The 56,655-nt window shown below is 62.8% G+C and carries 54 protein-coding genes and 3 riboswitches (1 of these 57 only partly in view); of the genes, 13 read left to right on the forward strand and 41 right to left on the reverse strand.

Annotated elements, in window-relative coordinates; all coding sequences use genetic code 11:
* Together CUR33_RS12115 and CUR33_RS12120 are read right to left on the reverse strand one after the other, a co-directional pair.
* Positions 1-1,899 (reverse strand): DUF2207 domain-containing protein (locus tag CUR33_RS12115; protein ID WP_289239799.1); only part of this gene is annotated, 1,899 nt, incomplete at its 3' end.
* Position 1,900: 1 nt separating this feature from the next.
* Positions 1,901-2,467, reverse strand: coding sequence for a LemA family protein (locus CUR33_RS12120; protein WP_289239800.1), 567 nt, complete (start codon positions 2,465-2,467; stop codon positions 1,901-1,903).
* A 164-nt stretch (positions 2,468-2,631) separates the two neighbouring features.
* On the opposite strand from CUR33_RS12120, the gene CUR33_RS12125 reads away from it, so the two are divergent.
* From CUR33_RS12125 to CUR33_RS12135, 3 genes are all read left to right on the forward strand, one after another.
* Positions 2,632-4,506, forward strand: a complete 1,875-nt coding sequence (locus CUR33_RS12125) for a DUF294 nucleotidyltransferase-like domain-containing protein (RefSeq protein WP_289239801.1) — start codon at positions 2,632-2,634, stop codon at positions 4,504-4,506.
* A complete protein-coding gene (locus tag CUR33_RS12130; RefSeq protein ID WP_289239802.1) occupies positions 4,503-5,213 on the forward strand; it encodes a 3'-5' exonuclease in 711 nt (236 codons plus the stop codon). The genes CUR33_RS12125 and CUR33_RS12130 overlap by 4 nt, the downstream gene beginning before the upstream one ends.
* Positions 5,214-5,322: 109 nt before the next feature.
* A complete protein-coding gene (locus CUR33_RS12135) occupies positions 5,323-5,535 on the forward strand; it encodes a DUF6434 domain-containing protein (protein ID WP_167145818.1) in 213 nt (70 codons plus the stop codon).
* 101 nt (positions 5,536-5,636) lie between these two features.
* Here CUR33_RS12135 and CUR33_RS12140 read toward each other — a convergent pair whose 3' ends face one another.
* Positions 5,637-7,304, reverse strand: a complete 1,668-nt coding sequence (locus CUR33_RS12140) for a BCCT family transporter (protein ID WP_090250981.1) — start codon at positions 7,302-7,304, stop codon at positions 5,637-5,639.
* 276 nt (positions 7,305-7,580) lie between these two features.
* Here CUR33_RS12140 and CUR33_RS12145 point away from each other — a divergent pair, with 276 nt between their 5' ends.
* Together CUR33_RS12145 and CUR33_RS12150 are read left to right on the forward strand one after the other, a co-directional pair.
* Positions 7,581-8,327, forward strand: a complete 747-nt coding sequence (locus tag CUR33_RS12145) for a substrate-binding periplasmic protein (RefSeq protein ID WP_289239803.1) — start codon at positions 7,581-7,583, stop codon at positions 8,325-8,327.
* 46 nt (positions 8,328-8,373) lie between these two features.
* Entirely contained in the window at positions 8,374-9,156 is a 783-nt protein-coding gene (locus CUR33_RS12150; protein WP_289239804.1) for a hypothetical protein, read from the forward strand.
* On the opposite strand, the gene CUR33_RS12155 is transcribed toward CUR33_RS12150, so the two are convergent.
* The 7 genes from CUR33_RS12155 to CUR33_RS12185 form a co-directional block, all read right to left on the reverse strand.
* A complete protein-coding gene (locus tag CUR33_RS12155) occupies positions 9,153-9,665 on the reverse strand; it encodes a DUF3617 domain-containing protein (RefSeq protein ID WP_289239805.1) in 513 nt (170 codons plus the stop codon). The two genes, CUR33_RS12150 and CUR33_RS12155, sit on opposite strands and share 4 nt — an antisense overlap.
* A 46-nt stretch (positions 9,666-9,711) precedes the next feature.
* Positions 9,712-10,212, reverse strand: coding sequence for a GNAT family N-acetyltransferase (locus tag CUR33_RS12160; RefSeq protein ID WP_289239806.1), 501 nt, complete (start codon positions 10,210-10,212; stop codon positions 9,712-9,714).
* A 131-nt stretch (positions 10,213-10,343) separates the two neighbouring features.
* Positions 10,344-10,766 (reverse strand): DUF1850 domain-containing protein, encoded by a 423-nt coding sequence (locus CUR33_RS12165; RefSeq protein WP_289239807.1) that lies wholly within the window; start codon positions 10,764-10,766, stop codon positions 10,344-10,346.
* Positions 10,763-12,790: a TRAP transporter permease gene (locus CUR33_RS12170; protein WP_289239808.1), complete on the reverse strand. Its 2,028-nt coding sequence runs from the start codon at positions 12,788-12,790 to the stop codon at positions 10,763-10,765. The genes CUR33_RS12165 and CUR33_RS12170 overlap by 4 nt, the downstream gene beginning before the upstream one ends.
* Before the next feature lie 156 nt (positions 12,791-12,946).
* On the reverse strand, positions 12,947-13,900 hold the full coding sequence (locus CUR33_RS12175) for a TAXI family TRAP transporter solute-binding subunit (RefSeq protein ID WP_282874534.1): 954 nt from the start codon (positions 13,898-13,900) through the stop codon (positions 12,947-12,949).
* A 401-nt stretch (positions 13,901-14,301) separates the two neighbouring features.
* The gene (locus CUR33_RS12180; protein WP_289239809.1) at positions 14,302-15,651 is read right to left on the reverse strand and encodes a sigma-54-dependent transcriptional regulator; all 1,350 of its coding nucleotides are present in this window, start codon (positions 15,649-15,651) and stop codon (positions 14,302-14,304) included.
* A gap of 65 nt (positions 15,652-15,716) precedes the next feature.
* Positions 15,717-17,471, reverse strand: coding sequence for a sensor histidine kinase (locus tag CUR33_RS12185; protein WP_289239810.1), 1,755 nt, complete (start codon positions 17,469-17,471; stop codon positions 15,717-15,719).
* A gap of 142 nt (positions 17,472-17,613) precedes the next feature.
* Between CUR33_RS12185 and CUR33_RS12190 the strand changes: the two genes are divergently transcribed.
* On the forward strand, positions 17,614-18,441 hold the full coding sequence (locus CUR33_RS12190) for an AraC family transcriptional regulator (RefSeq protein WP_289239811.1): 828 nt from the start codon (positions 17,614-17,616) through the stop codon (positions 18,439-18,441).
* Here the strand turns inward: CUR33_RS12190 and CUR33_RS12195 are convergent, their stop codons facing one another.
* The 11 genes from CUR33_RS12195 to cbiE form a co-directional block, all read right to left on the reverse strand.
* The gene (locus CUR33_RS12195; RefSeq protein ID WP_289239812.1) at positions 18,442-19,029 is read right to left on the reverse strand and encodes a LysE family translocator; all 588 of its coding nucleotides are present in this window, start codon (positions 19,027-19,029) and stop codon (positions 18,442-18,444) included. It abuts the gene before it with no gap.
* A gap of 91 nt (positions 19,030-19,120) precedes the next feature.
* Positions 19,121-19,915 carry an HvfC/BufC N-terminal domain-containing protein gene (locus CUR33_RS12200; protein ID WP_289239813.1) on the reverse strand — a complete coding sequence of 265 codons (795 nt, stop codon included), beginning with the start codon at positions 19,913-19,915 and terminating at the stop codon, positions 19,121-19,123.
* Positions 19,906-20,751 (reverse strand): MNIO family bufferin maturase, encoded by an 846-nt coding sequence (gene bufB / locus CUR33_RS12205; protein WP_289239814.1) that lies wholly within the window; start codon positions 20,749-20,751, stop codon positions 19,906-19,908. Before bufB ends, CUR33_RS12200 begins: the two co-directional genes overlap by 10 nt.
* A 56-nt stretch (positions 20,752-20,807) precedes the next feature.
* Positions 20,808-21,065, reverse strand: coding sequence for a BufA2 family periplasmic bufferin-type metallophore (gene bufA2, locus CUR33_RS12210; RefSeq protein WP_160013906.1), 258 nt, complete (start codon positions 21,063-21,065; stop codon positions 20,808-20,810).
* 117 nt (positions 21,066-21,182) lie between these two features.
* Positions 21,183-22,202, reverse strand: coding sequence for a FecCD family ABC transporter permease (locus tag CUR33_RS12215; RefSeq protein ID WP_289239815.1), 1,020 nt, complete (start codon positions 22,200-22,202; stop codon positions 21,183-21,185).
* Positions 22,199-23,152, reverse strand: a complete 954-nt coding sequence (locus CUR33_RS12220) for an ABC transporter substrate-binding protein (RefSeq protein ID WP_289239816.1) — start codon at positions 23,150-23,152, stop codon at positions 22,199-22,201. The genes CUR33_RS12215 and CUR33_RS12220 overlap by 4 nt, the downstream gene beginning before the upstream one ends.
* Entirely contained in the window at positions 23,149-23,919 is a 771-nt protein-coding gene (locus CUR33_RS12225; protein ID WP_289239817.1) for an ABC transporter ATP-binding protein, read from the reverse strand. Before CUR33_RS12225 ends, CUR33_RS12220 begins: the two co-directional genes overlap by 4 nt.
* The gene (locus tag CUR33_RS12230; RefSeq protein ID WP_289239818.1) at positions 23,919-26,030 is read right to left on the reverse strand and encodes a TonB-dependent receptor; all 2,112 of its coding nucleotides are present in this window, start codon (positions 26,028-26,030) and stop codon (positions 23,919-23,921) included. The genes CUR33_RS12225 and CUR33_RS12230 overlap by 1 nt, the downstream gene beginning before the upstream one ends.
* 155 nt (positions 26,031-26,185) lie before the next feature.
* Positions 26,186-26,390, reverse strand: a riboswitch (cobalamin riboswitch).
* Between the two features lie 62 nt (positions 26,391-26,452).
* Positions 26,453-27,169: a (2Fe-2S) ferredoxin domain-containing protein gene (locus tag CUR33_RS12235; protein WP_289239819.1), complete on the reverse strand. Its 717-nt coding sequence runs from the start codon at positions 27,167-27,169 to the stop codon at positions 26,453-26,455.
* Positions 27,170-27,247: 78 nt separating this feature from the next.
* Positions 27,248-27,967: a cobalt-precorrin-6A reductase gene (locus tag CUR33_RS12240; RefSeq protein WP_289239820.1), complete on the reverse strand. Its 720-nt coding sequence runs from the start codon at positions 27,965-27,967 to the stop codon at positions 27,248-27,250.
* Positions 27,964-29,166, reverse strand: a complete 1,203-nt coding sequence (gene cbiE / locus CUR33_RS12245) for a precorrin-6y C5,15-methyltransferase (decarboxylating) subunit CbiE (protein WP_289239821.1) — start codon at positions 29,164-29,166, stop codon at positions 27,964-27,966. Before cbiE ends, CUR33_RS12240 begins: the two co-directional genes overlap by 4 nt.
* A gap of 58 nt (positions 29,167-29,224) precedes the next feature.
* Positions 29,225-29,425, forward strand: a riboswitch (cobalamin riboswitch).
* Between the two features lie 95 nt (positions 29,426-29,520).
* Here cbiE and cobG point away from each other — a divergent pair.
* The 5 genes from cobG to CUR33_RS12270 all read left to right on the forward strand — a co-directional run bounded on the left by cobG (position 29,521) and on the right by CUR33_RS12270 (position 34,539).
* On the forward strand, positions 29,521-30,876 hold the full coding sequence (gene cobG, locus CUR33_RS12250) for a precorrin-3B synthase (protein WP_289239822.1): 1,356 nt from the start codon (positions 29,521-29,523) through the stop codon (positions 30,874-30,876).
* On the forward strand, positions 30,869-31,495 hold the full coding sequence (locus tag CUR33_RS12255; RefSeq protein ID WP_289239823.1) for a precorrin-8X methylmutase: 627 nt from the start codon (positions 30,869-30,871) through the stop codon (positions 31,493-31,495). Before cobG ends, CUR33_RS12255 begins: the two co-directional genes overlap by 8 nt.
* Complete coding sequence (locus CUR33_RS12260; protein WP_289239824.1) at positions 31,492-32,244, forward strand: precorrin-2 C(20)-methyltransferase; 753 nt, start codon at positions 31,492-31,494, stop codon at positions 32,242-32,244. The genes CUR33_RS12255 and CUR33_RS12260 overlap by 4 nt, the downstream gene beginning before the upstream one ends.
* 36 nt (positions 32,245-32,280) lie before the next feature.
* Positions 32,281-33,942: a precorrin-3B C(17)-methyltransferase gene (cobJ, locus tag CUR33_RS12265; RefSeq protein ID WP_289239825.1), complete on the forward strand. Its 1,662-nt coding sequence runs from the start codon at positions 32,281-32,283 to the stop codon at positions 33,940-33,942.
* Between the two features lie 153 nt (positions 33,943-34,095).
* Positions 34,096-34,539, forward strand: a complete 444-nt coding sequence (locus CUR33_RS12270; RefSeq protein WP_289239826.1) for a DUF2846 domain-containing protein — start codon at positions 34,096-34,098, stop codon at positions 34,537-34,539.
* Between the two features lie 126 nt (positions 34,540-34,665).
* Here the strand turns inward: CUR33_RS12270 and cobF are convergent, their stop codons facing one another.
* From cobF to cobW, 5 genes are read right to left on the reverse strand one after another with little or no spacing between them, the layout of a single operon-like run.
* Positions 34,666-35,430, reverse strand: coding sequence for a precorrin-6A synthase (deacetylating) (cobF, locus tag CUR33_RS12275; protein WP_289239827.1), 765 nt, complete (start codon positions 35,428-35,430; stop codon positions 34,666-34,668).
* Positions 35,427-36,113 carry a vWA domain-containing protein gene (locus CUR33_RS12280; protein ID WP_448703162.1) on the reverse strand — a complete coding sequence of 229 codons (687 nt, stop codon included), beginning with the start codon at positions 36,111-36,113 and terminating at the stop codon, positions 35,427-35,429. Before CUR33_RS12280 ends, cobF begins: the two co-directional genes overlap by 4 nt.
* Positions 36,114-36,115: 2 nt before the next feature.
* Positions 36,116-37,132 carry an ATP-binding protein gene (locus tag CUR33_RS12285; protein ID WP_289239828.1) on the reverse strand — a complete coding sequence of 339 codons (1,017 nt, stop codon included), beginning with the start codon at positions 37,130-37,132 and terminating at the stop codon, positions 36,116-36,118.
* 10 nt (positions 37,133-37,142) lie between these two features.
* Positions 37,143-40,877: a cobaltochelatase subunit CobN gene (gene cobN / locus CUR33_RS12290; RefSeq protein WP_289239829.1), complete on the reverse strand. Its 3,735-nt coding sequence runs from the start codon at positions 40,875-40,877 to the stop codon at positions 37,143-37,145.
* Between the two features lie 6 nt (positions 40,878-40,883).
* The gene (cobW, locus tag CUR33_RS12295; RefSeq protein WP_289239830.1) at positions 40,884-41,939 is read right to left on the reverse strand and encodes a cobalamin biosynthesis protein CobW; all 1,056 of its coding nucleotides are present in this window, start codon (positions 41,937-41,939) and stop codon (positions 40,884-40,886) included.
* A gap of 99 nt (positions 41,940-42,038) precedes the next feature.
* Positions 42,039-42,274: riboswitch (cobalamin riboswitch) on the reverse strand.
* Between cobW and CUR33_RS12300 the strand changes: the two genes are divergently transcribed.
* Positions 42,241-42,804: a cobalamin biosynthesis protein gene (locus CUR33_RS12300; RefSeq protein ID WP_241693797.1), complete on the forward strand. Its 564-nt coding sequence runs from the start codon at positions 42,241-42,243 to the stop codon at positions 42,802-42,804. It overlaps the preceding riboswitch by 34 nt.
* Positions 42,801-43,556, forward strand: a complete 756-nt coding sequence (cobM, locus tag CUR33_RS12305; protein WP_289239831.1) for a precorrin-4 C(11)-methyltransferase — start codon at positions 42,801-42,803, stop codon at positions 43,554-43,556. Before CUR33_RS12300 ends, cobM begins: the two co-directional genes overlap by 4 nt.
* Before the next feature lie 21 nt (positions 43,557-43,577).
* On the opposite strand, the gene CUR33_RS12310 is transcribed toward cobM, so the two are convergent.
* The 15 genes from CUR33_RS12310 to CUR33_RS12380 form a co-directional block, all read right to left on the reverse strand.
* Entirely contained in the window at positions 43,578-44,339 is a 762-nt protein-coding gene (locus CUR33_RS12310) for a YoaK family protein (protein WP_354000951.1), read from the reverse strand.
* A gap of 25 nt (positions 44,340-44,364) precedes the next feature.
* Positions 44,365-44,595 carry a hypothetical protein gene (locus tag CUR33_RS12315; RefSeq protein ID WP_160086312.1) on the reverse strand — a complete coding sequence of 77 codons (231 nt, stop codon included), beginning with the start codon at positions 44,593-44,595 and terminating at the stop codon, positions 44,365-44,367.
* A gap of 14 nt (positions 44,596-44,609) precedes the next feature.
* On the reverse strand, positions 44,610-46,460 hold the full coding sequence (gene glmS / locus CUR33_RS12320) for a glutamine--fructose-6-phosphate transaminase (isomerizing) (protein ID WP_289239832.1): 1,851 nt from the start codon (positions 46,458-46,460) through the stop codon (positions 44,610-44,612).
* A 10-nt stretch (positions 46,461-46,470) separates the two neighbouring features.
* Positions 46,471-47,238 (reverse strand): DeoR/GlpR family DNA-binding transcription regulator, encoded by a 768-nt coding sequence (locus CUR33_RS12325; protein ID WP_160086316.1) that lies wholly within the window; start codon positions 47,236-47,238, stop codon positions 46,471-46,473.
* Positions 47,239-47,357: 119 nt separating this feature from the next.
* Positions 47,358-48,722: a bifunctional UDP-N-acetylglucosamine diphosphorylase/glucosamine-1-phosphate N-acetyltransferase GlmU gene (glmU, locus tag CUR33_RS12330; RefSeq protein WP_289239833.1), complete on the reverse strand. Its 1,365-nt coding sequence runs from the start codon at positions 48,720-48,722 to the stop codon at positions 47,358-47,360.
* A 130-nt stretch (positions 48,723-48,852) separates the two neighbouring features.
* The gene (locus tag CUR33_RS12335) at positions 48,853-49,278 is read right to left on the reverse strand and encodes a F0F1 ATP synthase subunit epsilon (protein WP_090254171.1); all 426 of its coding nucleotides are present in this window, start codon (positions 49,276-49,278) and stop codon (positions 48,853-48,855) included.
* Positions 49,279-49,361: 83 nt separating this feature from the next.
* A complete protein-coding gene (gene atpD / locus CUR33_RS12340; RefSeq protein WP_282874506.1) occupies positions 49,362-50,738 on the reverse strand; it encodes a F0F1 ATP synthase subunit beta in 1,377 nt (458 codons plus the stop codon).
* A 30-nt stretch (positions 50,739-50,768) separates the two neighbouring features.
* Positions 50,769-51,629, reverse strand: a complete 861-nt coding sequence (gene atpG, locus CUR33_RS12345) for a F0F1 ATP synthase subunit gamma (RefSeq protein ID WP_090254176.1) — start codon at positions 51,627-51,629, stop codon at positions 50,769-50,771.
* A 50-nt stretch (positions 51,630-51,679) separates the two neighbouring features.
* Entirely contained in the window at positions 51,680-53,224 is a 1,545-nt protein-coding gene (atpA, locus tag CUR33_RS12350) for a F0F1 ATP synthase subunit alpha (RefSeq protein ID WP_090254179.1), read from the reverse strand.
* 21 nt (positions 53,225-53,245) lie between these two features.
* A complete protein-coding gene (locus tag CUR33_RS12355; protein WP_170050574.1) occupies positions 53,246-53,782 on the reverse strand; it encodes a F0F1 ATP synthase subunit delta in 537 nt (178 codons plus the stop codon).
* 15 nt (positions 53,783-53,797) lie between these two features.
* Positions 53,798-54,268: a F0F1 ATP synthase subunit B gene (locus CUR33_RS12360; RefSeq protein WP_090254183.1), complete on the reverse strand. Its 471-nt coding sequence runs from the start codon at positions 54,266-54,268 to the stop codon at positions 53,798-53,800.
* Positions 54,269-54,323: 55 nt separating this feature from the next.
* Positions 54,324-54,581 carry a F0F1 ATP synthase subunit C gene (atpE, locus tag CUR33_RS12365; RefSeq protein ID WP_003097235.1) on the reverse strand — a complete coding sequence of 86 codons (258 nt, stop codon included), beginning with the start codon at positions 54,579-54,581 and terminating at the stop codon, positions 54,324-54,326.
* Between the two features lie 116 nt (positions 54,582-54,697).
* Entirely contained in the window at positions 54,698-55,567 is an 870-nt protein-coding gene (atpB, locus tag CUR33_RS12370) for a F0F1 ATP synthase subunit A (RefSeq protein WP_160086320.1), read from the reverse strand.
* A gap of 14 nt (positions 55,568-55,581) precedes the next feature.
* Entirely contained in the window at positions 55,582-55,989 is a 408-nt protein-coding gene (locus CUR33_RS12375) for a F0F1 ATP synthase subunit I (RefSeq protein ID WP_160086322.1), read from the reverse strand.
* A 157-nt stretch (positions 55,990-56,146) separates the two neighbouring features.
* Positions 56,147-56,655, reverse strand: partial view of a ParB/RepB/Spo0J family partition protein gene (locus CUR33_RS12380; protein ID WP_289239834.1) — the 3' portion only. It continues 364 nt past the right edge of the window; only the last 509 of its 873 coding nucleotides appear in the window; its start codon lies beyond the right edge, outside the window; it ends in the stop codon at positions 56,147-56,149.

The following is a 56,655-nucleotide window of genomic DNA, read 5'->3' on the forward strand; positions in this document are numbered from 1 at the left end:
GCCACCACCTGACGAACCACCGCCGGATGAACCGCCCCCACCTGACGAGCTGCTCGACGGGGGCGATGAAGCCAGTGCCGTGGCGCTGCTCAGGCCGGCAGCCAAAGCGGCGCTCATGGCCAGCGGTGTGCTGAATGAACTGCGGCTGTGGTACCAGTCCGGTTGATAGTCACGCTGCGCCGGGTCGATCAGGCCGTTGGCCAGCGCCGTGCTGAAGCGCGCACTCCACTTGTCCTCCACACCCAGGGCCATGGCGTAAGGCAGGTGCTTTTCGTACAGCGCAATGCTCATCGCTGGGGCATTGCCGGCCAGGGCCAGTGCGTCACTTTCCGCCAGTTGCAGGTAGTCACGGTAGCCTTCCAGCTGATCGAGCAGTCGCCGCCCTTCAACCGATGGCGCCGGCAGCAGGTAATAGAACAGCACCACCACCAGCACATACACGCAGAGCAGCAGCAAGGCCGGCACCGACGCCGCATCACTGAGCATCCACAAGCCAATCGGCACTGGCCAGACAAACATCAACCCCGCCAGACCCAGACCGATCTGCTTGCCCAAGCTGGGCTGATTCCAGGCCATGTACAGCACAAACAGCGACGGCACGCCAAAGCCCAGGGTGAACACCACGCCGGCCAGGCCGACAGCCACATCGTCCTCATTACGCGCGCCGGTCAGCACCATTACTAGGCAGCCAACCAGCGCCCAGATCAGGCCCCAGGTCCAAACGCCACGGTTATTGCTGAACCAGGCCTTGCCCTGGGTGTGCAGCTGGGTTTTCAGCCCAGCCACGGCATCGGCCAGGCGCGGCTCGTAATCGCTGCCAATCTCCAGGGCGATACCTTCTTTGTTGGCCGGAAACAGGCACTTGCGCAGGTCGCGATCACCCTCACTGAAGTCATCCCGCTCACCCGTGCCACGGGCCAGGGTAAAACCGCCGCCGCGCGGCTTGTCTTCAAGATGCAGGTGCTTGCGGATGGCCATATCGGTGAGCCACACACTGAACGCCCGCGCATCCTGATAAGCCCCTTTGAAACCGCTATGCCAGAGGTAGCCGGCCTGCACCGCGCTCATGCCTTTCGGAGCTTCGAACAGTGGAATGATCAGACCTTTTTCGGGGTCACGGCCGACTCGATCCCAGGCACGCAGATAAAAAATCACCAGACCAACCAGCAGCAGCGCGCCCAGGCACAGGCCAAGGTTATCCAGCAGCACCGAGCCCAGGCGCTGCGTTAGACCCGGCCGCGCCACCAGGCCGGCGGGCCAATCCACGGCGACCGTCAGGCCGTGGTAGGCCGGCAAGGCTTGGGTAGTGGTCAAGCGCAGATAATCGTCCCGCTGTTCGAGCACCTCATAGGCCTTGCCCTGATCACCGCCAGCCCCGGTATAGGCGGCCACATCCCCCATCCGCGCACCCGGCGGCAGTTTGACCTCGACCGAGGCCTGGAGAATCGGGACGACCCACTGATTACCGGTGACGTTCCAGTACAGCTCATCGGTATTGAGGTGGTGCAACAGCTGGCGCTCAACCCGGTAACGCAGTTCGTACTGATAGCGTCCCGGCTGCAGCAGCTGGTTGGCCGAGCCTAGGTAATAGCGCACCCAGGTGCCGTTCTGCTCGACCCGCGCCCGCTCCGCCTGACCATCGCGGCTCACCGCAAGCAAGGTGATCGGGCTGCTCTGTAACAGGCCGAAGGGCAAGCTGTAGCTGACCGGCAGATCGCGGTAGATGCCGCGCTTGATCTGCTCACCCTCGGCCTGCACGGTAATCCGCTCGGTCACCAGCAGGTTGCCGTCCGCCTGCACCTGCAGGGTCACGGCAAAGTCTTCAATCACCTCGGCCGCAGCAGTCCATAGCGGCAGCAGGCACAGGCTCAACAGGGCAAAACGCAGTACTCGCAGCATGTCAAAACTCCATTTTTGGCGACTGGGCGTCACGCGGGTCATCCAGGCTGAAGTACTCCGCCTGGGTAAAGGCAAAAGGCCGCGCCACTAGGTTGCTCGGTACCGATTCCACCAGCACATTCAACTCGCGCACCGCGCCGTTGTAATAACGCCGGGCCATCTGGATATGGTTCTCGACCTCGGTGATGGTGCGTTGCAGGTCGAGAAATTGACCATCCGCCTTGAGCGCCGGGTAATCCTCGACCAGGGCAAACAGCTGACGCAGCTGAGTACCCAGATGCGCCTCCACCGGCGCCCGCTCGCCCAGCGGCGAATCGGCCAGCTGCACCGCACGCATACGTTCCTGCACCAGCGCCTGCAGGGTGCCCTGCTCGTAGCTCATGTACTGGCGCACGCACTCGACCAGTGCCGGAATCAGGCTGGCGCGGCGCTTGAGTTGCACATCAATGCCACTCCACGCTTCAGCCACCCGCGCGCGGTTGAACACAAGGCGGTTGTAGTAATAAATCGCCAAACCCGCGAGCGCCACCAGCAGCGCCAGCACCACCCAGAATCCTGCCCCGTGCATAACCACTCCTTGATAAAAGCCCGCTGAACGCCTGCGCTACCCGTTCGCCCCTCACACCCTAGCTGGCTTCGACTGCGCCTGCCGCCACACCCGGTAACGCCAGCAGGGCGGACAGCACCCAGCAATCGCCGTATCCTTGAGTGCCAGCCACTGCGAGGCACCCCATGCAGATCGAGTTACTGGAAATCCGCGATCACCTGCAGCGCTTCCCGCCCTTCGATGCGTTGCCCGATGACAGCCTCGACGCCATTGCCCGGCAGGTTGAGGTGGCCTACTTCAAAGCCGGCACAGACATCCTGCTGTATGGCGCTGCGATTCACGAGCTGCACTATGTACGCAGCGGCGCGGTGGAAATCTACCGGCGTAATGGCGCGCTGTACAACCGCCTGAGCGAGGGCGATATCTTCGGCCAAGCCGGCCTGTTGCGCAGCAACAAAGTGCGCTTTCCGGCGCGGGCGATTGAAGACAGCCTGATCTACTTCATCCCCGCCACTGTGTTTGCCCAGCTGTGCGAAGAGCACGATGGCTTTGCTGAATTCGTCGAGGCCGAAGGCCAATCGCGACTCAAATCGGCGGTGGAAAGCCAGGGCCAGGCCAGCGAGCTGATCCAGATAAAAGTATGCAAGCTGATCTCGCGCCAACCGGTCACCGCCAGCCCGCACACCTCAGTGCAACAGGCCGCCCAGCTGATGACCGAGCAGAGCGTATCCTCACTGGTGATCGTCGACGACAGCGCGCCCGCTGCCGGCATGGTGGGCATCCTCACGGACCGCGACCTGCGCACCCGCGTGCTCGCCATGGGGTTGGACAGCACAACGCCCGTCAGTGAGGTGATGTCGCCTAATCCCATCACAATTCAAGCCGATGACAGCGTGTTCGATGCCATGTTGTCCATGCTGCGCCATAACATCCACTACCTGCCGGTGGTGCAGCGGCGCCGGCCCATCGGCATCATCAACCTCAGCGACATCATCCGCTACGAGTCGCAAAGCAGCCTGTATCTGGTCAACTCGATCTTCAACCAGCCCGATGTCGCCGGGCTGCAAAGCCTGCTGCCGGACCTGCGCGCTACCTTTATACGCATGGTCAACGACCACGCCACCGCGCACATGGTCGGCAGCGCCATGGCCGGCATTGGCCGCGCCTTTACCCAGCGCCTGCTGGAACTGGCCGAGCAGACACTCGGCCCGCCGCCGGTGCCCTACTGCTTTATGGTCGCCGGCTCCATGGCCCGCGACGAACAGTTGCTGGTGACGGATCAGGACAACGCCCTGGTGCTCGACGACCGCTTTGACCCGGCGCAGCACGACGCCTACTTCGCCGCCCTTGCCCAGTTTGTCAGCGACGGCCTGGCCGCCTGCGGTTACAGCTACTGCAAGGGAGGCATCATGGCCAGCAACGCCCAGTGGCGGCAGCCGTTGAGTGTCTGGCGCGATTACTTCCAGCAATGGATCGACAATCCCAAGCCGCAAACCCTGCTGCACAGCTGCATCTTCTTCGACCTCGACGGCGTGTATGGCGAGGTCGAACTGGTGGAAAACCTCAAAGACCTGCTCGCGCAAAAAGCCAGCAGCAACCCGGCCTTCCTCGCCGCCCTGGCGCGCAACGCCCTCAACCGCACGCCGCCGCTGGGCTTCTTCCGCACCTTTGTGATGGAAACCGACGGCCAGCAGAAACACATCATCAACCTCAAAGGCCGTGGCACCGCGCCGCTCACCGACCTGATCCGCGTGCACGCCCTGGCCTGCGGCAGCAAGGCGCAGAACTCCCTGGAACGCCTCGACGCCATCGGCAAAACCAAGCTGCTGCAGCCCGAAGCCCTCGGCCAATTGCGCTACGCCCTGGAATTTCTCAGCCTGGTGCGCGTGCGCCACCAGGCCATGGCGGCGGCCGAAGGCGCGCAGCCGAACAACTACATCGAACCGGAAAAAGTCTCCGCCAGTGATCGCCATAACCTCAAGGAAGCCTTTCAGGTACTCAGCAATGCGCAGAAATTCCTGCGTTTCCGCTACCCCGCGCAACCGAGCAACAAGCGGTGACAGCGCCTGCCACAGCGCTGAACTGGGCCGCGCAGTTTGCCGAACTCGCCGCCAGCGCCCGCGACCCGCGCCTGCAAGCCTTCTATCAGGCCGGCTGCGTAACCGCCGACACCCCACTGGAGCAGGTGCCGCTGCTGGCCCTGGACGTGGAAACCACCGGCCTAGACGCCAACCAGCACGCCATCGTCAGCCTCGGCCTGCTGCCCTTTACCCTGCAACGCATCCGCTGCGGCGCGGCGCGCTATTGGGTGGTCAAACCGGCCAGCGAGTTGAGCGGCGAATCGGTGACCTTTCACCACATCACCCACTCCGACATCCGCCACGCGCCGCGCCTGGAGCAGATTCTCGACGAGCTGCTGACCGCCATGGCCGGCAAAGTGATGGTGGTGCACTACCGCACTATCGAGCGCAGCTTTCTCGACCAGGCGCTGCGTCAGCAACTCGGTGAGGGTTTGCAGTTCCCGGTTATCGACACCATGCAGCTGGAGGCACGTCTTTATCCCAAACGCCAACCGGGCTGGCTGGGCCGCTTGTTGGGCCGGCAGCCGGTGTCAATTCGTTTGGCTGATAGCCGCCTGCGTTACAACCTGCCGATGTACCAGGCGCACCATGCGTTGACTGATGCGCTGGCGACGGCTGAGTTGCTGCAGGCGCAGGTGGCGACGCGCTATGCGTTGGATACGCCGGTGGGGGAATTGTGGAGTTGAGGCAGTGACACAGAAACGACTTGGGCGGCGCACACCACCACGATTGATTTATAAGCCGAACACACCCTGCAAATAACCGCGCCCGGATTGACTACTTCGAGAAACCGGGATGAATAGTTTCGACTGGCACAGCGACACGATAACGGCAGAAACACCGGTCACTACGACCTATCGAAATACGCAAAATGTTCGCCGGTTTTTGACGCAAGCTTGCGGCCCTGGCTTTCAATTTAATCGCGCGTTTATGGCGTGGATAAAAGATGGGGTGCCCAAAACAATGGGCGACGTGGCGGCAGAATGGCTGCGGCGTCAGCAGCAGTAGCGTAGGGACAAGCAGCACAGGTGTCGGGCGCCACGCCCCCAAACCCCGGGCATAAAAAAGCGCGCCCGAAGGCGCGCTCGTGTACGACTCAACAGCAAGGGTCAGCGCGGTTCGCTCATCAAACCTTTGACGATCGAAATACAGCCCACCAACAGCACGATGGTAAACGGCAGGCCGGTCGACACCGCCATGGCCTGCAAGGCCACCAGCCCGCCGCCGAGCAGCAGGGCGATGGCGATGACGCCCTCGATGCTGGCCCAGAAAATCCGCTGCGGGGTCGGTGCATTGACCTTGCCGCCGGCGGTGATGGTGTCGATCACCAGCGAGCCGGAGTCCGACGAGGTGATAAAGAACACCACCACCAGGACGATGCCGATCAGCGAGGTGATGCTGGTCAGCGGCATCTCACCGAGCATGCTGAACAGCTTCAGCTCCAGGCCGGCCTCCTGCGCGCCGGTAAAACCATCAACCAGCAACTGATTGATCGCGGTGCCGCCGAACGCGGTCATCCACAGCACCGAGACCAGGGACGGCACCAGCAAGACAGCAACCAGGAACTCGCGCACGGTACGGCCACGGCTGACGCGGGCGATAAACATGCCCACGAACGGCGACCAGCTGATCCACCACGCCCAGTAGAAGGCCGTCCAGCCCTGGCTGAAGTTGGCGTCTTCCCGGCCAATCGGGTTGGCCAGCGCGGGCAGGTATTGCAGGTAGGCCAGAAGGTTGTCGAAGAAGCCGGTGAGAATCGCCAGGGTCGGCCCAGCGATAATCACAAACAGCAGCAGGGCCATGGCCAGGCCCATGTTCAGCTCGGAGAGGCGCTTGACGCCCTTGTCCAACCCCGCAACCACCGAAACCAGGGCGATGATGGTGACGACGATAATCAGCAGCACCTTGCTGGTGTCGGTGGCACTGATCCCGAACAGGTATTCGACGCCTGCTGCGGCCTGTTCCGCGCCCAAACCGAGGGAGGTGACCAGACCGAACAGGGTGGCGAACACCGCGAGGATATCGATCACATGGCCCGGCCAACCCCACACCCGCTCACCAAGAATCGGGTAGAAGATCGAGCGAATCGACAGCGGCAGGCCCTTGTTGAAGGAGAACAGCGCCAGCGACAGGGCGACAATGGCGTAGATCGCCCAAGGATGCAGGCCCCAGTGGAAGATGGTTGCGGCCATGCCCAGGCGTACGGCCTCTTCGGCATTACCGGCCGCGCCGCCCAACGGCGCCCAGTCGGTGCGCACACCATCTGCGCCAACGCTGATACCGCCCATGGCCGCACTGAAGTGCGACATCGGCTCAGAGACGCCATAGAACATCAGGCCAATGCCCATACCGGCGGCAAACAGCATGGAGAACCAGCCGAGGTAGGTGTAATCCGGTTTTGCGTCCATGCCGCCGAGGCGCACCTTGCCCAGAGGGGAAACGATCAGGCCGAGGCAGAGCAGCACAAAGATGTTCGCGGAGCCAATAAAGAACCAGGCCATGTGGTGGGTGAGCCAGTCACGCAAGGCGCTGAACAGCGGCTCGACCTGGGTTTGCAGGGCCAGGGTCAGCACCACGAACAGCACGGCGACGACCGCCGAGATGGTGAAGACCTTGCCGTGGATGTCCAGGTTGAACAGGAACTTGCCTTTGATGTTGTCCTGACCGATCACGTAATCGGTGTCGATCAGATTGGCGTCGCCGGTGGGTGCCGGGATGCCGTCCAGAGTTGCCGCTTCTGGTTGCGGGGTCGTGTCAGACGAAGGGTTTTGACCCATGGGGGACTCCTTTGACGTGTGGCACGCTTTACGCGCACGAGGACGGGATTGCCCTACTCGTACAGCCACCAAGCCGGCAGCTGCGGGGTACAGGGTAACAGCCATGGCACATCCTTGCAGGCGCAAGGCCAGTATTGGCGGCCATTACAGCCCGTTATGCGGCGGTTATTTGGTCTTTTGAGTCAGATTTTCTGCGCACATTGCCTCCCGCTGGACGAGCCAATTAGCTATGGTTGGCCTATGGCCTGCTCGGGGTCGTTGTTTGAGATGTCGCTGATGAGAGCATTGCTGACGCTGCTGGCTTGCCTGCCCTTTACCCTGGCTGCGCTGACGCACGCCGAGACCTTCAAGGTCGGGGTCGAGCTGCAGCCCTACCTGCCGTATTCCAACGTGCAGGACGGCCAATACCTGGGCTATGGCCGCGACTTGCTCGACGCCTTTGCGGCGCACCAGGGCCATGAATTTATCTACCAACCGCTGCCGGTACGGCGCCTGCTCAGTGACTTTCTCAACGACCGGGTAGATTTCAAATACCCGGATAACCCGCGCTGGAACGCTGATCAGAAAAAAGGCTATGCGCTGCACTACAGCCAAGCCGCTGCACCGGCGATAGACGGCGTACTGGTCAAGCCCGAGTTTCTCGGCCAGGGCTCTGCACGCTTACACCGCCTCGGCACCCAACGCGGCTTTACCCCTTGGCCCTATCTGGATGAAATCAAGGCCGGCAAGATTCTGCTGATCCAGGCCAACCAGATCGACTCACTACTGGCCATGGCCATGAGCGACCGGATCGACGGCGTTTACCTCAACCCACAAGTGATCCAGCACCAGTTCTACAACAGCGCGGAAAAAAGCCTGGTGTTCGACCCCAAACTGCCCTATCAGGATGACCACTACTTCCTGTCGAGCATCCGCCACCCCGAGGTGATCAAGCAGTTCGACGCCTTCCTCAGCAGTCAGGCCGAGCTGGTGCAGACGCTGAAGGAACGCCACGGCATCAGCGACCCGCTTAACGGCCAGTAATTCAACCTAAATATCCCTCAAGAACCTGTTGGGCATAGGAAACTAAGTGCTGCTTCTGAAACTCACGGTTGTACCGCTGTTCATTGCTGCCCTGTCGCTAGCAGGACGCCGCTGGGGTTCCGGCGTTGCGGGTCTGCTGGGCGGATTTCCCATCGTCGCAGGTCCGATTGTGGTCTTCGTCGCTCTTGAGCAAGGTTCTCAGTTCGGCGCCCTCACGGCTACTGCGGCGATCTCTGCTATCGCAGCTTTACTGGTTTTCGGGGTCGCATACTGCTGGGCAAGCACTCGATGGTCATGGCCAACTGCACTGGCCTACGCCACCGGCGCTTGGTTTTTCGCCGCAATTGGCCTGGAGGCTTTACCCACATCACCTGCGGTAGCGATAGCAGTTGCTGGACTCGCCCTTGCACTAGCGCCGCGGGCGCTTCCGCCGAGCGAATCGATTTCCACCGCTGTAGGTAGCCTCACCGACCTGCCCTACCGGATGATCACCGGAGCCATGCTAACGCTCGCAGTTACTACTGCCGCCGCTAGCCTGGGGGAAGTCTGGAGTGGGTTGTTGGCAGTTTTCCCTATCATCGGCCTTGTGCTCGCTGTTTTCACACACAGGGCACAGGGGCCGTACCAGGTCGCGCATGTGTATCACGGCATGGTTAAAGGCCTTTATTCGTTTGCCACCTTCTTTCTCGCATTAGCCGTTCTCTGGCCGCGAATAGAGTTCTGGAGTGCCTGCGCCATAGCGGTCGGCGCCAGCATTGCGACTCAGGCGGTCGTTCAAGGACTCTTGCGCCACAACAGCAAGACACAACAGCACGTGCACAGACTTTAAGGCTGCAACGTCCCGCAATCCGCCGCCACCCAGCGCGCGTTGCTTTGCATGCTGCTGCTCTGGCCGTCGAAGGTGCCGTTGACCGTTGAGGTGAATTCCTTGTCGCTGACAAAGCGCGTCTCACCTTCGCCCTGGCCGTTGGGGCAGCTGAAGCGGAATGTCCACAGCTCGTCACTACGCTCGGTGACTTCATTGCTGCAGCCGGACTCGGGGTCTTGCAGGGGGATCTGCTGGGCCTTGATCTGCGCTTCGCTCATGCAGATACGCACACCCTTGTCGCCCAGCTGAACGCCCTGCTGGGCCAGCATCTGCTCCATCATTTGCCGTTGCTCGGGCGGCAGGTTTTTCATCTGCTCAAGCATCTGCTCCATCCCCGGCACCGCCTGGCCGCCGACCTGCATCGTGTTCGAGCTGATTTCCCAGAGGCCGGGCTGGATATCCATCGCGCTGACCAGGGCGGGCAGTAGGCAAAGGCTAAGAAACAGAGGTTTGCTAACACCGCGGTGCATGATCGACTCCTGAGGTGAGTGGGCGACCCTGCAAGCGTAGACCCTCTTAGGAAGCGTCCGCCTCGACCTCTTCCCGATAGATACGCAGGCCGCGCGCCTGGTAGTTGGCCAGCGCGCTGGGGTGATCAAGGCTGCAGGTATGCACCCAAACCTTGGTGGTGCCCGGCCAGGCCCAGGCGGACTGCAGCGCGTGAGTGAGCAACGGGCCGCCAAAGCCCTGACCGAAGAAGGTCTCGGCCAGGCCGAAATAGAGAATCTCCACGGCGCCGTCGGCATCACGCAGCAGCTCGTAATAGCCGGCGATGGCGCCCTGGTGATAGGCCACCCAGGTGCGGTGATGGGGCTGTTCGATCAGTTCGCGCCACTGCGCGTCCGTCCAGCTGAGTTTGTCGGTCCACTGCCAGGGCTCGCCGACCAGCTGGTAGAGAAAGCGGTTGAGCTGAAACTGCTTGAGCTGGCATTCCACCACGCTCAGGTCAGTCGGCAGCGGCTTGGCGCGGATCTGCTCGGGGTGCTGCATGTCCAGGTAATAGGTGATGGTGCTCATAACATCCTGCTTGTCAGTCAATCTGCTGAAGCTAACCGTTACTGCAAACGAACAAAACCCCCACCGGCTGGGCCAAATGGGGGTTCTCCTCTACAACAACCAGGGCTTGTGGCCCGGGAGCGAACGCAGCCTTAACCGTCGTCCTGGCCTGCCGCCGAGGCGGCCGGGGAGCTTTGCTCACAGCTCCAGAGTTCCAACGCCGGCTGGGTCGCTTGTGGCGGGCCGAGCCATTCACTCATCAAGTGGCAACGCTGGTTGAAACACAGTTGATAATCCCCCGCCTCGGGGGTTCGCCCCAAACGCAGTGGTTGCAAGGGGGGTAGCTGACGCTGGTAATGCCAGCTGCCCTCGCGCAGTTCGGCGCCGTCTGGAATCTCCATACCAGCCCCGGAACCCTTGACCCGCGCTTCGCCGAGGAGCAACCCCTCAGGCGTCACGCGGTAATCCTCTTCCCAACGAATCTTCTCGATGGTGTGTGTCCAGGCCAGGGTAAAGCTGGGCGTGGGCACTTCTGCCCACACCACACCCGCCAAACCCAGGCACAGGCCGATCACGCAGTGGCCAGCTGAGCGCGACGAGCACGCCAGACATGCTGGGCGATAAACAGCGCCGCCAGAACGAAGCCGATCTCGTCACTCATCGGCGTGGCCAGAATCAGACTGACACCGGCGCCGAAGGCCAACGCGCGCTCCAACCAGCTCAGTTTGGCCTGCAGGTAGCCGGTAAATGCCGCCCCCCAGATGCCGATTGCCAGCAGCGCCTTGGCTACCACATAGAGGGTGGCCAGCAGACTATCGCCTTGCAGCATCAGCGCCGGTTCGTATACCGCCATAAACGGCACCACGAAGCCGGCCACAGCGATACGTACAGCCCACAGGCTGATCTTCAGGCCGCTCTCCTTGGCAATCGGTGCGGCCGCGAAACAGGCCAGCGCCACCGGCGGCGTGAGGTCGGCCATGATGCCGAAATAGAACACGAACATGTGTGACACGATCAGCGGCACGCCCAGCTCCAGCAACGCCGGCGCGGCAATCGAGCTGGTGATGATGTAGTTAGGAATGGTCGGGATGCCCATACCCAGCACCAGGCAGGTGAGCATGGTCAACACCAGCGAAAGGAACAGGTTGTCCTGACCGATGGCGAGGATGTAACCGGCAAAGGTCGAAGCCACACCGGTCAGCGAGACCACACCGATAATCACCCCCACCAGGGCGCAGGCAATGCCCACTGGCACCGCATGCCGTGCACCTTCCACCAGCGCATGCAGGCAGATCACCAAGGTGTCGCGGCCGCCTTTGATAAACCAGCAGATCGCCACCAACAACGCGACGACGCCGAACACCACACCGATACCGAGCTGGAAGAAGCCGGCGCAGAGCACGCCCAGGGCAATCCAGAAGGCAAAACGCATGACCTTGGACGACACCCGCAGGATGATCGCAGAACCGAGGATCACGATAGCGGTCAGCGCCAGGCCGACCATGCCGGAGAACAGCGGCGTGCGCCCGGAGAACAGCAGGTAGATCAGGATAAACAGCGGAATCAGCAGGTACCAGCGCTCCTTCACCGCCGTCCAGGGGTTCGGGCACTGGTCTTTCGGCAGGCCCTGCAGGTTGGCGCGCTTGGCTTCCAGATGGACCATCCAGAACACCGAGCCGAAGTACAGCAACGCCGGAATCAGCGCGGCCTTGGCCACCTCGAAGAACGGTACGTTGATCGTCTCGGCCATGATAAAGGCCACCGCGCCCATGATCGGCGGCATGATCTGGCTGCCCATCGACGAGGTCGCTTCCACGCCGCCGGCAAACGCCGGTTTGTAGCCGAAGCGCTTCATCAGCGGGATGGTGAACTGGCCAGTCGTGACCACATTGGCCACACCCGAACCGGTGATGGTACCCATCAGCGCCGACGACACCACCGAGACCTTGGCCGGGCCGCCGAGTTTGTGGCCGAACAGGCCCATGGCGAAATCGGTGAACAGCTTGATCATCCCGGCCTGTTCAAGGAACGCGCCGAACAGAATAAACAGGAAGATGTAGGTGGCCGATACATAGGTCGGCGTGCCGTACAGCCCTTCGGTGCCGAAAGCCAGCTGGTTGACCAGCTGATCGATGCCGTAGCCACGGTGCATCAGGTCGCCCGGCAGGTACTGGCCGAACAGGCCGTAGGCCAGAAACAGCGCGCAGATGATTGGCAAGGCAATGCCCATCACCCGCCGTGCGGCTTCGAACACCAGGACGATTAGCAGCAGGCCAACGACCATGTCGCTCTGGGTCAGGTCACCGGAACGCTGGATCAAATCCGCTTCGAAGTACCACTGGTAAAACGCCGTGGCCATGCCGGCCAGACCCAGTAGCCAAGCCAGCGGCTGCCAGGGCTGCTCTTTGCCACGAGCGGGGAAACAGAGAAACACCACCAACAGCAGAAAGCCCACGTGCACCGCACGCAGAATCTGGCTGGATACTGGGTGGAAGGCCGCGGTGATGATCTGGAAGATGGAGAACAGCAGCGCGACATAGAACAGCGCTTTCGGCCAATCGCCTGGGTTGGCGGCAAGGCCTTGATTGTGGTCACTCATGGAGCAGATGCCCTCACTACAACGTTGCCAGCACAAGAGTCGCCAACAAAACCTGCCGTGGCGCGCACGCCGGTTTTATTCGCAGCTCTAGCTCATATTCGGGAGCGGTTGGCGCTGCGAACAGCGCCAACCTACAGGGTTAACCCTTCAGCAGCCTTACAACGCGCCAGCTTCCTTGTAGAAGCGCTCGGCACCCGGATGCAGTGGGATCGGCAGGCCCTTGGCGGCGCCTTCCAGCTTGATGTCCTTGGCCGCCGAGTGGGCGTTGCCCAGGCGCTCGAGGTTGTCGAACATCAGTTTGGTCATCTGATAGGCCACTTCATCGGACACGCCGTCATGGCTGACCAGGATGTTGGTGATGGCCACGGTCGGTACATCGCTATCCTGACCGTCGTAGGTACCCGCTGGAATCGAGGCAGCCTGGTAGGCGGCGTTGTCGATCTTCGCGGTGATCTCAGCCGGGATAGCCACGAAGGTGATCGGCAGGGTCGCGGCCAGGTCGCGAATCGCTGCCATGCCCAGGCCCGAGGACTGCAGGGTGGCATCCAGCTGCCGGTTCTTGATCAGCTCGACCGACTCGGCATACGGCAGAAATTCGACCTTGCCCATGTCTTCATAGCTCAGGCCAGCGGCCTTGAAGATGGCGCGGGCGTTCAGCTCGGTACCGGATTTTGGCGCGCCGACGGAAATGCGCTTGCCCTTCAAGTCAGCCAGGGTGGTGATGCCGGATTCCTTGCTGGCGACGATCTGGATGTAGTTCGGGTAGGTGCCGGCAATCGCCCGCAGCTTTTTCAGCGGCGCCTTGAAGCCGGCGTCTTCCACACCATTCCAGGCATCGGCGACCGAGTCACCAAGGGCGAAGGCCAGCTCGCCGCGACCGGCTTGCAGCAGGTTGAGGTTTTCCACCGAAGCCTTGGTGGCCTGCACCGAGGTCTTCGAGCCTTCGATGCCATTGCTGTACAGCTGCGACAGGGCCACACCGATGGGGTAATACACACCGCTGGTGCCACCGGTGAGCACGTTGATGAACGTTGGGGCGGCGAGTACCGCGGTGCTTGCGGTAAAGGCTGCGGCAGCAGCAAACAGGCTGAAACGTTTGGTCATTCGCATGGAAGAATCTCCGTCGTTGTTATGGCTTTATGCAGAGGTTTCACTGTCAACGCTGCGCGCCACCGGAGGGCGGTGCAGCGCCAGGGCTAACGCAATAGCGAAAAGGAGCAGAGGCTCACGCGCGGCCTGAGCCGAGCGCACAAGAGGTGGGCAATAGATGCCGAGCGCGACAGGCGCGCAGACGATGCGGGGCAGTACATGGGATTCACCTCTTGTCTTTCTTATAGAGGCCGAGGCAATCGAGTGCCTGGCTGACAAGAGCTATAGCAGATGCCGTGCCAGTGGAAGAAAAGCCCGTTCTAGAGCCTTTACTCCAATCAACACTGCCAGCCTGGCGGCTGTAGTAAGCGGAAATCCGCCAGTGAAAAAACTCAGACAAGCGAAATTCCGCCGACTAGTTCTCACTCGTCATCAGCACTGCCGGCCGGCCGATAGCTGCTGCGCTGCAAGCCATGGCGCTGCATCTTCTCGTTAAGGGTGCGGCGTGGCAGCTGCAGCAGCGTCATCACCTCGGCGATATTGCCCTGGCAGTGCTGCAGGGCGCGGTGCAAGCATTGCGCCTCGAAAGCCTCCATCTGCTCGCTCAGTGACTGCTGCGGCAGACCTCCACTTTCCACCCCACCACTCAAGCCCAGGGCGTGGCGTTCGGCGGCGTTGATCAGCTCGCGCACGTTGCCCGGCCAGTCATGCCCGAGCAGCCGAGTCAGCTCGCTCGGTGGCAGGCTCGGTGTTTCACGGCCATGGCGTTGCGCGGCCTGGTTGGCGAAGTGTTCGAACAGCAGTGGAATATCCTCACGGCGTTCGCGCAGCGGCGGAATACGCAGGGTGGCGACATTCAGCCGGTAGTAGAGGTCTTCACGGAAACGCCCAGCCTTGACCTCATCGAGCAGGTCCGGCTTGACCGCGCTGATCACCCGCAGATCGACGCGGATGCTCTTGTTCGAACCCAGGCGCTCCAGGGTTTTCTCCTGCAACACGCGCAGCAGTTTGACCTGCTGGGCCAGCGGCAGGCTTTCCACCTCATCGAGAAACAGCGTGCCGCCGTCGGCATGTTCGATGCGGCCGATGCGCTTGCCCTGGGCGCCGGTAAAGGCGCCGCTTTCATGGCCGAACAGTTCACTCTCGAACAGGTGCTCGGGAATCGCCGCGCAGTTCAGCGCGACAAACGGCTTGCCGGCGCGGTTGCTGAAATCATGCAGACAACGGGCAACCCGTTCTTTGCCGCTGCCGGTGTCGCCGCGCAGAAGGATATTCACCGAGGTGCCGGCCAGTTCGAGGATCTGCCGGCGCAGGGTTTCCATCGGCCTGGAGACCCCGAGCAGCTGCGCCTCGATATGGTCCTTGAGGGCGAACTGCTGACGCAGCTGGCGGTTCTCGCAGACCAGACGGCGCTTGTCCAACGCGCGGCGCACACTGTCGAGCAGGCGTTCGGGGGTGAAGGGCTTTTCGATAAAGTCATACGCGCCTTGGCGCAGCGCCTGCACCGCCATCGGCACATCGCCATGCCCGGTGATCAGAATCACCGGCAGGTCGCAGTCGCGCTCCAGCACGCTGTCGAGCAGTTGCAGGCCATCGGTGCCGGGCATGCGCACATCGCTGATGATGATGCCGGGGTAGTCACGGTCGACCAGCGCCAGCGCGGCCTGCGCCGTGGCGCAGCTGTGCACGCGAAAGCCGGACAGCTCCAGCCACTGCTGCACCGCCTCGCGAATGGCTGCTTCATCGTCGACGACTATTACGTGCCCAGTCATATCACTTACCCCTCTTTAAATCGGCGGGCAGTGTAGCCCGGATAAAATCCGGGAAATAACCCGCACTACGCATTCGGCGCTGCCGGCAGGCGCAGGGTAAACACCGCGCCCTGCTCGCCATTGGCCGCCTCCAGGCTGCCGCCCAGTTCGCGGACGATGCCATAGGACACCGCCAGCCCCAGGCCCAATCCGGCGCCCACAGGCTTGGTGGTAAAGAACGGTTCGAACACATGCCCCAGCGCCTCGCTGGCGATTCCGCCGCCACTGTCGGCGATGCTCAACAGACACTGCTCGGCCTGGTGCTCGATACGAATCTGCAACTGCCGCACGGTGCTGTCCGCCATGGCATCCAGGGCGTTATTCAGCAGATTGAGCAGCACCTGTTCCAGGCGAATCGCATCGCCCAGCACCCGCGCCTCGGTGTCGATCTCGTTGTGCAGCTGCACCTGTTCACTGCGCAGGCGCGGCGCCAGCAATTGCAGGGCCTGCTCCAGCACATCACTCAGGCGCAGACGCTCGCTCAGCCCCGCCGGGCTTTTGCGGGCAAAGGTTTTCAGGTGGCCGGTGAGCCCGGCGATGCGTTGCAGCAGGCCATCGATGCGCTGCAGCCCTTCGCGCACATCGTCCTGGCGACCGCTATCGAGCAACAGGCGCAGGCTGCCCAGCTGCATCTGCATGGCCGTTAGCGGCTGATTGATTTCATGGGCCATGGCGGCGGACATCTGCCCCAGCGCCGCCATCTTCGCCGCGTGCACCAGGCCTTCCTGAGCCTCGCGCAACTCGGCGGTGCGCAGCGCCACCTCACGTTCCAGACGCTCACGAATGCCGGCCTGCAAACGCTGAGTCTTGCGTCGCTGGGCCAGGTAGAGCAGCAGAAACGCCAGGGTCATCCACACCCCGGCGGCGGCCAGGCGATAGCTGCGCACGCTGTCGACCAGGGTTTTCGGCTCGTGCAGCAGGTGCAGGGTCCAACCTTCATCACCCAGGGCCTGGCGTTGCCAGAGATAGTCACGCGGGCCATCCGGACCCTCGACCCGGCGCCACTGGCTGTCGCTGTCGATCTGCCGGCGCAGCGAGCTGGCCAGCGGCTGCAACGCCTGTTCGGCATACTTGCGCACCTCCACCAACTCGGCGCGGGCCTGCTCGCTCAGGCTGTCGAGGGCCAAAAAGCGCCAGGCCGGGCGGTTGCTGAGGATCACCACCGAGTAGCTATCGGCCACCAGCAGCACGCCAGGCTGGCTGGCCCATTCGCGTTGCAGCTCCTCCAGCTCCAGCTTGACCACCAGCACGCCGAGCACCGTGCCGTCGTCGTCGCGCACCGCATGGGAGAGGAAATAACCGGGGATGCCGGTGGTCACGCCCACCGCAAAATAACGCCCGGAGGACTGACGCACAGCATCCTGAAAATACGGGCGGAAGGCGTAGTTGTTGCCGACAAAACTGCTCCAGTCGCGCCAGTTACTCGCCACCAGGGTCTCGCCCTTGTCGTTAAGCAGATACAGCACATTGGAGCCGGCGGCGTTGTTGAGCTGCTCCAGACGCTCGTTGAGTTTGCTGCGCAACAGACTGTCGGTCGGCGCGCGCAGCAGCGACTTGATATCGCTGTCCAGCGCCAGCACCTCGGGCACCGAGCGGAAGCGCTCGACCAGGGTGTGGATCGACTGCGCATACAGCTGCAACTGCCCGCGCGCCTCCAGGCTGCGCTCATTCCAAGCGCGCTGCTCGGCATAACGCCCGGCCAGCCAGATGCTCGCCAGCAGGCCGAGCAGAATCAGCAGGACGATCAGGGCAACGCGGTAACGCAGCAGAAAGGCAGACATGCGCGGCTCGCAACAAGGCATAGCCGGCATGGTAAGACAAAGCACCGCGCTGTGCAGAGCGCAGCGGCTCGACTGTTTGAACAAGCGCCAGCGGCCGCTATAGTCAGCGCTGGCTATACGGCGATTACGCCAGGGACGCATGATGAGCACTGAGCAACAGGCCACCACCCCACGCTTCTGGCGCGACCCGGCGCTGCCCTTCGTGGAAACGCGCGAAGCCCTCGATGGCCGTCTGTTGTGCTACGCCAAGCATTCCCATGAGTGTTTTTCGATCGGCACCATCACCCGGGGCCGCAGCACCTACTTCAATGAAAAGGCGCGCGAACAGGTTGGCGCAGGCACCTTGGCGCTGATGAACCCAGGTGACGTGCATGCCTGCAACCCCGTGGATGGGCAGCCCTGGTCGTATCGCATGTTCTATATCGACAGCGCCTGGCTGGGCGAGCTGCAACACCAGCTGGGGTTCGGCCACAACCCGCAACTGCAGCCCTTCTCCGCCATCCTCAGCCGCGACCCTGAGCTGTTCAACGGCCTCAACCAGCTGTATGACCTGCTCAACGCCACGGCAGTCGATCAGCTGCGCAAAGAGTGCGCCCTGATCGACTATTTCAGCACCCTGCAACAGCGCCTGGCACCCGCGCCGGCACCCATCCGCGAGGACAACCCGCGCATCCGTCTGGCGGCTGAATTTATCCGCACGCACTGCACCCAGACGCTCAAGCTGGACGCCATCTGCAGTGCCGCCGAGCTGTCGCCCTCGTACCTGATTCGCAGTTTCCGCCAGCACTACGGCATGACCCCACATGCCTACCTGCTCAACTGCCGTGTGCAAGTGGCCCAGGCCGGGCTGAAACGCGGCGAGTCGATTGCCGAGGTGGCGCTGGACGCCGGCTTTGCCGACCAGGCGCACTTGCAGCGCACCTTCAAACAGCTGCTCGCCGCCACCCCCGGGCAATACCGCCGCGCCTGATCAGACCAGCAGATAAACCGCCGAGAGCACCAGCAGCAAGGCCAGGCCGCGATTGAACCGGCGCAGGTACAGCGGATTCTCCAGGTACTGGCGCAGGTAAACCCCGGCCAGTGCCCAGCAACTGATCGACAGATAACAGATCACGAAATACAGCGCCGCGAACTGCCCCACCCGCCACAGATCGCCATCCGCCGCATAGGCGCCCATGCCTGCCATCGAGGCCAGCCAGGCCTTGGGGTTGAGCCACTGCATCAGCGCGCCCTTGAATAGCGACGGGCGCTGCTGTGCGTCGTTGCCACTGAGTTGCCCGTCAGACCGGGCCAGGCCGTAGGCCATGTACAGCAGAAAGGCGACGCCAAACCAGGCCACCCCGTGCGTCAGCGCCGGCCACTGCTGCAACAGCTGCTGCAAGCCAAGGCCCATGGCCAGCAACAGCGCGGTAAAGCCGAACGTCGCCCCCGTGACATGACGCATGCTGCTGCGCAGCCCATGGGTCGCGCCGGCGCTAAGCGCCAGCAGATTGACCGGGCCGGGAGAGATCGAAGCAGCGAGGGCAAAACCTGCCATGGAGTAAAACAGCGTATTCATCATTCACCTGTCAGCACCACAAAGGAGGTGCCAGGCTGACAGGCCCACCGCGCAGGGTATTGAAGGAAAATGCCCTGTCAGGACAGAGCACTCAACGCGAGAGGTGATCCGCCCGCTGCAACAGCCCATCCGCCAGCCACTGACGCAACCAGCTCACCGCCTGCGCCAGCGCCTGTTCACCCAGGTATGCCAGCTCGCCGCACAGCTCAGCGAAGCTCCAGCCTTGCACGGCCATGCCCTGCAATGCCGCCGCTTCATCGGCCGCCAGGCAGCGGTAGCGGGTAATCAGCTGATCGCGCCAGACCACACAGGTCTCTGTCGTAACCAGTGGCAGGCTACCGGGGAAGTCACCCTGCTCCTTGCCCGCACGCCAGATCGCCAGGCTGTTATGCCGGCACGCCAGCCACTGCACGCTCGGTAGCAAACGCACCTGCAGGGTCGGCCATTCTTCGGCCGGCAGCTCGGCCATCTGCGTCAGGCTCAGGGGCGCGGCGTCGACGGCATCAAAAGCCAAAGTAAACGCCCATTCCAGCCGCGCCAGTTCGCTGAGCGGCGCGGCCTGTGCGGGAATCAGGTAGCCGTCGATAAAGTCCGCCAGCTTTGCGCCTAACCAGCGCAGGCTGAAATGCTGCGAGGGGTGCGCGTCGAGATAGGCCAGGGCCAGGGCATCGAATTCCTCATCACCGAGCCAGCCATGCACCGCCGGATAATCGCCGCGCAAGGCTTCCAGCAGGCGCGCGCGGTAGGCGTTGTGGTAAATCGCCAGGCCCTGTTCGGCACTCAGCGCCGCACTACCCAGCAGACTGGCCTGCAGCGCCGGGTTGGGCTGGGCATCGGGGTTCAGCAGGTAGGCCTGCACCTGCGCCTGCCAGTCACTCAGGCGCATTGCGCTGTGCCTTGCAGTGCTTGGGCGGCAAACCGGCGTGCGGTATTCAGCTCGTCGAGCAGCACATCCAGATCGGGAAAATGATCGTCACGCTCCAGCAGCGTGGACACCGGGCCGAGGTGCTGCAGGGTGCGTTGATAAAGCTGCCAGACCGGATCGCTGACCGGCTGATCATGGGTGTCGATCAGATAGCTGCCGTAATCGCTGTGGCCGGCCAGGTGCAGCTGACGAATGCGCTGCTTGGGCAGGCTGCTGATAAAGGTCCAGGCATCAAAGCCGTGGTTGCGTGCACTGACGTACACATTGTTGACGTCCAGCAACAGCTCGCAGCCGCTCAACTCGCTGAGTGCAGCAAGGAACTGCCATTCGCTGAACTGATCATCGGCGCAGCGCAGGTAACTGGAGACGTTTTCCAGCACCAGCGGCCGCTCGATCACGTCCTGCACCTGGCGCACACGCTCGGCCACATGCTGCAGGCTCTCCTCGGTATAAGGCAGCGGCAGCAGGTCGTGCAGTTGATGGGCATTGCCCCTGCTCCAGCACAGGTGATCGGAGATCCACGCTGGCTGCACGCGCGCGGCGAGGTGTTTGAGCTGACGCAGGTAGTCGCGGTCCAGCTCATGCGGGCCGCCAATCGACAGCGACACGCCATGCATCACCAGCGGGTACTGCTCGCCGATGGCATCGAGAAAGTAGAGGGCCTTGCCGCCCGCTACCAGGTAATTTTCCGAGACGATCTCGAACCAGTCGATGGCCGGCTGCTGCTCGAGAATGGCTTGGTAGTAGGTGCTGCGCAGGCCCAGGCCGAAACCCAGATTGCCGCGTTGAGCATTCATTGCTGGCTCCTTGCAGGGTGATGCGGGGCAACCGCGCGGCGGCCGCCCCGGCTCACTTACTCGCCGACAGTGCCGCCTGCAGCATCGCACTCGGCCTGGGTCATGGCCTTGAAGCCGTGTCCTTTGCAGACAGCCTGGCCTTTGCAGCTGTTTTCGGCGGTCTTGCAGTCATTCTGGCCTTTGCAGGACGTGACGCCGTAGCAGTGCACCTTGGCTTCTTCAGCAGCGACGACAGTGCCGGACATGCCGGCGAACATGGCAGCAGCAGCGAAGGCGATGGCAGCACCAGTAGCAGCGGTGGATTTCATGGTCATGTGCGTATCCTCGGGTGATCTGGGTGAGCCGGACGAAAAGGGGTTTGTGTGCCGGCATTCAACTAGAGCGACGAGACGAACAGGCGTTACAACAGCGCTGAAAAAAACTTCAACGATTCAGCGCCGACGCAGTAAAAGCACGAAAAACACCCCACCAATCGCCGCCGTGGCGATGCCGATGGGCAGGTCCTGCGGGGCCAACAGGGTACGCGCAGCGACATCCACCCAGACCAGAAACAGCGCGCCAAGCAGCGCACTGACCGGCAGCAGGCGACGATGCTCGGCGCCCACCAGAAAGCGCGCGACATGCGGCAGGATCAGCCCGACAAAACCGATAGCGCCACTGAGCGACACCAGCACCCCGGTCAGCAGCGAGGCGCAGACAAACACCAGCAAACGCACCCGGCGCGGTTCCAGACCGAGGCTGACTGCACTGTGTTCACCGGCCATCAGCGCATTCAGCGCCCGCGCCAGACCGAGCAACAGCAGCAAAGCCAAGACCAGGCATAACGCTGGCAACCACAGCAGTTCCCAGCGCGCCAAACCAAGGCCACCGAGCATCCAGAAGATCACCGAACTGGCGGCATGGTGATCACCGAGAAACAGCAGCAGGTTGCTCGCTGCCATCATCACAAACGACACCGCCACCCCGGCCAGCAGCAGGCGGTCACTCTCCAGCCGGCCGCCGCGACTGGCAATCGCCAGCACCAGCAACATGCTCACCAGCGCGCCGACAAAGGCCGCCAGCGGCAGGCTGAGCAGGCCGATAAATTCACCCAGATACAGCACCACAATCACCGCACCCAGCGCCGCGCCGGAAATGACCCCGAGCAGATGTGGATCGGCCAGCGGGTTGCGCGTCACCGCCTGCAGCGCCGTGCCGACCAGCGCCAGCCCGGCACCGACCAGCGCACCGAGCACCACCCGTGGCGCACGGATCAGCCAGACGATGCTGTCCTGGGCGCGGCTCACGGCATGCGCCGGCTGCAAGTCAAACAGGCGCTGGCCGAGAATTTCCAGCACGCGCGGCAGTGGCACTGGCGCGGCGCCAAAGCCCAATGACGCGGCACAGGACAGCGCCAACGCCAAGGCCAGCAACAGCAGCAACAGGCGGTAGGCGCGCGGACTGCGGATCATTGGCCGAACGCCTGCGGGTGCAGCGCCGCAGCCAGGGTTTCGATGGCGGCGGCGTTGTCCAGGCTCGGCGTGACGGCCAGGTACGGCAGCACCACAAAGCGCTGTTCACGGATCGCCGTCAGCCCCTGCAAGGCCGGGTGCTGCAGCAGAAAGTCACGCTTCTGCGCCGCGCTGCGCTCGCCGTAATCGACGATCAGAATCACCTCGGGGTCGCTGCTGATCACCGCTTCCCAACCAACGCGCACCCAGCTCGCGGCCAGCTCATCCATCACGTTGCGCCCGCCAGCGGCTTCGATCAGCGCCTGTGGCATGGCCAGGCGGCCGGCGGTAAAGGGGCTTTCCTCGCCGCTGTCGTAGAGAAACACCCGTGGCGCCGGGCCGCTGTCGGCCAGGCGCTCACGCACCGCCGCCACCCGTTGCTGCATGCCCTGCACCAGCGCTTCGGCGCGCGGCTGCACGGCGAAGATGCGGCCAAGGTTGTGCAGATCGGTGTAGACATCCTCCAGGCTGGCCACCCGGCGTGGCATGACGTGGGCGCAGGACTCGCTCAGCTCGTACACCGGGATGCCGAACCGCGCGAGGCTAGCCGGGGTGACTTCACCGCCGACGCGCATGCCGTAGTTCCAGCCGGCGAAGAAGAAATCCGCCTCGGCGTTGAGCAGGTTTTCCAGCGACGGGTGCCGCGCCGCCAGCTCGGGCAAGTCGGCCAGCTGCGCCATCAGCTCGGGGTTGGGGGTTTTCCAGGCGCTGATGCCGCTGTAGCCGACCATCCGCGATTTCAGTCCGAGGGCCAGGAGCATGCCGGTCAGGTTGATGTCCTGGCTGACTGCGCGCTGCGGCGGTTGCTCGATGGTCAGCTGACGGTCGCAGCTGGTGACGGTAACCGCCTGGGCGGACAGGGCGGCGCCCAGCAGCGGCAGGCAGAGGGCGTAACGCAGAAAACGCTTCATGGATTGATCCAGGTAATACGCGGATGCCCCGCGAGGGGATGACGGTCGACCAGCGCCTGCACGCCATACACCTCGGCCAGCAGTGCTTCGGTCAGCACTTCGGTTGGGGTACCGCTGGCCACCACGCGGCCGTGGTCGAGCACATACAGGCGGTCGCAGAAGGCCGCTGCCAGGTTGAGGTCATGGAAGCTGGCCAGGGTCGCCAGGCCGAGGGTTTTGATCAGCCGCAACAGCTCCAGCTGGTAGCGCGGGTCGAGGTGGTTGGTCGGCTCGTCGAGGATCAGCAGCGTCGGTTGCTGCACCAGGGCGCGGGCCAGCAGCACGCGTTGCTTTTCCCCGCCGGAGAGATGAGCGAACGCCTGACGCTTGTGCACGCTCAGGCCGACCCGTGCCAGTGCCTGCTCGACCAGAGCAACATCGGCCTGATCATCACCATCAAACAGGCCCTTGTGCGGCGTGCGGCCCATGGCGGCGACTTCGGCCACAGTGAGGCCGAAGTCCTGGGGAAACTCCTGCAGTACCACCGCCACCCGCTGCGCGCACCAGCGCGGCGAGCGGCTCCACAGCGCTTCGCCGTCCAGCTCAACACGGCCTTGATCGGGCCGCTGAAAGCGGTAGGCGCAGCGCAGCAGGCTGGTCTTGCCACTGCCATTGGGGCCGAGCAAGCCGACCAGCTGGCCGTCGCCCACCACCAATTCAATGCCGTCGAGCAAGGCCTGCTCGCCGTTTGGCGACCAGGCCAAGTCGCTGATCTGCAAGCGCGCCATCAGAAACGGTAATCGGCAGTGACGAACACCGAACGCGGCGCGCCCAGGTACCACTGCTGGCCGTCGCTGCTGCCGGTGGTGGCGTACTGGCGATCGAACAGGTTGTTCAGCTCCAGCCCCAGACGCACGTCCGCCTGCACCTGCCAGCCGATAGTGGCATCAACCACGGTGTAGCTCGGCAGCGTCACAGTGTTCGCCGTGTCGGCGTAGCGCGCATCGACATAACGCGCGCCGACACCGGCCTGCACCTGCTCGCTCAGCGCCTTGCTCAGCCACAGGTTGGCGGTGCGCCGTGGCACGTTGGTGGGCCGATTGCCGCTGCGGTCGCCACCGGCTTCCGTGAAGTCGTCGTACTCGGCGCGCACCCACGCGGCGTTGGCCGACACCTGCCAGCCCTGCCCCAGCGCTAGCTCCAATGTGGCTTCCAGACCATCGGAAGACTGCTGGCCGATCTGCTCGGTCGGCGCGGTTGGGGTAGCGCGGCTAAGCAGCTTCTCCTTGACGATGTGGTAAGCGGCCAGCGTCCATTCGCCCTGGCCATTCCAAAACGCCTGCTTAAGGCCGATCTCGGTCTGCTGGGCCTCGCTCAGGTCGAACTGCTGCTGGCTCGGATTGAGCGTCAGCAAGTTGCTCACGCCCTCGGTGCTGGTGGCGTACTGGCCGTACAGCGACAGCTCGGGCGTGACCTCGAAGACCAACCCGGCGCGCCAGTTGTCACCCGTCAGGCTGCGGTCGGCGCTGCTGTCGGTCAGCAGGTTGTCGCGCTGGATATGCAGCTGATCGCGGCGCACACCGCTGACCAGCGACAGGCGCTCAGTCAGCTGAGTACGGTTCTCGGCGAACAGCGAGAACTGCCGCGCCAGGTTGCGCTCGCGCGGGCCGTACCCCAGTGGATCGGTGCTCTGGTACTGGCCGCCACCGCTGCCGGCGAGCGGCACGCTGTCAGTGAAGCTGCTGGCAAAGTCGTGCTGACGGGCGAAGTGAATACGGTTGTAGTCCACGCCCACCACGCTGCGGCTCTCCAGGCCGAACAGGGCGTGCTCAAGGGTGAAGGTCTGGCGGTCGCCGACCTGCTCCTGGGTGTGCTTGATCTCGTAGAAGTCACTGCGCTTGACCTGATCGCCCGGCTGCCAGCGGTAGGACTCGGCATTGCGCCAGTAGCGCTGGGTCTTGATGTAGTAGAGCTGGTTGCTGGCGGTCAGCGCGTCGTTGATCCGCCAGTCGCTGACCAGCCGGGTGATCTGGTCGTTATAGCGAATCTCGGCGTTATCGACGTTGTAATTGCGCTCGCGCAGCCTCTCGCGGTATTGGCCGGCGACCAGCGGTGTGCCCAGGTAGCGCTGCGGGTCCTGATCGCCCTGATCATGGGACAGGGTGAAACTCAGCGCATCGCTGGCATCCCAGCGCAGGGCAGCGCTGAGCGCCTGGCTCTGCGACTCGCCGTCATCGACCCAGCCATTGCTGGCCTGCTGATTGAGGTTGAGGCGGTAGCTCAACGCATCGCTGAGCGAGCCACCACTGTCCAGCGCGGCCTGGCGGCGGTCGTCACTGCCGTAGCCGAGGCGCAGCTGGTTGCTGATGGCGCCGCTAAACGGCTTTTTCGGCACCACGTTGATCACCGCGCCGGTCGCGCCTTCGCCGTACAGCACCGAGGCCGGGCCGCGCAGCACGTCAACGCGCTCCACCGACCAGGTGTCGACCGGGAAGGTCACGGTGCCGGCCCCGACATACTGACGGGTGCCGTCGTACAGCTGCATGGTCGCGCTGTGCCCGGTAAAGCCGCGCGCCGACAGCGCGGTGCCGCCATTGCCTGGGCTGCCGATTCTGCTGATGCCAGGGGTGCGGGTGACCGCGTCCTGAACGCTGAGGTTGTTGCGCCCGCGCACCTGCGCGCCGCTCAGGCTGCTGGTGCTGGCCGGGGTTTGCAGGGCGCTCAGGCCCAGACGCGAACCGCTGCTGCTGGGCGTATGCAGATCGCTTGCGCCCTCCGCAGCAGCCTTGGCCTGCACGGTCGTGGCCGGCAGATTGACTGGAGATTCGCCCGCCACAGCCGTACCGGCCAGGCACAGGGCAAGGGAAACAGAGAGTTGAGACAGGGGATAGCGCGCCATGATGCTTCCATCGCAAAAGGGATAGGCACGGCAATCCCGATGGAAACGCGCAACAGCAAAACACGGGCGCGCAGGCACCCACGATCGGCGTCAACGCCCGCCCACCGCGGGTTGCCAAACAGTTGGGAGTTGCCGCTGCATCACTAGCAGCGCACAACATCCCTAAGAATCAGGCCGGTCTCCGGGCTTGCGAGGGTCATGAAGCCATCGCCTTCCCATGCAGAAACTGCACAGTGGCATCGTGATGACTTCGCTCGCTTACCGTTGCGGGGGCAGCGTCGGACTGGCCCAAAGGGCGCACCGACTTCCCGTTTAACCTCACGCACGGCGGCGTGAGACACCTGAAACGGCGCGGATATGACCATTCAGGCCAATCCACGTCAAGTTTTTAGCTGTTGCCGAATGGCTCTACAGCGGTCTTCTCAGCCCTGATCGATACGCAGCTCGGGCACTGCGCGGCCGGCCACCAGGCGCTCATCGACCAGGCGGATCAGCTCGGCTTCATCGCGCACGCGGAACCACTCACCGGCCGGATAAAGGCTGGCCGTCGGGCCCAGATCACAGGGGAACTGGCACTGCGTACGGGTGATATGCACCCCGCCTTCGCACTCCAGTTTGCCGGCGGCCTTGAGGCGCTGACGCAGGGTTTTCCACAGGTCCAGCGCACCGCGCCGGGTGCAGCGCTGGCCGTTGCACAGCAGCAGGCGCTGCGCGTGCGGCGGAATCTGCGACCAGGCGTGATGCCCCGGCACTGCGGCCACACCGACACAGGGCAGGTGCAGCTCGGGACGCTCGATCAGCGCGCAGGCGACCTCCACCGGCAAGCCCTCGGCCTGGCCAATCGCACTGGCGACAAACAGCTGATCGGGATTGGCCTGCTGGCCTAGCTCACTGCGCAGCCAATCGAGATGCGGACTGCTGCTCTGCGGCTCCAGATCAATTACCAGCAACGGCCGCTCACCCTCGGCCACGCGCTGCCAGAGCGCCGCATAGCCTGCGCTGGTGTCGACGATATCGGCCAGCGCTGTTTCCCCGCGCAGCTCAACCAGACGACGGCGCAGCAGCTCAGCAAACGAGCCCTCGGCCAGATCAGGGCCGACAAACAGAATGCGGGCGTAAGGGGAAACGGGCGTGGTCATGGCGGCCTCCAAAGCGGGGCGGCAGTCTAACAGGGGATTTTTTGCCTTGGGGGGCAACCGCTCGGCGGCCAACTTGCCCTATAACTGCAGCGCCTCGGTCAGCGCTTCGAGGCTAACAAACTCGCGGTCCACACTCGGCAAGAGCGGCCGGCGCAGCAGCAATACCGGCAAACCCAACTCCCGCGCCACCTGCAATTTCGGCTCGGTGGACTGGCTCCCGCTGTTCTTGCTGATCAGCACATCGGTGCCCAGACGAACGAATAACGCGCGCTCCTCGTCCAGCGCGAACGGCCCACGCGCGCCGATAATCTCCGCACGCGGCACGGCCTGCTGCGCCGTCAGGCAGCGCACGGTCCAGTGCTGGTGCAGGGGTATCTCGTGCAGGTGTTCCAGCGGCTCACGACCCAGGGTAAACAGCGGGCGCTGGAAGTCGTTTAGCGCGGCAATCAGACCGGCCCAATCGTCCACTTCGCGCCAGTCATCGCCCTCGCCGGCCTGCCAACCGGGACGCCGCAGCGCCCAGCAGGCAACCCCGCTCAGTTCGGCGGCGCGGGCGGCATTGGCGCTGATCTGTGCGGCATAGGGGTGGGTCAGATCCAACAGCAGTTCGATGCACTGCTCGCGGATAAACTCCGCCAATCCTTCGGCCCCGCCAAAGCCGCCAACGCGCACCTGGCAGGGCAAGTCATCAGGCACCCGGCCCAGCCCGACCAGGCTATAGATCGCTTCAGTACTCAGGCGACGCGCCAGACGCAGCGCCTCGGTGGTGCCGCCCAACAGCAGAATGCGCGGGCTCACGGCTTGCGCACCACCAGCAGGGTGATCGGCAAGGCGCTACGCCAGGTATCGAAACCGCCCAAGGGCTGCGCCTGGGCCACGCTGATGCGGGTCAGCTCGCCGCCCACCTGCTCGCGCCAAGCCACCAGCGCCGCCTCGCTTTGCAGGGTCACGGCATTGGCCACCAGACGCCCGCCCGGTTTCAGGCTGGCCCAGCACTGTTCCAGCACACCAAGAACAGTCACCCCACCGCCGATAAAAATCGCATCCGGCGCCGCCAATCCGGCCAGTGCCTCGGGCGCGCGGCCGGCGACCAGTTGCAGGCCGGGCACGCCAAGGGCATCGCGGTTGTGCTGGATATGCGCCTGACGACCGGCATCGGCCTCAATCGCCAGCGCCCGGCAGCTGGGATGCGCGCGCATCCATTCGATGCCGATGGAACCGCAGCCGGCACCAACATCCCAGAGCAGCTCACCGGGCTGCGGCGCCAGACGCGCCAGGGTGATAGCGCGCACATCGCGCTTGGTCAGCTGGCCGTCGTGCTGATAGGCGTCATCCGGCAAACCTGGCGTCAGCGGCAGCAGTCGTGCATCGGCGCTAGCCACGCACTCGACCGCCAGCAGATTGAGATCGGCAGCGCGCGGCAACACCCAGTCACTGGCCAAACCGTCGATGCGCCGCTCCTGATCGCCGCCCAGGTGCTCCAGCACGGTCAAACGGCTGGGACCAAAACCGCGTTCACGCAGCAAATCGGCCACTGCCGCCGGGCTGTCGCCGTCATTGCTCAACAGCAGCAGCCGCGCGCCGGGGAAAATCTGCGCCTGCAGCGCCGCCAACGGCCGCGCCACAAGCGACAGCACCGTCACGTCCTGCAGTGGCCAACCCAGGCGAGCAGCAGCCAGTGAGACGGATGAGGGCGAAGAGAACACCTGCAATTCCTCAGCCGGCAGCTGACGCGCCAGGCTCGCGCCCACGCCATAGAACAGCGGGTCGCCGCTGGCCAGCACGCACACCGGCATCCCGCGCCGCGCCATTACCGGCTCCAGGCTAAAGGGGCTCAGCCAGCGTTCGTGCTGCCCTGGCAGATTGCTGGGCAACAGCGCCAGCTGCCGTGGGCTGCCAACAATCCACTGCGCCTCGCCCAGCGCCCGACGCGCCGCCTCACCCAGGCCGGCGTAACCGTCTTCACCAATGCCCACCAGGGTTAACCAGGCTGTCATACCCACTCCTCTGTCCCCGCCCGACAAGCTAGGGTGTCAGCGCATCAAACAATGCGGGCATAATACAGGCTTCGTCGGTGCCCACCGCCATGGTGCGAGGGGCCTAAGAGGGAATCCGGAGCGATCTGCTGATCGTGACCGAGCTGCCCCCGCAACTGTAAACAGCGAGTCTGCCGCCACTGCGCCACTGGGAAACTGGGAAGGCCGCGCCAGATGATGACCTGTCAGCCAGGAGACCTGCCGACGACGCTAGTCGCGAGTGCCAACATCGGGCGGGGTGTACCGATGCCATGAAATCCCCTGTGGGCGGATTTCGCTGGTTCGGTCGCCGCGTCTTTGTTGCTGGTGAAACCGTTGCGCGACCTTGTCACCACTGTCGAGATTCTTGACCCACGCCCCGAAAAACCGGGATCGGCGTGCCCTGGCCTGCTGCGTATCGTTCCGGCGCTGGATGGCGGTATCTGCCGGGTCAAGCTGGCCGGCGGCGTACTCAGCAGTCAGCAGGCTCGCGCCATCGCCGAGGCGGCCGAGCGCTGCGCCAGCGGCGTGCTGGAGCTGACCAACCGCAGCAATCTGCAGATTCGTGGCGTGTTGCCAGGCCAGCAGGCCGAACTGATCGAGCGCCTGCTCGCCGCCGACCTCGGCCCGAGCAACCCGACCGCCGACGATGTGCGCAACCTGCTGCTCAGCCCCTCCGCCGGCCTTGATCCGCACGCCCTGTTCGACACCCGCCCGCTGGCCAGCGCATTGCTCGACCTGCTGCAAACCACCCCGGCGCTGCACGGATTATCGGCCAAGTTCGCCCTACAGCTGGACGGCGACGAAGCCCTGGCGATGCTCGAACACCCCCACGATATCTGGCTTAGCGCCCTGCCCGGCTCGCCGGCTCGCTTGGCCTTTGGCCTGGCTGGCTGCCCCGGTGATCAGACGCTGGGCATGGTAGACGCCGAGCAAGTCGTGCCTCTGGTGGAGCAGCTGCTCAGGTTGTTCCTCGATCTGGCTGGCAACGAACACAGCCGGATGCGCCAGCTGCTAAGCGTGATTCCCGCCAGCCAGCTGCTGCAACAGCTGCAAACGCGCCTGCCCTTTACCGTGCAGGCGGCTCCTACAGATTGGCAACGCTCGCCGGTCAGCGAGCGAGCGCCGATAGGCATTTATCCACAGCAGCAAAACGCCCTTTGCATGGTTGCCGCCGCTTCACGTCTGGGCCGAATCGACGCTGCGCAACTCAACGCCCTGGCCGATCTGGCAGAGCACTACGGCGATGCCAGCCTGCGCCTGACGCCCTGGCAGGGTCTGCTGCTGCCGAATATCCCAGAGCACTCGGCAGACAACCTGCTGCACGCACTGGGCGAACTGGGCCTGCTGATCGATGCGCAGGAACCACTTAGCAATCTGATCGCCTGCACCGGGTCAACCGCCTGCGCCAAGGGCCTGGCCGACAGCAAAGCCGACGCCTTGCTGCTCGCCAAGCGCCTGCGCGCCAGCACAGCGCGGCCGCAGGTGCATCTCAGCGCCTGCCCACGCTCCTGCGCCGCCGCGCACACCGCGCCCTTTACCCTGCTGGCCAGCAGCGCCGGGCATTACCAGCTTTATCAACGCACGCCCGAGGCGGCCGGTTTCGGTCAGCTGCTGGCCAGCGCCATGACTATCGACGAGGCCGGCGACTGGTTCGCCGCCCACTGCGCAACAGGAAACAGTGATGCTTGAGTACATCCGCGATGGCCAGGAAATCTACCGCCGGTCCTTCGCCACCATCCGCGCCGAGGCTGACCTAAGCGCCATTCCGGCTGATCTGGAAAAGCTTGCCGTGCGGGTTATCCACGCCTGCGGCATGGTCGATGTGGTGCAGGACCTGCGCTTCTCCCCCGGCGCCGGTGCCGCCGGCCGCGCTGCGCTGGCCAAAGGTGCGGCGATTCTCTGCGATGCGCGGATGGTCGCCGAAGGCATCACCCGCCCGCGCCTGGCCGCCAACAACCCGGTGATCTGCACGCTGCATAACGACGGCGTGATTGAGCAGGCCCGCGCACTGGGCAATACCCGTTCAGCAGTCGCATTGGAACATTGGCGCGAGCACCTGGAAGGCAGCGTGGTGGTGATCGGCAACGCCCCCACCGCGCTGTTTTACCTGCTGGAAATGCTCGACGCCGGCGCACCGAAACCGGCGCTGATTATCGGCATGCCGGTGGGCTTTATCGGCGCGGCGGAATCCAAGGACGCCCTCGCCGCCGACAGCCGTGGCGTGCCCTATGTGATCGTGCGCGGCCGCCGTGGCGGTAGCGCTATGGCGGTGGCAGCGGTCAACGCCCTGGCCACGGAGGTGGAGTGATGAGCGTGCAAAAAGGCCGTCTGCTTGGCATCGGCGTCGGCCCCGGCGACCCGGAGCTGATCACCCTCAAGGCCCTGCGCCTGCTGCAATCGGCAGCGGTGGTCGGCTACTTTGTGGCCAAGGCTAAAGCCAACAAGGGCCAGGGCGGCAACGCCTTCGGCATTATCGAACAGCACCTGACCGACGCCCAGCAGCGCCTGCCGCTGGTGTACCCGGTGACCACGGAAAAACTCGCCGCGCCGCTCAGTTATGAAGATGTGATCAGCGATTTCTACGACACCTGCGCGGTGCAGATCGCTGTACGGCTCGACGCCGGCCAGGACGTGGCGGTGATCTGCGAAGGCGACCCGTTTTTCTACGGTTCCTATATGTACCTGCACGACCGCCTGGCCGCGCAGTACCAGGTGGAAGTAGTGCCCGGCGTGTGCTCCATGCTCGGCTGCGCCTCGGTGCTCGGCACCCCGCTGGTGTACCGCAACCAGAGCCTGAGCGTGCTCTCCGGCGTGCTGCCCGAAGCCGAACTCAAGCAGCGCCTGCACAGCGCCGAAGCCGCCGTGATCATGAAGCTCGGGCGCAACTTCGAGAAAGTCCGCCGCGTGCTGCAGGAGCTGGGCATCGACCAACGCGCCCATTACGTCGAACGCGCCACCATGGGCAACCAGCGCATCGTGCCGCTGGACGAAGTGGAGCCGATGTCCTCGCCGTACTTCTCGATGATCGTCATTCCCGGCGAGAAATGGCGCGGCTGATCAGCCAACCGCGCCCCGCCCACTATGGAACACCTTATGACCGCCGCTCCCGCCATCATCATCCTCGGCCCCTCCGCCCTGCCCTGCGCCCGGCGCATCCAGGCGTTGTATCCGCAGGCCGACATCCACGGTCTGGGCAGCCGAGTGACGGACGTTGAGCGCACCTATGAGGACTTCGGCGATAACCTGCGCGCGCTCTACCGCACCGGCACGCCGCTGATCGTGCTGTGCGCCGCCGGGATCGTGATTCGCAGCCTGGCCGCCGTGCTCGGCGAGAAAGACAGCGAACCGCCCGTGCTGGCCGTGGCCGAAGATGGCAGCGCGGTAGTGCCGCTGCTCGGCGGCCTGGGCGGGGTTAACCGGATGGCGCGGGAGATTGCTGCGCACCTGCAGGTCAGCGCGGCGATCACCACCAGCGGCGAACTGCGTTTTGGCACCTGCCTGCTGGAGCCGCCGGCCGGCTATGTGCTGGCCGATCTGGAACAGGGCAAAGGTTTTGTCAGCGACCTACTCGGCGGCCAGGCCGTGCGGATTGAGGGCGACGCGCCATGGCTGGCCCAGGCCAAGCTGCCTGTGGATAACCAGGCCAACCGGGTTATCCACATTAGCCCGCACAGCCGCGCGGCGAATGCCGATGAACTGCTGATCCACCCGCAGCAAGTAGCCGTGTGGGTCGAACAGGCCAACGCCGATTTGCTTAGCGAGCTGCAGCAGGCGCTGCAAACCAGCAACCTGGCCCCACACAGCCTGGCCTGCCTGCTGGCCGCACCGGAACTGATGGCCAAAGCCGAGCTGCACGCCGCCGCCGCGCAGCTCAACTTGCCGCTGCGCTTTGTCGACGACGCCACTCAGCTGCCGCCGCTGCACAGCCAGCACGCCAACCTGCGCCTGCTGCTGGCCGCATCACCCATCGACGCCAACCAACTCGGCCGCCCGCGAGGCCGCCTGACGGTGATCGGCCTCGGCCCCGGTGCCGCCGAATTTATGGTGCCCGCCGCGCGCCAGGCGCTAGATGAGGCGCAAGACCTGCTCGGCTACGAAACCTATATCAAGATGGCCGGCCCACTGCGCCCGGAGCAGGTGCGTCACTGCACCGATAACCGCGAGGAAATGCAGCGAGCCCGCCATGCCTTCGAGTTGGCCGCCAGCGGTCGGCGCGTGGTGGTGGTGTCGTCCGGCGACCCCGGCGTCTTCGCCATGGCCGCCGCCGTGTTGGAAGCCCTGCATGAATCGACCGACGCCGAATGGCAGCGCGTCGACTTACAAGTATTCCCCGGCGTTTCCGCCGCCCTGGCCACCGCTGCCAAGGCGGGCGCGCCGCTGGGACACGACTTCTGCCTGATCTCCCTGTCGGACAACCTCAAGCCCTGGGCGATTATCGAAAAACGCCTGACCCACGCCGCCGCCGCCGACCTGGTGATGGCCTTCTACAATCCCATCTCCAAAGCCCGTCCCTGGCAGCTTGGCAGTGCGCTGGACATCGTCCGCCAGCAACGCACCCCAGAAACCCTGGTGGTGCTCGGCCGCGATATCGGCCGCCCCGGCGAAACCCTGCGCAGCCTGACGCTCGGCGAACTTACGCCAGAGATGGTCGATATGCGCACCCTGGTGATTATCGGCTCCAGCCAAACCTGCCGCTTCCCGCGCGCCGAGGGTGGCGAGTGGGTGTATACGCCGCGGAGTTATCCACAGGAGTGAAACTCCGGGTGCGCCCATGGCGTGAAAAGCGCTTAAACGGGCACCCTTAACTGACATCGCAAACAATGATGGCTATCTGACATAATCGCGCCACCAAGGACTGTGGCCTTGGTGTTCGAAAGAAATTCACTCTGAACCTGAAAAGGATTTCCCATGCAAAACCGCTTCAAGCTGTTTATCGCCGCACTCGGCATTGCCGTTCTTTCCGGTTGCGCTTCCGTGCCGATGGACACCCCTTCGGCAGACGCCGCACTGAAGTCCTTCCCCGCACCGCCTGCAGATCAAGCCGGGCTGTATATCTATCGCGACAGCTTTGCCGGCCAAGGGCTGAAGAAGACCGTTAAGGTCGATGGAGAAGTAATCGGCGAAACAGCCAACCGCACTTACTTCTACCGTCTTGTCAGCCCCGGTAACCGCGTTATCGCTACCGAGTCCGAGTTCAGCGACAACACCATCAACCTGATGGCCGTCGCCGGGCAGAACCACTATGTGCGTCAGTCCATCAAGATGGGCGTATTCGTGGGTGGCGCCAAGCTGGAAGTGATCCCGGAAGCAACAGCCCAAGCGCACCTGCAGAAGTGTGAGCTAGCGAAGTAATCGCTGCTGCCCAGTGCCTGGAGACCCGTATGGTGAGTGCAACTCATCAACCATACAGGTCACTCGCCTGGGCATTTAACAGTGGGCAAGCCTTGGCGTGCCCAGCGTTAAATGCCCCAAACATCCTTAGCGCTCATCCCTGCGCAGTAGATAGCTATCCATAATCCACCCATGCTGCTCGCGCAGTTCGGCGCGGCGGGTGCGGATGGTGTCGACGACTTCACTTAGCGGCCCAGCGATCAGCACTTCATCCGGGGTGCCGATATAGGCGCCCCAGTAGATATGCATGGGCTGGTCGACAAAGCGTTGGTAGGTGTCCTGGGCGTCGAGCATTACCAGCACGCTGTCCAGCCCCTCTGGAAAACCGGCTTCGGCCAGGCGGCGCGCCGGGGTGATCTGGAAGGCCTGGCCGATGCTGTTAAAGCAGACCTTATGCTTGGCCGCCAGGGCTTGCAGGCTGGTGATGCCGGGGATCACTTCGTACTCAATCTGCTCGCTGCTGTTGGCCACGATCTGTTCGACGATGCGCAGGGTGCTGTCGTACAGCGCCGGGTCCCCCCAGACCAGAAAGGCGCCGGTTTCGCCATCGCTCATCTGCTCGCGGATCATGCCTTCGAACACCTGCTGTTTGTCCTGATTCAGATCGACCACGCTGCCGCGATAGTCCGGCACATCACGCACCCGCTCCGGGCAGTCGGCGCTGGCAAAGCGGTAGTCGCGACCCTGGATAAAGCGCTCGCAGATGGTCTTGCGCAGGCCGATCAGGCTGTCCTTGGCGCTGCCCTTGTCCATCAGAAAGAACACATCCGTGCGGTTGAGCGCGTTGATCGCCTGCACGGTCAGGTAGTCCGGGTCGCCGGCACCGATGCCGATAATCAACAGGGTTTTCATAAAGCTGTCTCCAGGCTGCCGGCCAGTGTCGGCAGCGAATCGATATGTCGGTAGTCGGCGCCTAACTCGGTGGCCAATTGGCGCGCGCGGCCGAGACGGATCGGCGCGCTTTCGATATCCACCAGCAGCGCCGGGCAGGCGCTCGGGGTTAAGGCTGGCCAGTCGCGCAGGCGGCCATCGGTGATGATCAGCAAACGCTGACGCTCGGCCGGATGCAGGCGCTGACGCCGCGCCTGCCAGTCGGCAGCCTGCTGCAAAGCAGCAAACAGCGGCGTGCCGCCGCCCGCGCCCAGCTCGGCGAGCCACTGCTGCAAGGCCTGGGAGGCTTTTTGCCCCTGCCAGAGCCATTGCGCCTTGCTGCCGGTGGCGTGCAGCAAGGCCAGGCGCGCGCGCTTCCGACGTGCCTGCTCGAACACTTCACTGAGCAAACCCTTGGCCTTGCTCAGCGCGCCATGGCGACGGGTCGAGGCCGAAGCATCGACTATCACCAACCAAAGTTCGCCGGGCCTGGCGCTGCGCGGGCGCAGGACGAGATCATGCCGAGTACGCGGGCGGCCCTTAAGCAGGCTCGCCGGCCAGTCGATACGCCCCGCGGCACCACTGCGACTGGCACCGTTACGACCACCGCCCAGTCTGCCGGGAGCGGCCCGGGCATCCGCGCCTGGGGCTGTGCGCGGGCGGATGCCTAGGGCTTTTTTGCCCAGCTCGGCGGTTCACGCCGAACGCCAAGGCTTTGCGCCTGGGCGGGTAATTCGCCCCATTGGCCTTCGCCTTGCGGCGCTTGTGGTTGCTCACTGGCGGCGCTGTTGTCAGGTTGCGTTTGCGGCTGCGGGGGTTGTGCGGCAGATGGCGGATTATGCCGGCGACGATGACGCAGAACGAAGTCTGCCACCGCGTCGATATCCCCCGCTTCAATCCGCTCGACGCCGCGCCAGGCAGCATGGGCACGGGCGGCGCGCAGCCAGACTAGGTCGGCGCGCAAGCCATCCACCGCTGCAGCGAAACAGCGCTGGCTAATCTGCTCCAGTGCGGCGTCATCCAGCGGAATCGCCGCCAGTCGCACACGGGCACTCTGGCAACGCTCGCGCAGTTCATCCTGCTGCGCTTGCCAGCGCTCAAGAAACGCCTGCGGGTCGGCATCGAAGGCCAACCGGCGACGGACAATCTCGGCGCGCTGGGCCGGTTGCGGCTGGGCGTCCAGGGCCAGGTTAAGGCCGAAGCGATCGAGCAGCTGCGGGCGCAACTCGCCTTCTTCCGCGTTCATGGTGCCAATCAGCACAAAGCGCGCGGCATGCCGGTGGGAGATGCCATCGCGCTCGATATGATTGACCCCGCTGGCGGCGGCATCCAGCAGCAGGTCGACCAGATGATCGGGCAGCAGATTGACCTCATCGACGTACAGCACGCCGCCATTGGCCTTGGCCAACAGACCCGGATTGAACTGCGCACGCCCCTCACCCAGGGCGGCGTCCAGATCGAGGGTGCCGACGATTCGCTCCTCGCTCGCGCCCAGCGGCAGGGTGACAAAGGTGCCGCTGGCGAGCAGATCAGCCAGGCCACGGGCCAGGGTCGATTTGGCCATGCCGCGTGGGCCTTCGATCAGCACGCCGCCGATGGCCGGATCAATGGCCGCCAGGCACAGCGCCAGTTTCAGGTCATCGGCGGCGACCACGGCGGCGAGGGGGAAGTGGCTATCGGTCATGGCAGGCTCTCTAGGATTCTTCGCTATCAATCAGCAGGTTTTCCAGCGCTTCGCGGTACTCGCCAGGATTCTGCCAGAGACCGCGTTGCTGGGCTTCGAGCAGGCGTTCGAGGATGTCCTGCAGGGCACCTGGGTTGTGCTGCTGGATAAAGTCGCGGGTGCTTTTGTCGAGCAGATAGGCATCGGTGAGCAGCGCGTACTGGTGGTCGTCGACCAGCTCGCTGGTGGCGTCGAAGGCGAACAGATAGTCGATGGTCGCCGCCAGTTCGAACGCTCCCTTGTAGCCGTGGCGCTTCATGCCGTCGATCCACTTGGGGTTGGCCGCGCGGGCGCGTACCACGCGGTTGAGTTCTTCCTTCAGGGTGCGGATGCGCGGGGTATCCGGCTGGCTGTTGTCGCCGTGATAGCTGGCCACCTTGGCCCCGCGCAGGGTCTCCACCGCCGCGAGCATGCCGCCCTGGAACTGGTAGTAGTCATTGGAATCGAGGATGTCGTGTTCGCGGTTGTCCTGGTTATGCAGCACCGCCTGCATCTGCTCCAGGCGCTCGGCGAACTGCGCGCGCGCCGGGGTGCCTTCGCTGTGGCTGCCGTAGGCGTAGCCACCCCAATTCAGGTAGACCTCGGCAAGGTCTTCACGGGTTTGCCACAGGCGCTCTTCGATGGCGTTCTGTACGCCCGCGCCATAGGCCCCCGGCTTGGAGCCGAACACCCGCCAGCCAGCTTGTTTACGCGCCTCGGCTTCGTCAAGACCACTGTCCTGCAAGGTCAGGGACTCGCGCCAAACCCGCGCCGACAGCGGATTCATGTCTTCCGGTTCATCCAGATCAACCACCGCCTGTACGGCGTCATCGAACAGACGGATCAGGTTGCTAAAGGCATCGCGAAAAAAGCCAGACACGCGCAGGGTCACGTCCACCCGTGGGCGGCCGAGTTGCGCCAGCGGCAGCACCTCGAAACGCTCGACGCGCTGGCTGCCGGCCTGCCACACCGGGCGCACGCCCATCAGCGCGAGGGCCTGGGCCATATCATCGCCGCCGGTGCGCATAGTCGCGGTGCCCCACATCGACAGGCCGAGCTGACGCAGGTGGTCGCCGTGGTCCTGCAGATGCCGTTCCAGCAGGCGGTCCGCCGCCTGCACGCCGATGCGCCAGGCGGTCGGCGTGGGCAGGTTGCGCACATCGACGCTGTAGAAATTGCGCCCGGTGGGCAGCACATCGAGGCGGCCGCGACTGGGCGCGCCACTCGGCCCGGCCGGGACAAAACGCCCGCTCAACGCCGCCAGCAAGCCGTGCATCTCGGCCGGGCCGCAGGCATCCAGTAACGGCGCGATTTGCTCACGCAAACGCTGCAGCACCTGAGTGCTTTCCGCACCAACGGATTCGAAATCCGTTGTATCGATCAGCTGCAAAGCCAGCAACTCAAGGCGCTCGCGGGTATCGCCGGCACTTCGCCAGCTGTCATCGCTCAGGCGCTGCAACAGCGCCGGACGCGGGCCCTGCCAAGACGTGGCCATATCGCAATCGAGCGGATCGAAGCCCAGTTCCAGATCGCGGGCCAAGGCGCGCAGCAGGCTGGCATTGCCGCCCTGGCCATCACCGCGGGGAATGCGCAGCAGCGCCAGCAAGGTGTCGCGACGCAGGGTGCCCGCCGGTGATTCGCCGAACACATGCAGGCCATCGCGAATCTGCGACTCCTTCAAATCACACAGGTAGGCGTCGAGCTGCGGCAGCCAGCTATTGGGGTCTGCATTCAGTTGCAGGCCCAGCTCGCGGTCGAGGCTGGCCTCGCGCACTTTGAGCAGAATCTCGCCGCGCAGCTCGGCGGCGCGGCGCAGGTCGAGCTGGCTGGCTTCGTAATATTCGTCGGCCAGGCGCTCCAAATCGCGCAGCGGGCCATAGCTTTCGGCGCGGGTCAGCGGCGGCATCAGGTGGTCGATGATCACCGCCTGGGTGCGCCGTTTGGCCTGGGCGCCCTCGCCCGGATCGTTGACGATAAACGGATAGATATTCGGCAGCGGGCCGAGAATCGCGCTCGGCCAGCATTGTTCGGACAGGCCGACGCTCTTGCCCGGCAGCCACTCCAGATTGCCGTGCTTGCCGACATGGATCACCGCATCACACGCAAAGACGCGGCGCAGCCAGCAGTAGAACGCCAGGTAGCCGTGGGGCGGAACCAGATCCGGGTCGTGATATACCGCCGCCGCATCCAACTGATAACCGCGCGCCGGCTGGATGCCGACAAAGGTCAGGCCGAAGCGCAGGCCGGCGATCATCAGCCGCCCACCACGGAACATAGGATCGCTCTGCGGCTCACCCCAGCGCTCGCGCACCGCCTGCTGGTTGGCTGCGGGCAGGCTGTGGAAAAACGCCAAATACTCATCCAGCGCCAGGCTCTGGGCGCAGGGCCGCGCGTCGAGCATGTCAAGATCATTGGTCACACCGCCAAGCAGCTGGTGGATCAGCGCGGTGCCGCTGTCGGGCAAGCCTTCCACCGGATAACCCTGCTCTTGCAGCGCCTTGAGGATATTCAGCGCCGCCGCCGGGGTGTCCAGGCCGACGCCATTGCCGATACGGCCGTCGCGGGTCGGGTAGTTGGCCAGCACCAGGGCGATGCGCTTGTCGGCGTTGTGTTTGTGCGCCAGGGCGACCCAGTTGCGCGCCAGTTCGGCGACGAAATCCATCCCCGGCAGATGGGGCTGGTAACAGACCACGTCGCTCTGGCTGCGCTCGCTGCGCCAGGCCAGCCCCTTAAAACTGATCGGCTGAGTGATCAGCCGGCCGTCCAGTTCGGGCAGCACGATATGCATGGCCAGGTCGCGCGAGCCCAGACCCTGAGCATTGGCCTGCCACTGTGCATGGTTATCCAACGAACAAATGGCTTGCAGCACCGGGATATCGCGGCGAAAAGGCCGTGCGCTCGGCGCTTCCGGGTTGGACAGGGCGAAGGCCGTGGTGTTGATAATCAAGCGGGCATCGGCTTCGTCCAGCCAGTCCTCGACTTGGGCAAGGCAGGCGGCCTCCTTAAGGCTGGCCACGGCAATCGGCAGCGGATTAAGGCCCTGGGCCTGCAAACGCTGGCAGAACACATCGATAAACCCGGTATTCGCCGCCTGCACCTGGGTGCGGTAGAACAGCAGCGCCGCCACCGGCGCATCAACCTGCCAGTTAGCTTGCCAATCGGCCAGGCTCGGATTGGCCAAGTGCGGGTGATACAGGCCCACGCGCGGCAGCGGCTGCGGTTCTACCCAAGAATACTCGCGCTGCAGCCACTGGCTGGCGATGCAGTTAAACAGCTGCAGCGCATTGCCTGCACCGCCCTGGCGGAGAAACTGCCAAATCCGCTCAGCCTCGGTCACTGGCACAGTGCTCAAGGCCATCAGCTCCGGATCAGGGTTGTCGCAGCCCGGCACCATGATCACCCGCGCGCCGCGCTCGGCCAGTTCGACCAACCGCTCGATGCCGTAGCGCCAATAGCTGACACCGCCGTGCACGGAAATCAGGATGACCTTGGCGTGCTGCAGCACCTGCTCGACGTAGAGATCCACCGAGGCGTGATTGCTCAGCTGCGCCGGGCTGGCCAGGCGCAGGCTGGGGTAATCCGCCGGCAACTGCCGCGCCACTTCGGCCAGCAACGACAGGTGCGAATCGCCGGTGCAGAGGATCACCAGCTCGGCCGGGGTCTGGCCAAGGTCGGCAATGCTGTCGACCGGCAGCTGGCTGCCGGGCTGGGTGCGCAGCAAATGCATGCGGGCTTAGCCTGCCAGCGCTGCTTGCAGCTCGGCTTCGATAGCGGCTTGATCCAACGTCTGGCCAATCACCACCAAGCGGGTGATGCGCGGCTCATCGGCCTGCCAGGCGCGGTCGAAGTGTTTGTCGAAACGCTGACCAACGCCTTGCAGCAACAGGCGCATCGGCTTGCCGGGAATCGCCGCAAAACCCTTGATGCGCAGAATGCCGTGTTTGCTGACCGCATCCTTCAGCGCTTGCAGCAGACGGGCTTCTTCAGCCTCGGGCAGCTCGACGTGGAACGAGGCGAATTCGTCGTGATCGTGGTCTTCATGGCCTTCCAGGTCATGGTGGGTCTTGCGGCCCTCGATATGCAGCTCGGTCTCGCAGTTCAGGCCCAGCAGCACGTCCAGCGGCAGCTCGCCGCCATGGGCTTCGATGATTTTCACCGCCGGCGGCAGCTCCTCGGCCACTTCCGCACGCACCGCAGCCAGGGCGGCGGCGTCGAGCAGGTCGGCCTTGTTGAGGATCACCAGGTCGGCGCTGGCCAGTTGGTCGGCGAACAGCTCGTGCAGCGGCGATTCGTGGTCCAGATTCGGGTCGAGCTTGCGCTGCGCATCAACCTGATCGGGGAAGGCGGCGAAGGTGCCGGCGGCTACGGCCGGGCTGTCGACCACGGTGATTACCGCGTCCACCGTGCAGGCGTTGCGGATTTCCGGCCAGTTAAAGGCCTGTACCAGTGGCTTGGGCAGGGCCAGGCCGGAGGTTTCAATCAGGATATGGTCCAGCTCGCCGCGCCGTGCCACCAGCTCGCGCATCACCGGGAAAAACTCTTCCTGCACGGTGCAGCACAGGCAGCCGTTGGCCAGCTCGAAGATGCGGCCGTTGGCTTCTTCTTCGCTGCAACCGATGGAGCACTGCTTGAGGATTTCGCCGTCGATGCCCAGCTCGCCAAACTCGTTGACGATCACCGCGATGCGCCGCCCGTCGGCGTGGCCGAGCATATGCCGCAGCAAGGTGGTTTTGCCGGCGCCGAGAAAGCCGGTAACGATGGTGACGGGAAGTTTGGCGAGGGTTTGCATAGCGAGTCCTGCGTGACGTCGAAAGAAAGACGAGCAGGAGGCGGCACAGACATGACAGCCACGGGGCGTCAGCCAACACCACCGGATCACCCCGCCCGGTTGTCGAAAGCGTGACGAGGCAGGTCTCCTGGCTCACGACCGGGCTGGCGTGAGTACGCCGGCTACTCCCTTCGCCTTCCCGCGCTGACGCAGTGGCTGTTGTGCTGCAGCGCTTGAGCGGCAGAACAACGCAAGGGACGAGTCGTTTACAGTTGCGGGGGCAGCCAAGGCATCAACCTTGTTCCCTCTTAGCTTCATGGGCATGCCCACGAAGAACCTCGAACGCGACAAGGCTACGCAGGCCATGGCGGCCGGTCAATCGCGGTTGACCGGTGCCGGCCGCCATGTTGAGCTACGCCGCCGCACACACCGAGCGCCGCAGATGATCCCCAGCCACACCCCTCGCCGCCCCGCTGCCGCCGTTCAGGTCGTCGCTGGGCTGGGCTGCCGTAGTGGTTGCGGTGTGGAGGACTTGCTCAGCCTGCTGCTGCACAGCCTGCAGACGCATGGCCTTACTGTGGATAACCTGGCCGGACTGGCCAGCATCGCGCATAAGCAAAGCGAGCAGGGCCTGCTGGCATTGGCCGAACGCCTTGGTCTGCAGCTGAACTGCTTTAGTGCGGAAGAACTGCAGCCCTATCAGCACCGCGTGCAAGGCTCGCCGCTTACCCTGGCCGCCACCGGCAGCCCGGCGGTCGCGGAACCTTGCGCCCTGGCCCTGGCCACACTTATGAGCGGCAATGCTGCCCGCCTGCTCGGCGAAAAAACCCGCAACCCCAGCGCCACCTGTGCGTTGGCGTCGATTGCACCCAAGGATGTGTCATGACCGTCTACTTTATCGGCGCCGGCCCCGGCGACCCCGAGCTGATCACCGTCAAAGGCCAGCGCCTGCTGCGCAGCTGCCCGGTGATTCTCTACGCCGGCTCGCTGGTGCCGGCAGCGGTGCTCGAAGGCCACAGTGCCGAGCAGGTGATCAACACCGCCGAACTGCATCTGGATGAAATCATCGAGCTGATCCGCCAAGCTGATGACAAAGGCCAGGATGTGGCCCGCGTGCACTCCGGCGACCCGTCGCTGTACGGCGCGATTGGCGAACAGATCCGTCACCTGCGCCGGCTGGGCATCGCCTTCGAGATCATCCCTGGGGTGACGGCCACTGCGGCGTGCGCTGCCCTGCTGGAAAGCGAACTGACTCTGCCCGAGGTGTCACAGACGCTGATCCTCACCCGCTACGCGAGCAAGTCGAATATGCCTGAGGGCGAGGCATTGGGCGACCTGGCCCGCCACGGAGCAACCATGGCCATCCACCTGGGCGTGGTGCACCTGAGCAAGATCGTCGCCGAACTGCTGCCGCATTACGGCGCGGATTGCCCGATTGCCGTGGTGCATCGCGCCAGCTGGCCGGATCAGGATTGGGTCAGCGGCACCCTGGCCACCATCGAAGAACAGGTGCGCGCCAAAGGCTTTCGCCGCACCGCGCTGATCCTCGTCGGCCGCGTGCTGCACGCCGAACAGTTCGCCGACTCGGCGCTGTACAACGCCGAGCATCGGCACCTGTTCAGGTCGGCAGAAGACTGAGCCGCAGGCAGTCGGCCAGGCTTATCGACGTAATACGCGCCGTGTGAGCAGCAGCAGATCATCCAGCGCCGGCACACTGGCCAATAACACCAGCAGCAAGGCAAGCGGCACGGTGGCGATATAACCCAGGTGGTTAAAGCCCAGTGCGCCGATCACCCCGCCGAGGAAGAAGTACAGCGCCAACAGGCTGAGCACCCGCAGACGTTGGCGGTCGGCCATCACCCGAGCGATATCAGGGCCACGCGTGCGATTCCAATAGAACAGCTTGCCTAGCTCGATACCGATGTCGGTGATGATTCCGGTGATATGGGTGGTGCGGATTTCCGCCCTGGAGAGTTTGGTAATCAGCGCGTTCTGCAGGCCCATGATGAAACACAGCAGCATCACCGTCAGCGGCACGAACAGGCCGGTAATCTGCGCCAGCGATGCGCCAAGAAAGCCAAAACACAGCAACAGCGCAGCCTCGAGCAGCAACGGCAGAGCGTATTCGCTGTGCAGCTGGCGGCGCCGCGAGTAATTGATCATCACCGTCGAGCAGGCTGCACCCAGTAGAAATGACAGCACACCGCCGAGACCACTCCACACCAGGCCATAGGCACCCAGAGCAATGTTGTCCGCCATGGCCGAGACGATGCCGGTCATATGTGAGGTGTATTGCTGCACGGCAAGAAAGCCGCCGGCATTGATCGCTCCTGCAACGAAAGCCAGGGCAAAACCCAGATCCCGATTGGCTGCGACACTGCGCGTACGACCGGTCAGGCTTCTCGCATAGCGAATAGGCATAAGTGCCTCAGGTGAACGGCAGGGCTTAGAGATGAATCTCCGCGCCCTTGATGCCGAGTAGGCGCAACTCTTCGATCAGACCATTGAGATCGGCGAAGGACTCCACCTGCTCCTGGTCATCGACCAGAAAGAAGCTGGTGCCCGCGCCTTTCTTCAAAAGCACGATCCATTCCCGGGTATTGGCCGGGTTGACGATGATATGGGTATCAAAGAGCACGCCCTGAGCCTGCTTGCTCTTTATATCTTCACGCCGCATTAGCTGGCTCCTGCTTACTCAACCGTTACGCTCTTGGCCAGGTTGCGCGGCTGGTCGACGTCGGTGCCCTTGAGCACAGCGACGTAGTAGGACAGCAGCTGCAGCGGAATGGTGTAGAGGATTGGCGCCAGGGCGTCGTGGATGTGCGGCATGTTCACCACATGGGTGCCCTCGCCATTGCTCATGCCGGCCTGCTCGTCGGCAAACACCAACAGCTCGCCGCCACGGGCGCGCACTTCCTGCAGGTTGGATTTGAGCTTTTCCAGCAGCTCGTTGTTCGGCGCCACGGTGACCACTGGCATATCACTGTCGACCAACGCCAGCGGGCCGTGCTTAAGCTCGCCAGCCGGGTAGGCCTCGGCGTGGATATAGGAAATTTCCTTGAGTTTGAGCGCGCCTTCCATCGCCACCGGGTACTGCGCGCCACGGCCGAGAAACAGGCTGTGGTGCTTCTCGGCGAACAGCTCGGAGACTTTCTCGACCACGCTGTCCATGGCCAGGGCTTCGCCCAGGCGGGTTGGCAGGCGGCGCAGTTCGTCCACCAGCTCGGCTTCCAGAGCCTTGTCCAAGGTGCCACGCACCTGGCCAAGGGAAAGAGTCAGCAGCATCAGTGCGACCAGCTGGGTGGTGAAGGCTTTGGTTGAGGCCACACCGATTTCCGGGCCGGCCTGGGTCAGCAGGGTCAGGTCAGATTCACGCACCAGCGAGCTGATACCAACGTTGCAAATCGCCAGGCTGGCCAGGTAGCCGCCCTGGCCAGGCGCATGCTCCTTGGCATTGCGCAGCGCGGCCAGGGTGTCGGCGGTTTCGCCGGACTGGGAGATGCTGACAAACAGGGTGTCCGGCTGCACCACCACCTTGCGGTAGCGGAACTCGCTGGCCACTTCGATCTGGCAAGGAATCCCTGCCAGGCCTTCCAGCCAGTAACGGGCGACCATACCGGCGTGATAACTGGTGCCGCAGGCAACGATTTGCACATTGCGCACCTTGGCGAACAGCTCAGCGGCTTGCGGACCGAAAGCCTGAACCAGCACGTGATCGGAACCCAGACGGCCTTCCAAGGTGCGCTGTACGACCTTGGGCTGCTCATGGATTTCCTTGAGCATAAAGTGGCGGTACTCGCCCTTGTCAGCGGCTTCCGCACCTTCGTGGTATTGCACGCTCTCGCGTACCACCGGCTGGCCGGATACATCCCAGATCTGCACGCTGTCGCGCTGGATTTCGGCGATATCGCCTTCTTCCAAGTACATAAAGCGGTCGGTGACCTGACGCAGAGCCAGCTGGTCGGAGGCGAGGAAGTTCTCACCCAGGCCCAGGCCGATCACCAGCGGGCTGCCGCTGCGAGCGGCGAGCAGTCGATCTGGTTGCTTGGCGCTGATCACCGCCAAGCCATAAGCCCCGTGCAGTTCCTTGACCGCTTCTTTCAGTGCGGCGGTCAGGTCCGGCTGGGTTTTCAGCTTGTGGTCGAGCAGGTGCACAATCACTTCGGTGTCGGTATCGGAGCTGAACACGTAACCCAGCCCCTTGAGCTGGGCACGCAGTTCTTCATGGTTCTCGATGATGCCGTTGTGCACCACTGCCAGATCATGGCCAGAGAAGTGTGGGTGGGCATTGCGCTCGCTTGGCGCACCGTGGGTGGCCCAGCGGGTGTGCGCGATGCCCAGGCGACCGGCCAACGGCTCGGCACTTAGTGCGCTTTCCAGCTCGCTGACCTTGCCCACGCGGCGGCGACGGTCGAGGTCGCCTTTATCCGTCAGCAGCGCCACACCGGCGCTGTCGTAGCCGCGGTATTCCAGGCGCTTGAGGCCTTCAACCAGCACAGCGGTGATATTGCGTTCGGCGACTGCGCCTACGATGCCACACATAATCTTCTCCTTAAGCTTCAACAGCCGCGCAGATCAGCTTGATGCCGCGCTCGGTCAATTGTTCACGCGCCTCAGGGCTGAGGCGTTCGTCGGTTATCAGGGTATGGATACCGCTCCAGGGCAGCTCCAGGTTGGGAATCTTGCGGCCGATCTTGTCGCTCTCGACCATCACCACCACTTCACGCGCCACATCCGCCATCACCCGGCTAAGCCCAAGCAATTCATTGAAGGTGGTGGTGCCACGGTTCAGGTCGATGCCATCGGCGCCAATAAACAGTTGGTCGAAGTCGTAAGAGCGCAGCACCTGCTCGGCGACCTGGCCCTGGAACGACTCGGAATGCGGATCCCAGGTGCCGCCGGTCATCAGCAGCACTGGCTCATGCTCCAGCTCGCTGATGGCGCGGGCAACGTTGAGCGAGTTGGTCATCACCACCAGGCCAGGCTTGTGCCCCAGTTGCGGGATCATCGCCGCCGTGGTGGTGCCGCTGTCGATAATGATCCGCGCATGTTCGCGGATGCGCGCCACCCCGGCGCGAGCGATGGCCTGCTTGTACTGAGATATCGGCTGGATATCGCTGATCAGCTCCTGCGGCATCGGCACTGCACCGCCGTAGCGGCGCAACAGCAGGCCACTCTTTTCGAGGGCGGCGAGGTCTTTGCGAATGGTCACTTCCGAGGTGGCGAACGCCTTCGACAACTCGTCCACGCTCACCTCGCCTTGCTCGGCGAGCAGGGCAAGAATGGTGTGGCGTCGCTGCGGAGTGTTGCGTTTCGACATGACAAGTTTCGATTCGAAAGATATTGGCGCGAATCAAAACCTAATGAAGCTTTTTCGTCAAGCCTGAAAACGACAAAAGGCGGCAGAGCCACCTTTTGTATTGCTGCTCACACAGCAGCCTACTTGGTGATTTTTACCGGGCGCTTCCAGCCTTCGATATTGCGCTGCTTCGCGCGCCCAACGGCCAGGGTGTTATCCGGCACATCACCAGTAATCACCGACCCGGCACCGGTGGTGGCGCGATTACCCAGCGTCACCGGGGCGACCAGGGCGCTGTTGGAGCCGATAAACACGTCCTCACCCATTACGGTCTTGAACTTGTTGGCGCCGTCGTAATTGCAGGTGATGGTGCCGGCGCCGATATTGGTCCGCGCACCGATTTCGGCGTCGCCCAAGTAGCTCAAATGCCCAGCCTTGGCGCCCTCGCCCAGCTTGGCGTTCTTCAGCTCGACGAAGTTACCCACATGGGCTTTGGCGCCCAGCTCCGAACCTGGACGCAGGCGAGCGAACGGACCGCAATCGGCGCCCTCACCCACTTCGGCACCTTCCAGATGGCTATTGGCTTTGACGATGGCACCTTTACGCAGGATCGAGTTTTTGATCACGCAGTTCGGCCCGATCTGCACGCCATCTTCGATCACCACCTGGCCTTCGAGGATTACGTTGATATCGATCGACACATCACGACCTACCGTGGCTTCACCGCGCAGGTCGAAACGCGCCGGGTCGATCAGGGTCACGCCCTGCACCATCAAGCGGCGCGCGGCGCGGTACTGATAGTGGCGCTCCAGCTGCGAAAGCTGGATGCGATCGTTGGCTCCCAACACTTCCATCTCATCAGCCGCCTGTTCGGTGGCGACCACCAGGCCATCGGTTACGGCCATGGCGATTACGTCAGTCAGGTAGTACTCACCCTGGGCGTTGCTGTTGGACAGACGACCGAGCCAGTCGCCCAGTTTTTTCCCCGGGACGGCGAGAATGCCGGTGTTGCCTTCACGGATCAGGCGCTGCTCGGCGCTGGCGTCCTTGTGCTCGACGATGGCCTTCACCACACCCTGCTCATCGCGCACGATGCGACCGTAGCCCGTTGGGTCGTTCAGATTGACCGTGAGCAAGCCGAGTTGCTGTTCGCTGACCTGCTGTAACAGACGCTGCAGGGTTTCCACTTCGATCAGCGGTACATCGCCATAGAGAATCAGCACGCGCTCCGCGCTCAACGCCGGCAGCGCTTGAGCTACGGCATGACCGGTGCCCAGTTGTTCGCTCTGCAACACGAAATTTAGGTCATCCGCCGCCAGTCGCTCGCGCACCAGTTCTGCGCCATGGCCGATCACCACATGAATGCCTTGCGGTTTCAGCAGGCGGGCGGTGTCGATCACATGGCCAAGCATGGCTTTGCCAGCAACCGGGTGCAGCACTTTCGGCAAGGCGGAACGCATGCGGGTGCCTTGGCCGGCGGCGAGGATAACGATATCGAGCGACATAAGAGCGGATTCCAGGCAGACGAAGGCGGGCTAAATCCCTAGCCCGGCCAACTGAAAAGGTAAAAACAGCAGGCAAAGAAAAAGGGTAGCCAAGGCTACCCTTTTACTCGTTTGCGATGAAGCGTCGGAATTAACCGCCGAACTTCTTGCGCAACTGCTGAACGGTACGCAGCTGAGCCGCGACCTCAGCCAGGTGAGCGGCTGCGGAACCGTAATCGAACTCCGCGCCCTTCTCATTCAAGGCATTCTCGGCAGCCCGGAGGGCTTCCTGAGCAGCAGCTTCATCGATATCGGCAGCACGCTGCACGGTATCGGCGAGAACTTTCACCACACTCGGCTGAACTTCGAGGAAGCCACCGGAGATGTAGAACACCTCGGTTTCGCCACCCAGCTTGACCAGACGAATCGGACCCGGTTTGAGGTCGGTGATCAGCGGCGCGTGGCCTGGAGCGATACCGATATCACCCAGGTTACCGTGCGCAATCACCATCTCGACCAGACCGGAGAAGATCTCGCCTTCTGCGCTGACGATGTCGCAATGGACTGTCATAGCCATGTCTAACCTCACGTATCGATCTGTTTAACCACTACTGCGTGAATAAACAGACCGTAAGCGCCCGTTGCCGGGCGCACGGGTGATTACAGTTTCTTCGCTTTCTCAACAGCTTCTTCGATGCTGCCAACCATGTAGAACGCCTGCTCTGGCAGGTGATCGTAGTCACCTTTCAGAATGCCGCTGAAGCCGGCAATGGTGTCCTTCAGGGAAACGTACTTGCCTGGCGAACCGGTGAAGACTTCGGCCACGAAGAACGGCTGGGACAGGAAGCGCTGGATCTTACGAGCACGGGATACCAGCTGCTTGTCTGCTTCGGACAGTTCGTCCATACCCAGAATCGCGATGATGTCCTTCAGCTCTTTGTAGCGCTGCAGTACGTACTGCACGCCGCGAGCGGTGTCGTAGTGCTCCTGGCCGATAACCATCGGATCCAGCTGGCGCGACGTCGAGTCGAGTGGATCGACCGCTGGGTAGATACCCAGGGAAGCGATGTCACGGGACAGTACAACGGTGGCGTCCAAGTGGGCGAAGGTGGTCGCCGGGCTTGGGTCGGTCAGGTCGTCCGCAGGTACGTATACAGCCTGGATCGAGGTGATCGAACCGGTCTTGGTCGAAGTAATACGCTCTTGCAGAACGCCCATTTCTTCGGCCAGGGTCGGCTGATAACCCACTGCCGACGGCATACGGCCGAGCAGTGCAGATACTTCAGTACCGGCCAGGGTGTAACGATAAATGTTGTCCACGAAGAACAGAACATCACGGCCTTCGTCACGGAACTTCTCGGCCATGGTCAGACCGGTCAGTGCTACGCGCAGACGGTTACCTGGTGGCTCGTTCATCTGACCGTAAACCAGGGCTACCTTGTCGAGAACGTTGGAGTCCTTCATCTCGTGGTAGAAGTCGTTACCCTCACGAGTACGCTCACCCACACCGGCGAACACGGAATAACCGCTGTGCTCGATGGCGATGTTACGGATCAGTTCCATCATGTTTACGGTTTTGCCTACACCGGCACCACCGAACAGACCGACTTTACCGCCCTTGGCGAACGGGCAAACCAGGTCGATAACCTTGATGCCGGTTTCCAGCAGCTCGTTGGAGCCAGCTTGCTCGGCATAGGAAGGCGCGGCACGGTGAATGCCCCAACGCTCTTCTTCGCCAATCGGGCCAGCTTCGTCGATTGGGTTGCCCAGCACGTCCATGATACGGCCCAGGGTTTTCACCCCAACCGGTACCTGGATACCTGCGCCAGTGCTGCCGACGTTCAGGCCACGCTTGAGGCCTTCGGTCGAACCCATCGCAATGGTACGTACCACGCCATCGCCCAGCTGCTGCTGAACTTCCAGGGTGGTTTCGGCGCCGACTACTTTCAGCGCTTCATAAACACTCGGCACTTGATCACGCGGGAATTCCACGTCGATAACGGCGCCGATGATTTGAACGATACGTCCGCTACTCATCTTTGGTTCCTCTGAATATTTGAACCGTGCTTAAACCGCGGCAGCGCCGCCGACGATTTCCGAAATTTCCTGGGTGATCGCTGCCTGACGTGCCTTGTTGTAAACCAACTGCAGGTCTTTGATGATATCGCCAGCGTTGTCGGTGGCGTTCTTCATCGCGATCATCCGGGCCGCTTGTTCAGCCGCGTTGTTCTCAACCACTGCCTGGTAAACCTGCGACTCCACGTAACGCACCATCAAGCCGTCGAGCAGCTCTTTGGCGTCGGGTTCGTACAGGTAATCCCAGTGGTGCTTGAGTTCTTTATCCGGATCGGCCACCAGCGGAATCAACTGCTCCACTGTCGGCTTTTGCGTCATGGTATTGATGAACTTGTTCGAGACCACGGACAAACGATCGATGCGACCATCGAGGTAGGCATCGAGCATTACCTTGACGCTACCAATCAGATCATTGATCGACGGTTCTTCGCCCAGGTGGCTGATCGCAGCAACGATGTTGCCACCAAAGTTGCGGAAGAACGCCGCGCCTTTGCTGCCAACTACGCAGAGATCAATCTCCACGCCTTGCTCGCGATTGCTCGCCATGTCTTTGACCAGAGCCTTGAACAGGTTGGTGTTCAGACCACCACACAGACCACGGTCCGAGCTCACCACGATATAACCAACGCGCTTAACTTCGCGCTCGATCATGAACGGGTGACGGTATTCCGGGTTGGCGTTGGCCAGATGACCAATCACCTGGCGGATACGCTCCGCGTAGGGACGGCTAGCAGCCATGCGCATTTGTGCTCTGCGCATTTTGCTGACCGCCACCTTTTCCATGGCGCTGGTGATCTTCTGCGTGCTTTTGATGCTCGCAATCTTGCTGCGAATCTCTTTTGCGCCTGCCATTTGACACCTATCGGGTTAGCAAGCGGGGACCTCACGGCCCCCGCTGCGGCTTACCAGGTTTGGGTGGCCTTGAACTTCTCGATACCGGCTTTCAGGCCAGCGTCGATTTCGTCATTAAAGTCACCCTTCTCGTTGATCTTCGCCAGCAGTGCGGCGTGATCCCGGTTGAAGTAAGCAATCAGGGCCTGCTCGAATGCACCAATCTTGGCGACTTCGATATCGACCAGGAAACCACGCTCGGCGGCATACAGCGACAGCGACATGTCAGCGATCGACATTGGCGCATATTGCTTCTGCTTCATCAGCTCTGTAACGCGCTGACCGTGCTCAAGTTGCTTACGAGTGGCTTCGTCCAGGTCAGAAGCGAACTGGGCGAATGCTGCCAGTTCACGGTACTGAGCCAGAGCGGTACGGATACCACCGGAAAGCTTCTTGATGATCTTGGTCTGTGCAGCACCACCCACGCGGGATACCGAAATACCGGCGTTGACCGCAGGACGGATACCCGAGTTGAACATGGCCGATTCCAGGAAGATCTGACCGTCGGTGATCGAGATCACGTTGGTCGGAACGAACGCGGAAACGTCGCCAGCCTGGGTTTCGATGATCGGCAGAGCGGTCAGGGAACCGGTTTTGCCAGTCACAGCGCCATTGGTGAACTTCTCAACGTACTCTTCGGAAACGCGGGAAGCGCGCTCCAGCAGACGGCTGTGGAGATAGAACACGTCGCCTGGGTAAGCTTCACGGCCTGGCGGACGGCGCAGCAGCAGGGAAATCTGGCGGTAAGCCACTGCTTGCTTGGACAGATCGTCATAAACGATCAGCGCGTCTTCACCGCGGTCGCGGAAGTATTCGCCCATGGTGCAACCGGCGTACGGTGCAATGAACTGCAGAGCAGCGGATTCGGAAGCGGAAGCCGCGACAACGATGGTGTTAGCCAGCGCGCCGTTTTCTTCCAGCTTGCGTACCACGTTGGCGATGGTCGATTGCTTCTGACCAATGGCTACGTAGACGCACTTAATGCCGCTGTTCTTCTGGTTGATGATGGCGTCGATAGCCAGAGCGGTTTTACCGATCTGACGGTCACCGATGATCAGCTCACGCTGGCCACGGCCAACCGGGATCATGGCATCGACCGACTTGTAACCGGTTTGCACCGGCTGGTCGACCGACTTACGCCAGATCACGCCCGGCGCAACCTTTTCAACAGCGTCGGTAGCGACGTTGTTCAGCGGGCCTTTGCCGTCAATTGGGTTACCCAGTGCGTCGACAACGCGACCCAGCAGTTCCGGACCAACCGGAACTTCGAGGATACGGCCGGTACACTTGGCGCTCATGCCTTCGGCAAGGCTGGTGTAAGCACCCAGCACAACAGCACCAACGGAGTCTTGCTCCAGGTTCAGTGCCATACCGTAGACGCCGCCCGGGAACTCGATCATTTCGCCGTACATTACGTCGGCGAGACCGTGAATACGCACGATACCGTCAGATACGCTGACGACAGTGCCTTCGTTACGGGCTTGAGAGGCGACATCGAGATTCTCGATACGCCCCTTGATGATTTCACTTATTTCGGAAGGATTGAGTTGCTGCATAGCTCTGCTGCCCCTTCAAACTCAAGATTTCAATGCTTCGGCCAGCTTCGCGATTTTGCCGCGAACTGAGCCATCGATAACCAGGTCGCCGGCGCGGATCACGACACCACCGATAAGGGTGGCATCCTCCGCGGCGTGCAGACGCACTTCTCGGCCGAGCCGTGCACTGAGAACCTTGGCGAGTTTGTCTTGCTGTTCATCGCTCAATGCGAAGGCACTGGTAACGTCCACGTCGATCGACTTTTCCTGCTCGGCTTTGTACAGCTCGAACAGTTCAACGATCTGTGGCAACAGGGCCAGACGATCGTTTTCAGCGACGATGTGAATGAAATTGCGTACCTGGGCGTCGAACTTGTCACCACACACGTCAATAAACGTGGTGGCCTTGTCTGTACTCGTCAAACGCGGAGTCTTAAGCACGCGTTGCATGGTGTCGTCTTGCGACACCGCTGCAGCCAGGCCGAGCATGACTGACCAATTGGCCAGCTGCTGGTGGGCCTGGGCGTGCTCAAAAGCAGCCTTAGCGTAAGGTCGGGCCAGCGTGGTCAGTTCTGCCATGATCGCGCCCCTCGCTTAAATTTCGGCTGCCAGTTTGGAAACCAGCTCCGCATGCGCGTTTTGGTCGATAGATGCGCCCAGGATCTTCTCGGCACCGCTAACGGCCAGGCTACCCAGTTGGGCACGCAGCGCGTCTTTGACACCATTCAGTTCCTGCTCGATCTCGGCCAGAGCCTGGGCCTTCACACGGTCAGCTTCGACGCGGGCCTGTTCACGGGCTTCGTCGACGATCTGGGTACCGCGTTTCTTGGCTTGCTCAATGATCTCGGCTGCTTGGCCTTTGGCTTCGCGCAGTTGCTGACCCACTTTCTCTTGGGCCAACTCCAGGTCACGAGCCGCACGGCTAGCAGCGTCCAGGCCGTCTGCGATCTTCTTCTGACGTTCTTGCAAAGCCGTAATGACCGGAGGCCACACGTACTTCATGCAGAACAGCACGAAGATGAAGAAGGCAACGGACTGGCCAATCAGGGTTGCATTAATGTTCACGCCAACACCTCGCTCGTTCGTTGTCCATCAAACCAATTCACTCAAAACGAGTGAATTAGCCTGCGATTTGACCAACGAAAGGGTTCGCGAAGGTGAAGAACAGTGCGATACCAACACCGATCATGGTCACGGCGTCGAGCAGACCGGCGACGATGAACATTTTCACTTGCAGCATCGGAACCATTTCTGGCTGACGCGCAGCGCCTTCCAGGAACTTGCCGCCCAGCAGGCCGAAACCAATGGCGGTACCCAGGGCACCCAGGCCAATCAGCAGTGCTACAGCGATAGCGGTCAGACCAACTACAGTTTCCATCTTTCCTCCCGACTTTTTATGTCGTATTGGTTAAGGTTTTCTAAGGTAAAGCGGTAAAGCAAAATCGGTACTTCTGGTTGCCCTTGCGGGCGTCCACTGCGAGCGCCTAAGCGCTCTTAGTGGTTGTCTTCGTGCGCCATCGACAGGTAGACGATGGTCAGCATCATGAAGATGAACGCCTGCAGCACAATGATCAGGATGTGGAACACAGCCCACGCCCACTGCAGGGCAATACCCAGCGCGCCCAGCAGCAAACCGCCGCCAAACATGATTGCGATGAGGATAAAGATCAACTCGCCGGCATACAGGTTGCCGAACAGACGCAGTGCCAGGGAAATCGGCTTAGCGATCAGGGTCACGAATTCAAGCAGGAAGTTGACCGGAATCAGCAGGGCTTGAACGAAAACGTTCTTGCTACCGAACGGGTGCAGGGTCAGCTCGCCGATGAAACCACCAATACCTTTGACCTTGATGCTGTAGTACAGAATCAGAGCAAATACCGACAGGGCCAGGCCCAGGGTAGCGTTTGGATCAGTGGTCGGCACGACGCGGAAGTACAGGTGCGGGTCGCCGGAAATTTTTGCTGCCAGCATAGGCAACCAATCTACCGGGATCAGGTCCATGAAGTTCATCAGGAAGACCCAGACGAAGATGGTCAGGCCCAGCGGTGCGATCAGCGCGTTGCGGCCATGGAAGGTGTCTTTGACGCTGCCGTCAACGAACTCGACCAGGACTTCAACGAAGTTCTGCAGCTTGCCTGGTTGCCCGGAAGTGGCGCGTTTAGCTGCGGCACGGAACAGCAGGATGAAGAACAGGCCCAACACGACAGACACCGCCAGGGTGTCGACGTGAAATGCCCAGAAGCCCATTTCCTGAGCTTCTTTTGCGTTGTGGGCGAAACTCCAGCCGTTGACCGGGTGCTGACCGTAGGTCAGGTTGGTCAAGTGGTGCTGGATATAACCCGAAGCGGTTTCTGCTGCTGCCATATATCCCTCGAGCGCTAAGGTCTTAAAAGTCTTGTTTTCATCAGCAGGGGCGAAAACCAATTGACCAACTGGGTCAGGACGAACACGCCAAATACTGCCAGCGGTTCCAGAGGTTTCACACCTGCAAAGGTCAGTGCAAACAGCACTGCCGTTAAAACCAGTTTGCCCGCCTCACCGGCATAAAAAGACCGGACGATGGCTTGAGCAGCCCGCGCTCCACTAAAACGGAACGCCTTGTGGGCAAAGTACAGATTCGGCAGCCAAGCAATCAGGCCACCACACAACCCGGAGTAGCCTGCTACTGAGCCTTGCCACTGCCACAACACCAGGGCCAGCAACAGCAGTACCAGCAGTTGCACCAGCAGTACCGGGAAAACAGCTAAACGATGGAAGGGCAGGCGATTCGGCGTGCGAACGTCCATCTTGTTTTCCTGAAAGCTGAACTCGGGCGTCGGCACCTGAAATCAATAACTTGGCATACTTTGTGCCGACGAAATGCGCGCAGAGTATAGGGGTGCTTCCCCCCCCATTCAACTGTCGGGTAGTGATTTCCGACTAGTCGCTACACGCTCAATTGTTTCAGCGAATGTGGGCGAGTACGCCCTGCAGTTCGTCCAGCGAGCTGTAGCTGATCACCAGCTGCCCTTTGCCTTTCTGCCCGTGCTTGATCTGCACCGGCGAGCCCAGGCGCTCAGCCAGGCGCTGTTCCAGACGGGTGATGTCCGGATCAACTTTAGCCACTGCTGCTGGCTTCTCTTTGCTGTTCAACCACTGGCGCACCAGTGCTTCGGTTTGGCGCACAGTGAGGCCGCGTGCGACAACATGTCGCGCACCTTCAGTCTGCTGTTCAGCGGGTAGGCCGAGCAACGCACGGGCATGGCCCATTTCCAAATCACCGTGGGACAGCAGCGTCTTGATCTCTTCCGGCAAGGCAATCAAGCGCAGCAGGTTGCTAATGGTCACCCGCGACTTACCCACAGCATCGGCTACCTGCTGTTGGGTTAGCTGGAACTCTTGCTGCAGACGCTGCAACGCCATGGCTTCTTCGATGGGGTTCAGGTCTTCGCGCTGGATGTTCTCAATCAGGG

Origin of the sequence: Pseudomonas sp. FEMGT703P (genome assembly GCF_002786345.1) — a bacterium.
Lineage (GTDB): Bacteria > Pseudomonadota > Gammaproteobacteria > Pseudomonadales > Pseudomonadaceae > Aquipseudomonas > Aquipseudomonas peli.

What these genes read in the sequence shown, in the direction of transcription:
- CUR33_RS12235 (WP_289239819.1), bottom strand. Translation starts at nt 27,169, where the DNA reads ATGACCACGCCCGTTTCCCCTTACGCCCGCATTCTGTTTGTCGGCCCT.
- cobM (WP_289239831.1), top strand. Translation starts at nt 42,801, where the DNA reads ATGACCGTCTACTTTATCGGCGCCGGCCCCGGCGACCCCGAGCTGATC.
- cobN (WP_289239829.1), bottom strand. Translation starts at nt 40,877, where the DNA reads ATGCATTTGCTGCGCACCCAGCCCGGCAGCCAGCTGCCGGTCGACAGC.
- cobW (WP_289239830.1), bottom strand. Translation starts at nt 41,939, where the DNA reads ATGCAAACCCTCGCCAAACTTCCCGTCACCATCGTTACCGGCTTTCTC.
- CUR33_RS12135 (WP_167145818.1), top strand. Translation starts at nt 5,323, where the DNA reads ATGAATAGTTTCGACTGGCACAGCGACACGATAACGGCAGAAACACCG.
- atpD (WP_282874506.1), bottom strand. Translation starts at nt 50,738, where the DNA reads ATGAGTAGCGGACGTATCGTTCAAATCATCGGCGCCGTTATCGACGTG.
- CUR33_RS12140 (WP_090250981.1), bottom strand. Translation starts at nt 7,304, where the DNA reads ATGGGTCAAAACCCTTCGTCTGACACGACCCCGCAACCAGAAGCGGCA.
- CUR33_RS12200 (WP_289239813.1), bottom strand. Translation starts at nt 19,915, where the DNA reads ATGCGCCTGAGTGACTGGCAGGCGCAGGTGCAGGCCTACCTGCTGAAC.
- bufA2 (WP_160013906.1), bottom strand. Translation starts at nt 21,065, where the DNA reads ATGACCATGAAATCCACCGCTGCTACTGGTGCTGCCATCGCCTTCGCT.
- cbiE (WP_289239821.1), bottom strand. Translation starts at nt 29,166, where the DNA reads ATGACAGCCTGGTTAACCCTGGTGGGCATTGGTGAAGACGGTTACGCC.
- CUR33_RS12315 (WP_160086312.1), bottom strand. Translation starts at nt 44,595, where the DNA reads ATGCGGCGTGAAGATATAAAGAGCAAGCAGGCTCAGGGCGTGCTCTTT.
- CUR33_RS12145 (WP_289239803.1), top strand. Translation starts at nt 7,581, where the DNA reads ATGAGAGCATTGCTGACGCTGCTGGCTTGCCTGCCCTTTACCCTGGCT.
- CUR33_RS12120 (WP_289239800.1), bottom strand. Translation starts at nt 2,467, where the DNA reads ATGCACGGGGCAGGATTCTGGGTGGTGCTGGCGCTGCTGGTGGCGCTC.
- CUR33_RS12325 (WP_160086316.1), bottom strand. Translation starts at nt 47,238, where the DNA reads ATGTCGAAACGCAACACTCCGCAGCGACGCCACACCATTCTTGCCCTG.
- CUR33_RS12185 (WP_289239810.1), bottom strand. Translation starts at nt 17,471, where the DNA reads ATGTCTGCCTTTCTGCTGCGTTACCGCGTTGCCCTGATCGTCCTGCTG.
- CUR33_RS12355 (WP_170050574.1), bottom strand. Translation starts at nt 53,782, where the DNA reads ATGGCAGAACTGACCACGCTGGCCCGACCTTACGCTAAGGCTGCTTTT.
- CUR33_RS12375 (WP_160086322.1), bottom strand. Translation starts at nt 55,989, where the DNA reads ATGGACGTTCGCACGCCGAATCGCCTGCCCTTCCATCGTTTAGCTGTT.
- bufB (WP_289239814.1), bottom strand. Translation starts at nt 20,751, where the DNA reads ATGAATGCTCAACGCGGCAATCTGGGTTTCGGCCTGGGCCTGCGCAGC.
- CUR33_RS12335 (WP_090254171.1), bottom strand. Translation starts at nt 49,278, where the DNA reads ATGGCTATGACAGTCCATTGCGACATCGTCAGCGCAGAAGGCGAGATC.
- CUR33_RS12175 (WP_282874534.1), bottom strand. Translation starts at nt 13,900, where the DNA reads ATGCGAATGACCAAACGTTTCAGCCTGTTTGCTGCTGCCGCAGCCTTT.
- atpA (WP_090254179.1), bottom strand. Translation starts at nt 53,224, where the DNA reads ATGCAGCAACTCAATCCTTCCGAAATAAGTGAAATCATCAAGGGGCGT.
- CUR33_RS12160 (WP_289239806.1), bottom strand. Translation starts at nt 10,212, where the DNA reads ATGAGCACCATCACCTATTACCTGGACATGCAGCACCCCGAGCAGATC.
- atpG (WP_090254176.1), bottom strand. Translation starts at nt 51,629, where the DNA reads ATGGCAGGCGCAAAAGAGATTCGCAGCAAGATTGCGAGCATCAAAAGC.
- CUR33_RS12180 (WP_289239809.1), bottom strand. Translation starts at nt 15,651, where the DNA reads ATGACTGGGCACGTAATAGTCGTCGACGATGAAGCAGCCATTCGCGAG.
- glmS (WP_289239832.1), bottom strand. Translation starts at nt 46,460, where the DNA reads ATGTGTGGCATCGTAGGCGCAGTCGCCGAACGCAATATCACCGCTGTG.
- cobJ (WP_289239825.1), top strand. Translation starts at nt 32,281, where the DNA reads ATGACCGCCGCTCCCGCCATCATCATCCTCGGCCCCTCCGCCCTGCCC.
- CUR33_RS12125 (WP_289239801.1), top strand. Translation starts at nt 2,632, where the DNA reads ATGCAGATCGAGTTACTGGAAATCCGCGATCACCTGCAGCGCTTCCCG.
- CUR33_RS12195 (WP_289239812.1), bottom strand. Translation starts at nt 19,029, where the DNA reads ATGAATACGCTGTTTTACTCCATGGCAGGTTTTGCCCTCGCTGCTTCG.
- atpE (WP_003097235.1), bottom strand. Translation starts at nt 54,581, where the DNA reads ATGGAAACTGTAGTTGGTCTGACCGCTATCGCTGTAGCACTGCTGATT.
- CUR33_RS12220 (WP_289239816.1), bottom strand. Translation starts at nt 23,152, where the DNA reads ATGAAGCGTTTTCTGCGTTACGCCCTCTGCCTGCCGCTGCTGGGCGCC.
- CUR33_RS12155 (WP_289239805.1), bottom strand. Translation starts at nt 9,665, where the DNA reads ATGCACCGCGGTGTTAGCAAACCTCTGTTTCTTAGCCTTTGCCTACTG.
- atpB (WP_160086320.1), bottom strand. Translation starts at nt 55,567, where the DNA reads ATGGCAGCAGCAGAAACCGCTTCGGGTTATATCCAGCACCACTTGACC.
- CUR33_RS12310 (WP_354000951.1), bottom strand. Translation starts at nt 44,339, where the DNA reads ATGCCTATTCGCTATGCGAGAAGCCTGACCGGTCGTACGCGCAGTGTC.
- CUR33_RS12215 (WP_289239815.1), bottom strand. Translation starts at nt 22,202, where the DNA reads ATGATCCGCAGTCCGCGCGCCTACCGCCTGTTGCTGCTGTTGCTGGCC.
- CUR33_RS12285 (WP_289239828.1), bottom strand. Translation starts at nt 37,132, where the DNA reads ATGACCGATAGCCACTTCCCCCTCGCCGCCGTGGTCGCCGCCGATGAC.
- CUR33_RS12270 (WP_289239826.1), top strand. Translation starts at nt 34,096, where the DNA reads ATGCAAAACCGCTTCAAGCTGTTTATCGCCGCACTCGGCATTGCCGTT.
- CUR33_RS12190 (WP_289239811.1), top strand. Translation starts at nt 17,614, where the DNA reads ATGAGCACTGAGCAACAGGCCACCACCCCACGCTTCTGGCGCGACCCG.
- CUR33_RS12255 (WP_289239823.1), top strand. Translation starts at nt 30,869, where the DNA reads ATGCTTGAGTACATCCGCGATGGCCAGGAAATCTACCGCCGGTCCTTC.
- CUR33_RS12170 (WP_289239808.1), bottom strand. Translation starts at nt 12,790, where the DNA reads ATGAGTGACCACAATCAAGGCCTTGCCGCCAACCCAGGCGATTGGCCG.
- CUR33_RS12230 (WP_289239818.1), bottom strand. Translation starts at nt 26,030, where the DNA reads ATGGCGCGCTATCCCCTGTCTCAACTCTCTGTTTCCCTTGCCCTGTGC.
- cobF (WP_289239827.1), bottom strand. Translation starts at nt 35,430, where the DNA reads ATGAAAACCCTGTTGATTATCGGCATCGGTGCCGGCGACCCGGACTAC.
- CUR33_RS12300 (WP_241693797.1), top strand. Translation starts at nt 42,241, where the DNA reads ATGCCCACGAAGAACCTCGAACGCGACAAGGCTACGCAGGCCATGGCG.
- CUR33_RS12225 (WP_289239817.1), bottom strand. Translation starts at nt 23,919, where the DNA reads ATGGCGCGCTTGCAGATCAGCGACTTGGCCTGGTCGCCAAACGGCGAG.
- glmU (WP_289239833.1), bottom strand. Translation starts at nt 48,722, where the DNA reads ATGTCGCTCGATATCGTTATCCTCGCCGCCGGCCAAGGCACCCGCATG.